The organism is Pseudanabaena sp. FACHB-2040 (assembly GCF_014696715.1).
Lineage (GTDB): Bacteria > Cyanobacteriota > Cyanobacteriia > Phormidesmidales > Phormidesmidaceae > JACVSF01.
In genome coordinates this window covers 223,252-279,813 of the sequence record NZ_JACJQO010000019.1, presented here as the reverse complement: position 1 = coordinate 279,813, position 56,562 = coordinate 223,252, and the positions used below count along the sequence as shown (strand labels likewise).

Annotated in this window: 50 protein-coding genes and 1 tRNA gene (2 of these 51 cut by a window edge); 24 read left to right on the top strand and 27 right to left on the bottom strand. The window is 52.8% G+C overall.

The features are described from left to right. On the top strand, positions 1-42 hold the 3' portion of the coding sequence (gene rsmI / locus H6G13_RS21455) for a 16S rRNA (cytidine(1402)-2'-O)-methyltransferase (RefSeq protein WP_190487013.1). 810 nt of this gene lie to the left of the window's left edge; the window shows 42 of its 852 coding nt (coding positions 811-852); its start codon lies beyond the left edge, outside the window; the stop codon is at positions 40-42. 232 nt (positions 43-274) lie between these two features. On the opposite strand, the gene H6G13_RS21450 is transcribed toward rsmI, so the two are convergent. Beyond that, a complete protein-coding gene (locus tag H6G13_RS21450; protein ID WP_190486620.1) occupies positions 275-730 on the bottom strand; it encodes an SRPBCC family protein in 456 nt (151 codons plus the stop codon). Between the two features lie 328 nt (positions 731-1,058). Here H6G13_RS21450 and H6G13_RS21445 point away from each other — a divergent pair, with 328 nt between their 5' ends. The 3 genes from H6G13_RS21445 (at position 1,059) to ppk1 (ending at position 5,445) form a co-directional block, all read left to right on the top strand. Continuing rightward, positions 1,059-2,723 carry a mechanosensitive ion channel gene (locus H6G13_RS21445; RefSeq protein WP_190486618.1) on the top strand — a complete coding sequence of 555 codons (1,665 nt, stop codon included), beginning with the start codon at positions 1,059-1,061 and terminating at the stop codon, positions 2,721-2,723. Positions 2,724-3,080: 357 nt separating this feature from the next. Beyond that, positions 3,081-3,317, top strand: coding sequence for a hypothetical protein (locus tag H6G13_RS21440; RefSeq protein ID WP_190486616.1), 237 nt, complete (start codon positions 3,081-3,083; stop codon positions 3,315-3,317). Next, complete coding sequence (ppk1, locus tag H6G13_RS21435; protein ID WP_190486614.1) at positions 3,295-5,445, top strand: polyphosphate kinase 1; 2,151 nt, start codon at positions 3,295-3,297, stop codon at positions 5,443-5,445. Before H6G13_RS21440 ends, ppk1 begins: the two co-directional genes overlap by 23 nt. Before the next feature lie 222 nt (positions 5,446-5,667). On the opposite strand, the gene H6G13_RS21430 is transcribed toward ppk1, so the two are convergent. Beyond that, positions 5,668-6,519 (bottom strand): type II CAAX endopeptidase family protein, encoded by an 852-nt coding sequence (locus tag H6G13_RS21430; RefSeq protein WP_190486612.1) that lies wholly within the window; start codon positions 6,517-6,519, stop codon positions 5,668-5,670. A 41-nt stretch (positions 6,520-6,560) separates the two neighbouring features. After that, positions 6,561-6,848: an ATP-dependent Clp protease adapter ClpS gene (gene clpS / locus H6G13_RS21425; protein ID WP_190486610.1), complete on the bottom strand. Its 288-nt coding sequence runs from the start codon at positions 6,846-6,848 to the stop codon at positions 6,561-6,563. A gap of 234 nt (positions 6,849-7,082) precedes the next feature. Here clpS and H6G13_RS21420 point away from each other — a divergent pair, with 234 nt between their 5' ends. Continuing rightward, positions 7,083-7,448, top strand: a complete 366-nt coding sequence (locus tag H6G13_RS21420) for a hypothetical protein (protein ID WP_190486607.1) — start codon at positions 7,083-7,085, stop codon at positions 7,446-7,448. A gap of 226 nt (positions 7,449-7,674) precedes the next feature. On the opposite strand, the gene H6G13_RS21415 is transcribed toward H6G13_RS21420, so the two are convergent. Further along, a complete protein-coding gene (locus H6G13_RS21415; protein ID WP_199306493.1) occupies positions 7,675-7,875 on the bottom strand; it encodes a hypothetical protein in 201 nt (66 codons plus the stop codon). A gap of 325 nt (positions 7,876-8,200) precedes the next feature. On the opposite strand from H6G13_RS21415, the gene H6G13_RS21410 reads away from it, so the two are divergent. Both H6G13_RS21410 and H6G13_RS21405 read left to right on the top strand, forming a co-directional pair. Next, on the top strand, positions 8,201-8,527 hold the full coding sequence (locus tag H6G13_RS21410) for an STAS domain-containing protein (RefSeq protein ID WP_190486605.1): 327 nt from the start codon (positions 8,201-8,203) through the stop codon (positions 8,525-8,527). Positions 8,528-8,935: 408 nt separating this feature from the next. Continuing rightward, complete coding sequence (locus tag H6G13_RS21405; RefSeq protein WP_190486603.1) at positions 8,936-11,668, top strand: TIGR03960 family B12-binding radical SAM protein; 2,733 nt, start codon at positions 8,936-8,938, stop codon at positions 11,666-11,668. On the opposite strand, the gene H6G13_RS21400 is transcribed toward H6G13_RS21405, so the two are convergent. Further along, entirely contained in the window at positions 11,654-12,838 is a 1,185-nt protein-coding gene (locus H6G13_RS21400; RefSeq protein ID WP_190486601.1) for an extracellular solute-binding protein, read from the bottom strand. The two genes, H6G13_RS21405 and H6G13_RS21400, sit on opposite strands and share 15 nt — an antisense overlap. A gap of 925 nt (positions 12,839-13,763) precedes the next feature. Between H6G13_RS21400 and H6G13_RS21395 the strand changes: the two genes are divergently transcribed. Then, positions 13,764-14,138 carry a hypothetical protein gene (locus H6G13_RS21395; protein WP_190486600.1) on the top strand — a complete coding sequence of 125 codons (375 nt, stop codon included), beginning with the start codon at positions 13,764-13,766 and terminating at the stop codon, positions 14,136-14,138. Between the two features lie 42 nt (positions 14,139-14,180). On the opposite strand, the gene cobT is transcribed toward H6G13_RS21395, so the two are convergent. From cobT to H6G13_RS21380, 3 genes are read right to left on the bottom strand one after another with little or no spacing between them, the layout of a single operon-like run. After that, positions 14,181-15,305, bottom strand: coding sequence for a nicotinate mononucleotide-dependent phosphoribosyltransferase CobT (gene cobT, locus H6G13_RS21390; protein ID WP_190486598.1), 1,125 nt, complete (start codon positions 15,303-15,305; stop codon positions 14,181-14,183). Between the two features lie 10 nt (positions 15,306-15,315). Next, on the bottom strand, positions 15,316-16,134 hold the full coding sequence (locus H6G13_RS21385) for a DUF2232 domain-containing protein (RefSeq protein WP_190486596.1): 819 nt from the start codon (positions 16,132-16,134) through the stop codon (positions 15,316-15,318). Positions 16,135-16,138: 4 nt separating this feature from the next. Next, the gene (locus tag H6G13_RS21380) at positions 16,139-16,843 is read right to left on the bottom strand and encodes a Crp/Fnr family transcriptional regulator (RefSeq protein WP_190486594.1); all 705 of its coding nucleotides are present in this window, start codon (positions 16,841-16,843) and stop codon (positions 16,139-16,141) included. Positions 16,844-17,508: 665 nt separating this feature from the next. Here H6G13_RS21380 and H6G13_RS21375 point away from each other — a divergent pair. Further along, entirely contained in the window at positions 17,509-24,216 is a 6,708-nt protein-coding gene (locus H6G13_RS21375) for a hypothetical protein (RefSeq protein WP_190486593.1), read from the top strand. A gap of 11 nt (positions 24,217-24,227) precedes the next feature. Here H6G13_RS21375 and H6G13_RS21370 read toward each other — a convergent pair whose 3' ends face one another. From H6G13_RS21370 to H6G13_RS21355, 4 genes are all read right to left on the bottom strand, one after another. After that, positions 24,228-25,103, bottom strand: a complete 876-nt coding sequence (locus H6G13_RS21370) for an ABC transporter permease (protein WP_190486591.1) — start codon at positions 25,101-25,103, stop codon at positions 24,228-24,230. A gap of 10 nt (positions 25,104-25,113) precedes the next feature. Beyond that, positions 25,114-25,731 (bottom strand): Coq4 family protein, encoded by a 618-nt coding sequence (locus H6G13_RS21365; protein ID WP_190486589.1) that lies wholly within the window; start codon positions 25,729-25,731, stop codon positions 25,114-25,116. Between the two features lie 92 nt (positions 25,732-25,823). Further along, positions 25,824-26,411, bottom strand: coding sequence for a Uma2 family endonuclease (locus H6G13_RS21360; protein WP_190486587.1), 588 nt, complete (start codon positions 26,409-26,411; stop codon positions 25,824-25,826). 94 nt (positions 26,412-26,505) lie between these two features. Beyond that, on the bottom strand, positions 26,506-27,582 hold the full coding sequence (locus H6G13_RS21355; protein WP_190486586.1) for an ABC transporter substrate-binding protein: 1,077 nt from the start codon (positions 27,580-27,582) through the stop codon (positions 26,506-26,508). A 159-nt stretch (positions 27,583-27,741) separates the two neighbouring features. On the opposite strand from H6G13_RS21355, the gene H6G13_RS21350 reads away from it, so the two are divergent. From H6G13_RS21350 to H6G13_RS21340, 3 genes are all read left to right on the top strand, one after another. Continuing rightward, on the top strand, positions 27,742-29,673 hold the full coding sequence (locus H6G13_RS21350; protein WP_190486583.1) for a primary-amine oxidase: 1,932 nt from the start codon (positions 27,742-27,744) through the stop codon (positions 29,671-29,673). A gap of 113 nt (positions 29,674-29,786) precedes the next feature. Then, positions 29,787-29,858: transfer RNA gene (locus H6G13_RS21345), tRNA-Gln, on the top strand. Between the two features lie 674 nt (positions 29,859-30,532). Then, on the top strand, positions 30,533-31,414 hold the full coding sequence (locus H6G13_RS21340; protein WP_190486581.1) for a WecB/TagA/CpsF family glycosyltransferase: 882 nt from the start codon (positions 30,533-30,535) through the stop codon (positions 31,412-31,414). Between the two features lie 214 nt (positions 31,415-31,628). On the opposite strand, the gene hypB is transcribed toward H6G13_RS21340, so the two are convergent. The 3 genes from hypB to speB all read right to left on the bottom strand — a co-directional run bounded on the left by hypB (position 31,629) and on the right by speB (position 33,991). Continuing rightward, positions 31,629-32,342, bottom strand: coding sequence for a hydrogenase nickel incorporation protein HypB (gene hypB / locus H6G13_RS21335; RefSeq protein ID WP_190486578.1), 714 nt, complete (start codon positions 32,340-32,342; stop codon positions 31,629-31,631). Between the two features lie 89 nt (positions 32,343-32,431). Beyond that, positions 32,432-32,797: a hydrogenase maturation nickel metallochaperone HypA gene (hypA, locus tag H6G13_RS21330; protein WP_190486576.1), complete on the bottom strand. Its 366-nt coding sequence runs from the start codon at positions 32,795-32,797 to the stop codon at positions 32,432-32,434. A 6-nt stretch (positions 32,798-32,803) separates the two neighbouring features. Further along, positions 32,804-33,991 (bottom strand): agmatinase, encoded by a 1,188-nt coding sequence (gene speB / locus H6G13_RS21325; protein WP_190486574.1) that lies wholly within the window; start codon positions 33,989-33,991, stop codon positions 32,804-32,806. A gap of 436 nt (positions 33,992-34,427) precedes the next feature. Here speB and H6G13_RS21320 point away from each other — a divergent pair, with 436 nt between their 5' ends. Both H6G13_RS21320 and cobQ read left to right on the top strand, forming a co-directional pair. Further along, positions 34,428-34,847 (top strand): Npun_F0494 family protein, encoded by a 420-nt coding sequence (locus H6G13_RS21320; protein WP_190486572.1) that lies wholly within the window; start codon positions 34,428-34,430, stop codon positions 34,845-34,847. 116 nt (positions 34,848-34,963) lie between these two features. After that, entirely contained in the window at positions 34,964-36,454 is a 1,491-nt protein-coding gene (cobQ, locus tag H6G13_RS21315) for a cobyric acid synthase CobQ (RefSeq protein WP_190486570.1), read from the top strand. A gap of 144 nt (positions 36,455-36,598) precedes the next feature. Here the strand turns inward: cobQ and H6G13_RS21310 are convergent, their stop codons facing one another. Continuing rightward, a complete protein-coding gene (locus H6G13_RS21310; RefSeq protein WP_190486568.1) occupies positions 36,599-36,892 on the bottom strand; it encodes a hypothetical protein in 294 nt (97 codons plus the stop codon). A 377-nt stretch (positions 36,893-37,269) separates the two neighbouring features. Between H6G13_RS21310 and H6G13_RS21305 the strand changes: the two genes are divergently transcribed. Beyond that, complete coding sequence (locus H6G13_RS21305; protein ID WP_190486566.1) at positions 37,270-38,268, top strand: NAD(P)H-dependent glycerol-3-phosphate dehydrogenase; 999 nt, start codon at positions 37,270-37,272, stop codon at positions 38,266-38,268. Position 38,269: 1 nt separating this feature from the next. Here the strand turns inward: H6G13_RS21305 and xseB are convergent, their stop codons facing one another. After that, complete coding sequence (gene xseB, locus H6G13_RS21300) at positions 38,270-38,497, bottom strand: exodeoxyribonuclease VII small subunit (RefSeq protein ID WP_190486564.1); 228 nt, start codon at positions 38,495-38,497, stop codon at positions 38,270-38,272. Between the two features lie 53 nt (positions 38,498-38,550). Further along, positions 38,551-39,798 carry an exodeoxyribonuclease VII large subunit gene (gene xseA / locus H6G13_RS21295; protein ID WP_190486560.1) on the bottom strand — a complete coding sequence of 416 codons (1,248 nt, stop codon included), beginning with the start codon at positions 39,796-39,798 and terminating at the stop codon, positions 38,551-38,553. Between the two features lie 203 nt (positions 39,799-40,001). On the opposite strand from xseA, the gene recA reads away from it, so the two are divergent. Next, entirely contained in the window at positions 40,002-41,075 is a 1,074-nt protein-coding gene (gene recA / locus H6G13_RS21290; RefSeq protein ID WP_190486558.1) for a recombinase RecA, read from the top strand. Between the two features lies 1 nt (position 41,076). On the opposite strand, the gene H6G13_RS21285 is transcribed toward recA, so the two are convergent. Together H6G13_RS21285 and H6G13_RS21280 are read right to left on the bottom strand one after the other, a co-directional pair. Continuing rightward, positions 41,077-41,940, bottom strand: coding sequence for an inositol monophosphatase family protein (locus tag H6G13_RS21285; protein WP_190486555.1), 864 nt, complete (start codon positions 41,938-41,940; stop codon positions 41,077-41,079). Between the two features lie 175 nt (positions 41,941-42,115). Continuing rightward, entirely contained in the window at positions 42,116-42,361 is a 246-nt protein-coding gene (locus tag H6G13_RS21280; protein WP_190487058.1) for a hypothetical protein, read from the bottom strand. Between the two features lie 697 nt (positions 42,362-43,058). Between H6G13_RS21280 and H6G13_RS21275 the strand changes: the two genes are divergently transcribed. From H6G13_RS21275 to H6G13_RS21260, 4 genes are all read left to right on the top strand, one after another. Next, complete coding sequence (locus H6G13_RS21275; RefSeq protein ID WP_190486553.1) at positions 43,059-44,480, top strand: hypothetical protein; 1,422 nt, start codon at positions 43,059-43,061, stop codon at positions 44,478-44,480. A gap of 445 nt (positions 44,481-44,925) precedes the next feature. Beyond that, positions 44,926-45,588, top strand: a complete 663-nt coding sequence (locus H6G13_RS21270) for a hypothetical protein (protein ID WP_190486550.1) — start codon at positions 44,926-44,928, stop codon at positions 45,586-45,588. 133 nt (positions 45,589-45,721) lie between these two features. After that, complete coding sequence (locus tag H6G13_RS21265) at positions 45,722-46,315, top strand: hypothetical protein (RefSeq protein ID WP_190486548.1); 594 nt, start codon at positions 45,722-45,724, stop codon at positions 46,313-46,315. 97 nt (positions 46,316-46,412) lie between these two features. Beyond that, entirely contained in the window at positions 46,413-47,003 is a 591-nt protein-coding gene (locus H6G13_RS21260; protein ID WP_242028450.1) for a hypothetical protein, read from the top strand. A gap of 36 nt (positions 47,004-47,039) precedes the next feature. Here H6G13_RS21260 and H6G13_RS21255 read toward each other — a convergent pair whose 3' ends face one another. Further along, complete coding sequence (locus H6G13_RS21255; RefSeq protein ID WP_190486547.1) at positions 47,040-48,305, bottom strand: MFS transporter; 1,266 nt, start codon at positions 48,303-48,305, stop codon at positions 47,040-47,042. Positions 48,306-48,591: 286 nt separating this feature from the next. On the opposite strand from H6G13_RS21255, the gene H6G13_RS21250 reads away from it, so the two are divergent. After that, positions 48,592-49,191 carry a hypothetical protein gene (locus H6G13_RS21250; protein WP_199306491.1) on the top strand — a complete coding sequence of 200 codons (600 nt, stop codon included), beginning with the start codon at positions 48,592-48,594 and terminating at the stop codon, positions 49,189-49,191. Positions 49,192-49,230: 39 nt separating this feature from the next. Here the strand turns inward: H6G13_RS21250 and trmFO are convergent, their stop codons facing one another. Continuing rightward, complete coding sequence (gene trmFO, locus H6G13_RS21245) at positions 49,231-50,607, bottom strand: FADH(2)-oxidizing methylenetetrahydrofolate--tRNA-(uracil(54)-C(5))-methyltransferase TrmFO (protein ID WP_190487006.1); 1,377 nt, start codon at positions 50,605-50,607, stop codon at positions 49,231-49,233. A gap of 337 nt (positions 50,608-50,944) precedes the next feature. Here trmFO and H6G13_RS21240 point away from each other — a divergent pair, with 337 nt between their 5' ends. Next, complete coding sequence (locus H6G13_RS21240) at positions 50,945-51,271, top strand: ChaB family protein (RefSeq protein ID WP_190486545.1); 327 nt, start codon at positions 50,945-50,947, stop codon at positions 51,269-51,271. 455 nt (positions 51,272-51,726) lie between these two features. Next, a complete protein-coding gene (locus H6G13_RS21235) occupies positions 51,727-52,233 on the top strand; it encodes a vitamin K epoxide reductase family protein (protein ID WP_190486543.1) in 507 nt (168 codons plus the stop codon). Between the two features lie 65 nt (positions 52,234-52,298). Here H6G13_RS21235 and H6G13_RS21230 read toward each other — a convergent pair whose 3' ends face one another. Both H6G13_RS21230 and H6G13_RS21225 read right to left on the bottom strand, forming a co-directional pair. Next, positions 52,299-52,490: a hypothetical protein gene (locus H6G13_RS21230; protein WP_190486542.1), complete on the bottom strand. Its 192-nt coding sequence runs from the start codon at positions 52,488-52,490 to the stop codon at positions 52,299-52,301. An 87-nt stretch (positions 52,491-52,577) separates the two neighbouring features. Continuing rightward, positions 52,578-53,081 carry an HAD-IIIA family hydrolase gene (locus H6G13_RS21225; protein ID WP_199306490.1) on the bottom strand — a complete coding sequence of 168 codons (504 nt, stop codon included), beginning with the start codon at positions 53,079-53,081 and terminating at the stop codon, positions 52,578-52,580. Positions 53,082-53,286: 205 nt separating this feature from the next. Here H6G13_RS21225 and H6G13_RS21220 point away from each other — a divergent pair, with 205 nt between their 5' ends. Next, a complete protein-coding gene (locus H6G13_RS21220; protein ID WP_190486540.1) occupies positions 53,287-54,078 on the top strand; it encodes a DUF2993 domain-containing protein in 792 nt (263 codons plus the stop codon). Positions 54,079-54,221: 143 nt separating this feature from the next. Here the strand turns inward: H6G13_RS21220 and H6G13_RS21215 are convergent, their stop codons facing one another. The 3 genes from H6G13_RS21215 to H6G13_RS21205 form a co-directional block, all read right to left on the bottom strand. Then, positions 54,222-54,968, bottom strand: a complete 747-nt coding sequence (locus H6G13_RS21215; protein ID WP_190486538.1) for a DUF4142 domain-containing protein — start codon at positions 54,966-54,968, stop codon at positions 54,222-54,224. A gap of 315 nt (positions 54,969-55,283) precedes the next feature. Beyond that, complete coding sequence (locus H6G13_RS21210; RefSeq protein WP_277882542.1) at positions 55,284-56,249, bottom strand: glutathione S-transferase family protein; 966 nt, start codon at positions 56,247-56,249, stop codon at positions 55,284-55,286. Between the two features lie 104 nt (positions 56,250-56,353). Next, positions 56,354-56,562, bottom strand: partial view of a pentapeptide repeat-containing protein gene (locus tag H6G13_RS21205; protein ID WP_190486536.1) — the end only. The gene runs 784 nt beyond the window's last position; 209 of the gene's 993 nt are visible here — the last part of the coding sequence; the start codon falls outside the window, past its right edge; its stop codon occupies positions 56,354-56,356.

Sequence of the window (56,562 nt, the reverse complement as noted above, 5' to 3'; positions counted from 1 at the left end):
ATCTATCAGCTCTCGCTGACTCTGGATGGAGAGGGTGGTTAGGAGGACGGGGGAAGGTGGGTAGATGAGTGGATGAGTGGGCGGGGGAGATAGGGAAGATGCTTGTAGGTTGGTTTCAAGCGCAGCGCGACCCAGCACCCTAGGAAAGATGAACGTAGCTGAGAGCGTGAGTATAGAGTTGCGGAAAACGTAAAAGAGGAGGTAAAACTCCCACCTGATTCCCTCATCCACCCATTCACTCATCTACCCCGTGTCCCCTCGCCTCCATGTCCCCTCAGCACCGATTCATCAGACTCTCTGCCACGACCTTAAGCCGCTTAAGCTGGGCCTGCATGTCCTGCTGGGTCCAGCGGGCGGCAAAGGTGTTGAAGCCGAACTGAACGATGGGGTTAGGCACTTCGAACTGGAAGCGGTTGAGCAAATTGGTGCCGCTGTCGGTGGGAATGCACTGCCAGCGATCGCAACCCTTAAAAAAGCCGTCAAAGCCCCAGACTATTAGGCCCGGTTCGCGCTCAATGACGGTGCTGGTGAGCGTCGGCTGCCACAGCGGCATCTGCACGATAAAGCGGCTCTTGCCGCCTAGATCGGTGTTCCACTCGCCGAGGGGTTCGCAGCGTAGGGCCGGGTTGAGCCAGCGGTGCATTAGGGCCTGGTCGGTAAGGCAGCGCTCGACGTCGGTGGCGCTGGCTCGAATTGAGATGGACTGCTCAAATACCTGGGGGTTGGCCATGCGATCGCATCCTCTAAGGGGTTGTTTAAAGAAAGTTACCGTGTGGCCTCTTCTTTTAACGAAAGTTACCGTATCCTTTTTGCAACAGGAACAAGCCGCAGAATCTGGGTGAAAAAAGCTTAAATCTGAATAAACCGCTGAATCTTGCGGCTCTAAACGTAAATGTCCTCCTTTGAGGGGATGCCTAGATAACCCCCCGTGGGGGATGCCTATAGCTGCTTGGCCCTGCTTTAGGTTTTGTGAGCTTAGTTGGGCTGCCTCTGCGGTTTACGCTGAGACGCTCTCACCAATCTGTCGATAATTGCCCCTTAGATCTGATGCTAAATCTATGATTCCAACCTCCTTAGCGGAGCTTTCTCAATTGGGGCCGCTCCCGGCGTTAGGACTTACCCTGGCGCAAACAACCCCCGTTCCGACAACGACTAACCGATTTCGAGACGAAATTGGTCTGCAGCTTGGCAGCTTTTTACCCAGCCTGATCTGGGCTGTGGTGTTACTGCTCCTCGGCTGGATCATTGCCACAGTGGCGGCTCTGGTGGTAAAAAATCTGCTCAAACGAACGCGCCTAGACAACCGGATCGCCAACCAGATTTTGGGTCAAGACCCAAGTCAGGATGTGCCGGTTGAGGATTGGATTTCGGCAGCGGTTTACTGGGTGATCTTGCTTTTTGCCATCATCGCCTTTCTAAATGCTCTGAATCTGGCCGTTGTCTCCCAACCGCTGAATAATTTCCTAGAGCAAATCTTTGTCTATCTGCCGCGCATTGGTGGAGCGCTGCTGTTGTTGGGGGTGGCTTGGGCAGTGGCAACCCTGGTCAAGGTGGTTGTCGCTCGCGGGCTTTCTCAGTTTCGCCTGGATGATCGGCTAGCGGAGCATACCGGGCAAGAGCCGGGCCAATCCAGCCCCTTTGCCGTGAATGAGACCCTGGCAAATGCGCTCTATTGGTTCATTTTTCTGCTCTTTTTGCCGCTGGTGCTAGATGCATTAGGGCTGCGCGGCCTGCTGCTGCCGGTAGAAACGCTGATCAACCGCTTCCTGCTGGCGATTCCCAACATCATCACGGCTGGACTGATTTTGCTGTTGGGCTGGCTGGTTGCCCGGATCGTACGGGGCGTAGTGACCAATTTTCTGGCTGCGGTTGGGGCTGATCGAGTCGGCACCCGCCTCGGTCTGAAGTCGTCTTCCCAGACAGGGGTGGCTCTATCCAATTTGGTGGGGACGATTGCCTATATCTTGGTGCTGATTCCGGCTGCGATCGCAGCTCTAAACGAGCTTGATATCGTAGCGATTTCTGGCCCAGCAATTTCAATGCTGGAGCGGGTGCTATTTGCCATTCCTCAGATCCTAACGGCGGGCTTGGTGCTGGTGCTGTTCTACCTGGTGGGTCGGTTTGTGGCCGACCTGGTGAGCGATGTGCTGAGCAGCATGGGCTTTGACAACCTCTGGCACATCTTAGGCATTCCAGAGCTGAGCCGTCCTGCTGCTGCCGAAGCTAGAACGACTTTTAATGAAGAAGGGCTGCCTGTCACAACCATTGAAACCCCCAGACAAACGCCTTCTGAGGTGCTAGGGGTGATTGTTTTGGTCGGCATCGTGCTGTTTGGTGTGGTCACGGCTACTGAGATTTTAGGGTTTACCCAGCTCACGGCAATTGTTCAGAGTCTCTTGCTGGTTTCAGCTCGGGTGCTCAGTGGCGTTGTTGTCTTTGCGATTGGTCTGTATCTGGCTAATCTGGCTTACCGGGTGATCTACAGCGTCAACAGCTCCCAGTCTCAGATGCTGGCCCAAGCAGCTCGAATTGCCATCATTGCTCTAGTCGGTGCAATGGCGCTACAGCAAATGGGTGTGGCAACCAGCATTGTCAACCTGGCCTTTGGTCTACTGTTGGGTGCGGTTGCGGTAGCTTTTGCGATCGCATTTGGCCTTGGCGGTCGCGAGGTTGCCGGAGAGCAGCTGCGGCAATGGCTTAGCGCCTTTAATCGCCGGAGCTAGAGCATTTAAGTTAGCAGGCCGGCTGATCTAACAGCCTGTAGCAAGCTCGAAAAAACTGCTGGATAAAGCCGTAGAGTGCCCTTGGAGCTCTACGGCTTTATTCGTTGCGGCTCTACTCATTTCAAGGTAGCTACAAGTATTGCCCAGTCCTCCTTTAGAAGCGGAAAGCGGCTCAAAATACATTGAAACGTTAGGGAATCTCTTTCCTAAGACGGGACTTGCTGCGCTTAGTGAGGACTAATTTTTTATTTCATCTAAGATGGTATATCCTACCGGGTTCTTAACCGGCAGCAGCTGGCTTTTTGGCTAGCCGAAAACTCTCTATCCCTACCGATAAAACACCTGCAACAACTCTCTATGGACAGCCAAGATTGGGCTAAATATATTGAAGCAACCGATGGCTTATCCAAGCCCTGGTTGCTGGTGCAGTGGCGCTTGCAGCTATTAAAGGAGCGCCGCTCTGAAATGGATCCTGAGGCGTTTCAGGCAGCTTTGGAAGAGCTGCATCAGGATTTGATGAACCTGGGGGAATGGTGGGTTGGACAAGAAGAAGAGGTGTTTGGACTAGGAAATGACTACCGTGGCGACCGTTGAGCCTACAACTAACTTTCAAAATTTGCGAAGTCCCGAATTTTTTATTAGTCGGGAACTAAGCTGGCTGGAGTTTAACCGCCGGGTGCTGCATGAGGCTCTAGACGACCGCACTCCCCTCTTGGAGCGGCTGAAGTTTCTAGGAATTTTCAGCTCCAACCTAGATGAGTTTTTTATGGTGCGGGTGGCTGGCATTAAGCAGCAGATTGCCGCCCAGGTTAGCAAGCGTACCCCCGATGGCCGCGCTCCAGAAGAGCATTTAGAGGCCATCAGCCAAACGCTGCGGCCTATGGTCATCCAGCAGCACGAATTTTTTGGGCAGACGTTGCGATCGCAGCTAAATCGCCACGGCATTTGCCTGCTCGACTATACCGACTTAAAAGCAAAGCCCCAGGACTATCTCAAAACCTACTTTGAGGAGCAGATTTTCCCTGTACTGACGCCCCTGGCCGTTGATCCGGGGCATCCCTTTCCCTACATCTCCAATCTCAGCCTCAACCTGGCTGTAGTAGTGCGAGACCACCAGACCAAGGAGGAGCACTTTGCTCGGGTCAAAGTGCCCAAGGTCCTGCCCCGGTTTGTGGCCCTGCCCTCATCCCTATTCGACGACCGAGAGAACTGCCACTGGATCGGGGTGCCGCTGGAGCAGGTAATTGCCCATAACCTGCACTTTCTCTTCCCCGGCATGGATATTCAGGCCCACTACCCCTTCCGGGTGACTCGAAACGCCGATCTGGCCGTCGAGGAGGACGAAGCAGACGACCTCATGCAGGCTATTGAGCAAGAGCTGCGGCGACGGCGACTGGGAGGATCTGCCGTGCGCATCGAAATTCACGCCCAGACCCCTCCACCCGTTCGGGCCATGCTGGTGGAAGAGCTGGGGCTGACTGAGGCAGATGTCTACGACGTTGAGGGGCTGCTTTGCCTAGGCGATCTGATGACGTTTCTCTCTCTGCCCCTACCCGACCTTAAAGACCCCGTCTGGAGCCCAGTCATTCCCGCGGCGCTAGATATCCTCAGCCGCAATCATGACGACGAGGAAGAAAACGCGGAGGACATGTTTACTCTGCTGCGCCGCCAAGACCAGCTCATTCATCACCCCTACCACTCGTTTTCAGGCACGGTCCAGTGCTTTATCACCCATGCGGCCCACGACCCTAACGTGCTGGCCATCAAAATGACCTTGTACCGTACCTCTGGCGATTCTCCGATCGTCAATGCCCTAATTTCAGCGGCTGAGAACGGCAAGCAAGTCGTTGTATTAGTAGAGCTAAAGGCGCGCTTTGACGAGGAAAACAATATCAACTGGGCCCGTAAGCTAGAAAATTCTGGCGTTCACGTGGTCTATGGATTGGTAGGACTCAAAACCCACACCAAAGTGACGCTAGTCGTGCGCCGCGAAGGCGGTCAGATTCGCCGCTACTGCCACATTGGGACCGGCAACTACAACCCCAAAACGGCAAGGCTCTATACTGATTTGGGCCTTTTAAGCAGCTCTGAGGACCTAGGCGCAGACCTGAGCGACCTGTTTAACTACCTCACAGGCTACTCCCGCCAAAGCAGCTACCGTAAGCTGTTGATAGCCCCGGTTAATCTGCGGCAGCGCATGATTGATCTAATTCGGGGGGAAATGGAGCAGGCTAGTCAGGGCAAGCCTGCTCACATTATCGCCAAGATGAACTCCTTGGTCGATTCAACGATTATTGTGGCCCTCTACGAAGCCTCTCAAGCGGGCGTAAAAATTGACCTGATTATTCGCGGCATTTGCTGTCTGAGACCGGGCTTAGAAGGGATCAGCGACAACATTCGAGTAATCAGCATTATTGGTCGTTTTCTGGAACATTCCCGCATTTTCTTCTTTCAAAACGGCGGCCCAGAAACTATGCTGCTGGGCAGCGCCGACTGGATGCCGCGCAACCTAGACCGGCGAATTGAAGCGGTTGTGCCTGTAGAAGATGAGCAAATTCGAACTGAGCTAAAAAACATTTTAGAAACTTCCTTAGCCGACAACCGCTACGCCTGGGATATGCAGCCAGATGGCTCTTACATCCAGCGGCGACCCGGACGAGGTCAGAGACAACGCAGTTCTCACGCCATTTTTATGGAGCGAGCCCTCAAGTCCGCCGAGTAGCTGCCTGCCTTGATCGAGGTAGGTTAGCGTCAAGCGCAACCCAACACTTCCCAAGTTAGCCCTATGCTGTGTCAGTTCGTTGGCTATACCAGTTCCAGAAAAAGGTGCTGCAGATAAGGGGTGGGAGAGTGAATGGGTGGATGAGTAGCGGCTAGTTAGAGAATTGGTATAACACGACCGCTGCATTGAGCACGGCTCCTGGCACCCTTACCAATTGTCAATCTAGCCAGGCTGATGAGCGCTGCGGTAAAACAGTCCTGCTAGCCCTGCCAGCAGCCCCAACCCCAGCAGCCCCGCTAGTGGATTGGCTTGAATGCCCGTTACCCACTCCGGTACGGCTCCGGTAATCTGGATGACCTGGCCCACATTCACCAGGTAATACCCCCACACTAGGCCGCCGTGTAGCCCGGCCGGATAGCCCAGAGCTGTGCGGCCCGGTTGGTTGTGGGACTGAACGTGGGACGGTGTGCGCCTTGCCCACACCAGGGTCAGGGCCAGCAGAAACAGGCCAAAAAACTGGGGCAGTGTGGCCAGGATAGCCGGTAGGGGTTTGATAAAGTGAGCGATCGCAAATACCAAAGCCGTCCCCACTAGAGCCTGCCCCCGCGACCATCCTTGCTCCAGCTCAAACAGCAGCCAGCCGCGAAACAAAATTTCTTCGGCTACTCCCACTGCTAGGCCAACCAGCGCCCCTTCCACAAAAAATCGAGGCAGCTGAGCGGTCGGCGGCAGGAGTACAGCCCAGCCCAGGGCTAGCTCAATGCCGACTAAGGCCGCAATGCCGCCCAGTCCCAAGCTTAACCCCACTACCCAATCCACAGCGATGCCGGGTCGCCAGATTAGCCCTAAGGTTTGCCAGGGCAGCTGCAGCCGATGTACCTGCTTGGCCCAAGTCGGCCAGATCAGCAAAAAGCCGACGTAGAGCAGACCAGTTGCGATCGCGCCCCCTAAATCCAGCGCCCCCGTTGCGGCCAAGATATAGAGCGGCAGCGCCAGCGGCAACCACAGCAGGGCTAGCCCTGCTAGAAATAACAAGACTCTCAGGGGGGGCGTCAGGCGCGCCAGGGCAGCCACAAATTTTCTCAAGACAGCCTCAATAGAAGTACTTGTCAGGATTACTCATCAGGCTCAATGCTGCTGGTCAAGCCTTGGGACTGCAGTCCTTCACAGTAAAACTCGGCGTGCTCCAGGGCGCAAGTGATCACGAGTGCCACCCCGGCACTGTGGGCCTGCATCATAATGTCTACAGCCTGCGGCATAGTTAGGCTAGGCACGACCTTAATCAGGCTCTCTACCACATGCTCCATCGTATTGAATTCATCATTGTGGAGCAGCACCCGATAGCGGGGAGCAGGTTTACGAATAGTTGTTGTTTCTTTGCGCTCGATAGTTTCAACTGACACGGGAATTCCTCTCCAGATGCTGGAATATCGACAAGCCTAAGCAGACACTGAACTACTTGGCGACAGAAGCGAATCTGGTCACAAAAAGCGGCCTATGGTTGCCCGATAGACCTTTCGCAATCGCTTGGAAGCTTTATTTTCTGTTTTATCACACTCTAGCCTTGGACGGCTGACCCGTTCCAACCTCCACGGCTGCATTCGCTAGAATAAGGGCCAGCCGTCAATCTGATCTGCATGAGTATCTTTCAGCCGTACCAGATTGTTTACCTGGAGAAAGGCATCAGCCGACTCTATGCTGAAGTAATTCAGGTGGTGCCCGATAGAGAGCTTTGCTGGGCTAGGCCGCTGGTGCTGATTGAGGCCCCAGCTCCCGAGGAAGTCTTTGCCTGGGAGCACCTAGAGCAAATTAGCCTAGAGGCCACGTGTCCTCTAATCGATGGTCCTGATATTCTTTGGCCGCTGGAGCAGTTTAGACCGGCTCTTGATATGGAAGTGCTGCCGCTACTGGCACTGATTCAGCAGGACAAGCTGAAAGATTGCGATCGCACCCAAACTCATGAGCGGCTCCATCGGTTTATTCGCCAGTTTTGGCAGGCGTAGTCGTCTTGTTCAAAGCAGCTTTAGCCTAGAACTGCTTAAGCAGGCCACTGCTGCTCATCAAGCAGCCTTTAAAGCCACCCTGCATAGATCTATCCAGATTTATCCCAACAGACTGTAAAGCTTTAGTGAAGCTAGCTCTGCTGGCAGGGAGTATCAAATCGAACAGACTCAGCCGTACACAAATCTTTAGGATTTAGGCGGGGCCGATTGGGCTTTGAAATGGGGGTTAAAAACTTGGAACCAGCTTAATTCTGCCTGCATCCATCTCGCTCATCAGCAGCTCCAGCGCTTCAAAATCGGCTTCCGGTAGGTGCCCCAAACGAGTTAACTCGGAGTTAATCCCCGCTTCTATGTCAGGAGTCAGCTGCCGGATGTAGAGGGCCTTTTCGACCAGGGTGCGGATTGTAATAGATGAACGAATGGGCATAAGATGCGTGCCTATCAGGTGTGTGTAAGAGCTTAGAGACATTTTCTCTGGTGGCTCTGCTTCGGCAAGTGATCTAACGCTGACAGAAATGTGATTTCCAATTCAGTGTTTTGTGATGCTGATCACTAAACTTAACAGGACTTAACGCTACTTTCGGTAGAATCACTTACCCAAAACTTCACACAGGGGGAATCCAAATCAAGATTCAGCAAACTGATTTTGGGGAAGTGGGCATCTCTATGACATACGGCTTAAGTTCATGACATCGGGTTAGTCCCCGCACGGCGTTTAAGTTTAGATACATTCCTAACAGGAGCGATACGGTATGCAAAGCTTGTCCGCACGGATGGCGATTTTTCAACCCAGCGGTTTCCTAAACGCATCGAATGCTAGCCAGTTCCAAGTCGAGTTGACCAGCCGGATTCAGGCTGCCGACGCGTCGGGTCTGGTGGTCGATATGAGCCAAGTTGAGTCTTTAGACAGTGCTAGCCTAATTTCCTTGGTGTCTGCCCTAAAGCTGGCCCGCCAGCTCAGCAAGCCCTTCTGTCTCTGCTCAGTACCCCCTTCTCTGCGAATTGTGTTTGAGCTGACCCAGCTCGATCGGGCGTTTGAAATGATCGACGAACTGCCCAGCCCTCTGCTGGCAGCCTAGAGTTCCTTTGCTATTCGGTGTTCTGCCAGAGAGGCTCCACTGGTCAAATCGAGTAGAGTTTTGATTCAGGTCAGATAGCAGACTTGAGAAAATTTTCCACAAAACGCCGGGGGTGACTATCCCTGATCGACTGGCCTGAGCGTCTTTTATGCTAGCGAACCAGCGTTTGTCGCTTGCCTAGATCAAGACTTACCAGGCTTATCTTGAAGTCACGCCTTCACTTTCTACAACTCCTGTGACCCCACAGGAGTTTTTTATTGGCGGGCTCTACCTCTCAAGAGGCTAGCCGGAAACAGCTTCAGGAATTTTAGCCGAAGCGTTTGCTAGCGCCAGAATGCAAGCCTTCAAAAGCTTTCCGCTATAGTGGAAAAGCAATATTTGAAAGGCTTTCAGCCTTGCCAGAGGATTGTGACCGCAGCCATTGACCGCCTTCTCACCCCCGACATTCTCAAGCCCGCCCGTTATCTGGGCAACGAACTGGGCGCTGCTCATAAACCCTGGGCCACCGCCCAGGTGCGCTGGGTTTTGACCTATCCAGAAGTCTACGAGGTGGGGGCCTCTAACCTGGGGCACATTATCCTCTACAGCATTCTCAATACTCAGCCCCGTCAACTGTGCGATCGCGCTTATCTGCCTGCCGCCGATCTGGCCCAAAAGCTGCAGCAGAGCGATACCCCGCTCTTTGCCGTAGAGTCGCGCCGAGCCCTTACAGACTTTGACATTCTGGGCTTTAGCCTTAGCTACGAGCTAGGGGCGACGAACATTTTAGAGATGCTGCGGCTGGCCCACATTCCCCTGACCTGGCAGGAGCGATCGCAAAGTGGCCCGTGGCAGGTTGAAGGCGGCAGCTGGCCCTTAATCTTTGCTGGCGGCCAAACAGCAACCTCCAACCCTGAGCCCTACGCTGACTTTTTTGACTTTGTGGCCCTGGGTGATGGCGAAGAACTGCTGCCGGAAATTGGCCTAGTGCTAGAAGAGGGCAAGGCCGCCGGGCTGAGCCGAGAAGCCCTACTGCTGGACCTGGCTCAGGTGCCAGGCGTGTATGTGCCTCAGTTTTACGACATGGCCGCAGACGGCTCGGTGTACCCCAACCGGCCCGATGTGCCAAAGCGCGTGCTGCGGCGAGTCGCCACGCCCTTGCCCGCCTACTCTACCGGCCTAGTACCCTACGTTGAAACAGTCCACGACCGGCTCACCATTGAGATTCGCCGGGGCTGTACCCGAGGCTGTCGCTTCTGCCAGCCCGGTATGCTGACCCGCCCGGCTCGCGATGTTGAGCCAGAGGCCGTGGTCGATGCCATCGAAAAAGGCATGCGGGCCACTGGCTATAACGAGTTTTCTCTGCTCTCCTTAAGCTGCTCTGACTACCTGGCCCTACCGGCGGTCGGGGTGGAAATCAAGAACCGTCTGAAGGACGAAAACATTTCCCTGTCCCTGCCCAGCCAACGGGTTGATCGCTTTGACGAAAATATTGCCAACATCATCGGCGGCACCCGCCTGACGGGCCTGACCTTCGCCCCCGAAGCGGGCACCCAGCGCATGCGGGACATCATCAACAAAGGGCTGACCAATGAGGAACTGCTTAGAGGCGTTAGAACGGCCCATGAGCAGGGCTGGGACCGGGTCAAGCTTTACTTCATGATTGGCCTGCCAGGTGAAACCGATGAAGATGTTCTCGGCATTGCCGAAACGGTGCGCTGGTTGCGGCGAGAGTGCTGGATTAAGGGCCGCAAGCCGCTCAACTTCAACCTCACTATTTCCAACTTCACGCCCAAGCCCCATACTCCTTTCCAATGGCATTCGGTCTCGACGGCTGAGTTTAGGCGTAAGCAGTCCCTGCTCAAAGCAGAATTTCGGTCTGTGCGAGGACTCAAAGCCAACTTTACCGACGTGCGAATCTCGGCGATGGAAGACTTCGTCGGTCGAGGCGATCGTCGGCTATCTGCCGTGGTGCGCCGCGCCTGGGAACTCGGGGCCGGCATGGACTCCTGGTGGGAAAGCCTAGAGCGCGCCTTCGGAGCCTGGACCCAGGCTATTGAAGAATCGGGCCTAACCTGGAAGTATCGCCAGGTGGAGCAGGGCGAGTGGAATGTGTTTGGGAAGGCAGAAGAGGAAGAGGGAGAGAGGGCAGAAATCCAGGACGGCTCCCCTGATCCCCTACCCTCCTACGACACCCCTCTACCCTGGGATCACCTCGATACTGGCATTGACAAGCGCTGGCTGCAGGAGGATTTGAGCCGGGCACTGGCAGCGGCGACGGTACCTGATTGCTCTTTTGAGGGCTGTTCTCACTGCGGGGTTTGCGGCCCTGATTTTGGTCACAATGTGGTGGTGCCGCCACCGGCGATTCCTCACTTTGAGGGGCATTTTCAGCCCAGCCAAGAGCGGGTGCAGCGGCTGCGAGTGCGCTTGGGCAAGCTGGGGGAGATGGCTTATTTGGGGCACCTAGATCTAGTGCGGCTGTTGGATCGCGCGATCCGGCGGGCGGCGTTGCCGATTACGTTTAGCGGCGGCTTCCATCCTACACCTCGGATATCGCCTGCCAATGCTCTGCCTCTGGGGGCGACTAGTAGTGGCGAGGTCGTAGATTTTGAACTGAAGGCGTGGGTTGAGCCTGAGGACTTTGGTAAACGGCTGGCGGCTCAACTGCCGTCTGACTTTCCGGTACTGGGGGTTGAATCGGTGCCGCTAGAGTCGCCTTCGGCCACTAAGGTGCTGGAAAAAGCGGAGTATTGCCTGACGCTCAGTATGGTTGAGGAGCAGGCAGCAGCAGCCGATTGGGCGGGCTGGGTTGAAGCGGTTCAAGCGGCAACTGAAATTCCGTGGGAGCACAAGACCAAGTCGGGCACGCTGAAGCAGGTGAACTTGTGCGATCGCATTCACCACCTCTCCCTGGTGGCTCCAGAAGATCTAGCCGAACTGCCGCAGCAAAGCCGTCCTGAAGCTGGGCAGCAGGTTATTCGCTATGTCGGCAGCTGCCGCAACGACGGCACGCTGCTGCGCCCAGAGCAGGTCGTGTATATGCTGGAGCAGGTTGCCCAAGTGCAGCTGCAGCTGCACCACATCCACCGCAATCGACTCCTGTTTGCAGGATCTAAACCCCAGCTGCAGGCAGAGGCAGGGCCTCTAAACGAGAGCTGAGCGCATCTGCAGCCAGAGGTCGTCGTAGACTTGTTGCACAGCTTCGGGCAGGGGCAGTAAAAACTCGCTGCGCTGCTGTGTTTCTGGAGTCAGGGTTAGCTGGGGGCGGTTTCTTAGGGCCTCGGGCAGTGCCGCTGCCGCCTGACCCCAGAAGCGCGGTGAGGCTCCCAAGCTATAGAGGGTTAACTCCAGCGCTGTCTGTGGATCAAGACAGTACTGGAGCCAGGCTTGGCCCACGGCAGAGAGGGCTTGAGCAGGGGTCGTATCCGGCAAGGGGGTAGGTCTTACCCAGAGATCGGCCGTGAGCAGCGTGCCTTCCTCGGGTACTAGCGCTGCAAACTGCCGGTACTCCTGGGCGGCAGGCAAAATGTCGGTGGACCATCCAACTGCCAGGGAAATGTCTTCTAGCACCAGCGGTTCCAGGTAGTGATCAGAACTGTAGAACCGGGTCTGCTGCTGTAAAGCCGCTAGCTGTTGAGCCAAGTCAGAAACGGCTTGGGGATCAGCTGTGTTGGCCGACTCTCCTAAAAGCTTTAGAGCCAGTCCCAAAACAATGCGGGGATGATCGGGCAGGGCCAAACGGCCCAGAAGTTCGGGCCTCAATAAGTCGGCCCAACCCTGGGGCTGCCAGCCCAGCGCCTCAAAGTGTCGGCGGTTGTAGATCATCTGTAGGTATCCCCAGCGGTAGGGTAGAGCCCATACTTCGCCTTGGGCAGAGGGAAAGCCGTTGCGATCGCGCCGCACTAACGCTTGCCAGTCTGGGGCCAGATCTGCCCAAGCCGCCAGAGCCTCTACCGGAAGCGGCTGAATCAATCCCTCCTCGATAGCAGGCCGCAGCCAGTAATCTCCTAGGCTCAGCAGTTCAGCCTGTTGGGTAGATGAGGCGCGGTTGCCGGGCAAGGGTAAATTGAGGGCAGTCCGATTTTGAGCGGGCTCTGCTTGCCAAGCCCTCAGCTGCTGAAACAGTTCTAGAAAAGTTTCTCGAGTCTCAAAGGAAACCTGAGTATCTGGTGGCTTCTGCCGCTGAAAGTCTCTGACCAGCCGTAGGGGAATTGAGCGATCCAGCAACTGAATCTGATTGCCGGTTGAATTAAACCGGCCACCACAGCCAGCCAAAGCCATGCCAATCGGCAGAACAGCGGCCCCGGCTAAAACCTTGCGGCGTTTCATAAATCTTCAACCCCTTGTACCACTTCCCTATTTTCTCGTGGCAGAGCAAGCTTGAGTAGCCAATCGAACAATTTCAGGCATAAATTTAGGCTCAAACGCAACCAAGGAGACTCAATAAAAGCTTAGATCAAGCGCCTAAAACGTGGGGATCGCCTTCTCTCAAAGGATTAGAGAATCTACTGATATTTTTAACAGCAAAATTTTTAGAAAAAAACACGTCTGTCTTCTTCAGCTGTTATGCCTGCTGTTGCCTGCTTTAAAGGGCAGCATAGCTGGGGCCATATTTCTAGTTTTGTGCTCGATTTTAGGCATTGAAATTAGCTGCGAATCTTGCTGCTCGCCTAAATTTGCACCGAGTAAAGCAACTCTTAGAAATAAATTTTAGGCCGCTTTTTTTGTGAGTATACGAGCGAGGGGGTTTGGGGAGAGTTTTACTGCGTAAATGTGCTGAAGGGGGATTTTCAAATAGCCTTAGAGGCTGCATCAAGGGGCCAAATTTTCGATAGATTCTGTTTAAAGGTAGAACCTAAGCGCATTCTGGCCATTATTGAGCTGTAAATCAACGGCAACTCTCTAAAGATGCTCTCTGTACCTGAATCTTGAGAATTCTTGCCTAGATTAGAGCCAGTTCGCCCCAATTAATTAGGGTAGGTGGGGCTGCTAACACTAGTGGAAAACCGTTCTCTAGGAATTTATACTGCACAGCCGTCAGACAAACTCAACTGGAAATATCGATTTAGTAATTCTGGAAACTTAACAGAGCGCTAAAGGACTTAATAGCTCTTTAGATTGGCTGGTAGACGTGCTTTTTATCTGGTGAAAGTTTCCTAAAACCATGTCAACAAAGGTTAAATGATTCAGGAATCAGGACGGACTCTTAAAGGCCCCGACTACGATGTAGTGGAACTAGCTATTTGAGCGTCGTATGAATCCCCTTCAGGAACAAGTCGTCGTTTTGACAGACAAAGTTGACGCGCTGCATCAAATGATTGATCAGATTAATGCTCAGGTTTCAGAAATTCTGGCCGGTGCAAAACCTCATTCTTTTGATGGCAGTGATTCATTGGCCAAGGGCCATTATCTAAGCTCAGGAAGATCCCCTGTTCATGGCCTGAGAGGCCCCGCTTTTGAACACAAGGACATCCTGCTGGATACGACCTATATGGATTTAGATCGCCGCAGCAGTGAGCCCGAACTGTCTTCTGAAGTGCAGATTCAGCGGCTAACCGCTCAGCTGACGGCTGCCTACAACCGGATTGCCGCGCTGGAAGAACAGCTTCTAGCCTGCCGCGCTCAATAGGCGACACTGTTTAGTTTCTCCTCAATCGTCAATGCCAATCTTTTACAGTAGGCTCTTCTGCTCCAGCCGCATCTGGACTGCCAGGAGAGCCTCGATTGATTGGAGCAGCTGTTCCTGAGCCCAGCCGTCGTAGAGGTGAGCTGCGATCGCACAGCCTCCGGCCCCCACACCCTCTTTCACAAACCCCTGCTCATACACCTGGAGCTGGGGAAATTGAGAGCCAGAAAAGTTAAGCTGAGCTGCCAATAGACAGGCGGCTGTCGCCTGCGCTAGCCCCACGGTATCGCCCGTTGCATCTTCAGCCACCCAACAAGTTGTTCCCACCACCACCTGCTGCGGGTTCCAGTCTAGCTGGTAGTAGTCAGCCAGAGCTTTAATCAGTGCATAGACTGCCAACATTTGGGTGCCACCCGCCAGCAGCACGCCAGTCGTTCGGCTGGCAGCCAGTGCCATACCGGCTACAACAGGCTGCATTGGGTCACCCACCGCAGCCACCCAGAACAACGGATTAGCCCGCTCGCTTGCTGCTGCTAACTCTGCCTGGGCCAGTCCCGCTTGTACGAGCAATCGCTTCTGGGCGTGGTTACAGGTAGGATGGCTACTGTTAACCCGGCCCTCGGCGGCAATGCCTAGCCCCAGTAAAACTGCGAGAGCCGTCGTTGTGCCCCCCACCACACATTCCCCGAGCATGAGGTAGCCCTCTGTGGCAGCAGCTAGCTTTTCGCCCCATACTAGACCCAGTTGCCAGAGGTGCTCAACCGTAGCCAACGGCAGGGCTCTACCGCTGCTTAGACATTGGGCCGGCAGTCCCTCCAGATCGATATAGGGAACTGAGGGGGCTTGCGGCAATCCTGCATTAAAGAGGGTGACGGGTAGGTCCAGATCAGCGACTATAGCCCGTGAAATAAACGTCGGAGAAGCCCCGGCCGGTAGCGGCGGTAGGGAAAAGCGAGGAGCGGGCTGCGGCCCTCGCAGCAAAAATTCAGCATCAGCTAGGGCCGTGTAGCGACGATCGGCTGGGGTGGCTCCGGCAGCAGAGATACCAGGAATCAGACCCGTTTCGGTAAAGCCTAGCACCAGAGCCAGCAGTGGCTTTTTTCCTGTAAATTGATCTAGCCAGGCAGCGGCTCGCTCCGGCTGAGTATACCTGCGAATAAAGGCTGTCATACAGGAGGTCTTACTCCTCCAGCAGGGTCTGTACCCACTCCGGCGGTGCGGGCATAGCGGCACCCAAGCGCTCCAGCAGCAGCCAGCCCGCTAGGTGAACCGTAAAGAGATAGACGATGTTGCTCAAGACCACCATTACCACTGCCAGAGCTTGAACAGCAGCAAGGTTAGGTTCGCCCACTACCCCCAGCCCCAACAGACCCAGGTCAATCAGGCGATCCAAAATCCAGCTAAGCAACTGAGTGACCTGGCTAGTGAGGTAAACCCACAGGTCTTCTCCCAGCAAGATCGACGTTAGCCAAACCCGAAAGAAGAAGCCAAGGGTGCCGATGATGGTGCCCAGCCCAATAGCCACGTACCAGTTGGCCCGCCGTGACCAAAGAAAGCCAAGCTGCACGCCCATAACAGCATAAGGCATCAAAAATAAGAGGCTGCGGGGCGGCCCCATCAGCACCGCTAGCAGCAGCCCAGACACCAGTGCCGACATCCAAGCTGCTCGCCCGCCCCAGCGCAGATAAACCAAGGCCATTGGCAGCGGAAATAGGATCCTGAGAATGGGTCCGGGTGGAAAGTAGGTGTTGACCAGCCATATTAAGCAGGCGGTACTGGCCAAAAAGGCGGTCTCAACCATAACCAGCGGCCCTACCTTGGCCTGATGCAGCGAATTTAGCGTCGCGGTGGGGGCGGCAGGCTGATAGTCCAGATAGGTTTCTAGCTCGTCAAAGGCTTGAGAATCTGTCGAGACTGATCCAGAATCGGCAGGCGTAGCGGCACCAGGGTTTTGGTCCGGTGCGCCTGGCTCCGGTGCATTGGTTGGAGAATGGCTCATGTCCCTAAACTAACAGGCGCTCCAGAGCATCGATATCGGGGATACGCATAATGTCGCGATCGCGAGCAATCAACCCCTTCTTCTCCAGTTTACTGAGTACGCGGGTGACCGTCTCACGGGCCAGGCCACTCAGGCTGCTCAGTTCCCGGTGGGGCAAGTTGGGGATTTCGTAGCCCTGCTGGCCCATATGGCCCTGACCGTCAGCTAAAAACAAAATGATATCGGCTACGCGAGACATACTGTCAGACTCTCTCAGTCTCAGCCTCCGGTTGACCTGCCGCAGGCGTCGGGCCATCAGCTGGGCCAGACGAATACCGGCTAGGGGTTCGGTCTGGATCAGGTTAACAAAGTCGTGAGCGGGCATACTGCCAATTACGGTAGGCACCAGCGTTAGTACGTCGGTAGAGCGAGGTACTTCATCTAGAGGGGCCATTTCGCCAAACAATTCACCCTTCCCTAAGATATTAAGTGTGACCTCTTTGCCATCCAAATTGTAGGTGCGGATCTTTACCCAGCCTTCCAAAATGAAATAGACTGAGCTGCCCCAGTCATTCTCTAGCAAAATCACCTGATTTGCGGGATGAGTGCGGGTGACCACCTGTTTGGTGGCGTTTTTAACAGCGTCTTCGGGTAGCCCTTTAAAAAAAGGAGTAGACCGGATTAGTTCGACATCAGCTTGGGGGTCTCGAATGCCGTAGCGAGCTTCCATGGCGCTGTTTGAGAGGGGCAGGAACTATGATGAACAACAGAGGGCTTATAGACTTTATTCCAGGAGATAGCCTCAAAAACAGTGGCCAAACGGCTCAGCCGCTGCCCGAGTTTAGGAAGCTCAGCCCAAAGCTGCTGTTAATACAGTAATCCGGTACGGCTCAGGGCGATACCTTAGCAGACCCAATATATCACCAGTTCTTAAAAGAGGCCGCTTCTATATAGAGGAGGCTCTTTGAGATAGCAGCGACTTCTGGGCTGGATCTGGATCAACTGGTTGATGAGCGATCGCACCTAGGCAAACTGCCTCATCGGACAGCGTTGGTAGAGGGTAAATTAGATGAGACTGAGTATCAAGAAGTTTGAACCTGCGCCGCATTTTCCCTTTAGACTGTGACTTTTACCGCTGTCTGGCATACACTTTGGGCAAAAGTCCAGAGGGAGCGAAACTTGGACGGCTTACGTGAGCGATCTGGCGGTACCATTAACCGTTTGTTAAGCCACTTCTCGGTTCTCTAGGGTCTCTTCATCGCTGGCCGAGCGGGGCGCTTCTAAAAGCTTGTTCGCTGTCTGCTAGAAGGCCAAACCTAGAGTTGAGCAAGCCTAATATCTTCGCACCTTTACAGCGACTACAATCGACGAACTTGTGCATTCAAGGGGCTGAACGTGACTTCTCAGAGGGAACAACTGCAGGGGCTGATTGCTGAAATAGAGGTGATGTTGGGCAAAGCATCGCCTAAGCTGCCTTGGGTCGTTTCTAACGAAACAGCTCAACAGCGTAGAGTCCTGGAGAAGGTCTATGAATACCTCCAAACTCTGGAACACTCTAGCGGCTTAACGACAGGGGAACTCACTGCCGATGGCGAGCTCAGGGTGGGTGAGGTGGCGGAGGGCTCTGAGTCTTTAGAAGCTTCGGCCGGAACTGTTTTGCAGGCCCTGCTGCAGGAGATGCAGTATTTGCGATCGCAAATGGTGCAGCCCCTACGCTCAGAAATCAGCGACCTACAGCAGGAGCGACAGGCCCTCCTAGAGGAAGTTCGGCAGATCGAGCTGACCCGGCAGCAAATGCAGCTGCCCGCCCCTGCCCTTGACCAGGCCAACCTGGACCAGCTGTTTCAGGCTCTAGCAGAGCGGCTAGAAGGCCAAATGCGGTATCAGATTGAGCAGAGCGTGCAGCGGCTCGATGCTGAAGTCACCAACACCCAGCTACTATCAGAAGCCGCACAGCCAGCGCCAGATCTGGGCGAACAGCTGCCCCAGCTGTCTCCGGCTCAGCGACTAGAGCAAATGAAACAGCTGCAGCGCCAGTCAGATGAGCTGGTGCTAAACCTCGATAAAACCCTGCGGGCTGTGTTTGAAGCCCTGCAGCAGAGCGTCTACAGCTATCAAGATTCGCTCTCCCAGGGCCTCGACAAGATGCACACGCTGGGGCAGCAGGGCGAGATGATGTTCAATGCGATGATCGCCCATCTAGCTCAGCAGATGAGCCAGGATGGACCGGCATATCTGGAGGCAGCCAGAGACCGCGGGGATCAACCAGCCCAGCTGCCGGTGGCTCGTCAGACAGCCGCGACACCCCCAGCAGCAGGGGAAACCCCATCGGTTGATGAAGATTGGGATGCCCTAGAAGCGCTTAACCTAGATTTAGACTTTGAGGAAGACGAGGAAGTCACACTCTTTCAGCTGGATGAAGAGCTAACCCAGCTTCAGCTAGACGAACCGGAGGAGTCACCGTTTGCGATTGGGGCTGATCCAGAAGACGTGACTGTAATTCAAACAGGCCCCAATGTTGAAGAATCCAAGAACGAAGATTTAACCGATCCGCTGCGGCTGCTCGATCAGCTAGATGAGGCTGCCCCCGATCCAGAAGCGCGGGTAGAAGTCCCGCCGGGTGAGACCCTACCAGCCGCCTCGGTTAAGCCTATCAGCGGGGCAGAAGACCCCTATCAAGAACTAGACGAGCTGTACGAAACGCTGTTTGGTGAAGACAGCATCTCCCTTGCAGCTCCGGCTGAGGCTTCTCCGGGCACAGAGCCGAGGACTGATGCAGACCTCAATCTGATGTCTTGGGAGCCTGAAGGCACAGAGACGGATGCATATGCAGAGTCTTTCCCTGACTTGATGGGCAGCGGCTCTCCTAGAGATGACCTTACAGCAAATGACCTTACTGGAGATGATCCGGTTGAGGACCAGCCCCTGGTCGAGGGGTTCACGGTAGATGAGTTTGCTGTGAGTGAACCTTCCGCAGACGAGTTCGCTTTAGAAGGCCTGACTGACGGCGAATCACCTATCAATGAATCCTTGGCAGACGACTTCACTGTGGGCGAACCCTTTGTGAATGAATTTGCTGTGGGTGAATCTTCTGCGGATGACCTCACTGTAGGTGAACCTGTTGGACAGCAATTCGATATCAGCAGTAGCAGCTCCTTTGAAGACGAACCCACTCTCGACACGCTGCTCTTCGATGAAGCCGTGGATCAGGTGCCTGAGCCTTCTGCGGCGGAGACGTTTGACCTGGCTGATCCGACTGAACCAGATGTGCCTGCTATCAGCGGTGAATCGGCTGCAACCCTAGATGAGGTTTTTGGCGCAGACTTTTCTCAATCCCTAATGGCAGAGGTAGAGGAAGAGACTATTGTCGCTGAGACTATCAGCTCTCTAGCCCAGCTGCTGCCCGATGAACCCGGTACCTTCCAGCCGCGCTCCCCTGATTCTCTCGATGAGACCGGTTTTGGTCGGGAGGAATATGGTGCAGCAGAAGATACTTTTATCCCAGCAGCGGCGGATGAGGATCTGCTGGCAACGGATGACCTAGAAGTCGCTTCAGGCTTCGGCCTGGAATTTGGTGAAACCACCCTTGAACAGCTCAATGCCGATTTGTCCCAGCTGGAATTACAGGAAGACCTAGCTCCAGCTACCCAGGATTGGTCAGAACCGTCACCAGAGCCAGCGGACCTTGAGCTGTTTCCTGAAGCCAGCCCTGAGAGTTCTTCTGTAGAACCTCAAAACGTGCTGCCCCAAGAGTTTTGGTTGACGGCACCAGCGTCACCTGAGCTTGAGACAAACCCAACGGCTAGCTTAGAAGACTCTGCGCAAACTGTTGATGATGGCTTTACCTCAGATTCTGAGGTGCCTTCCCCCGAAGAAGATGCGACTTTCTTACTCGATCAGCTCTTTGCTATCCCTGATCAAGAGGGGGCAGTAGAGCCTGCAGTAGACGTTCAGCCCAGTGTTCCAGCAGCAGAGGAGGAAGCTGACCCCGCTTTTGATTGGCAGACTCTCTCTGATCAAGAGGGGGCACCTGTGGCAGACGTTCAATCCAACGTTCCGTCGGCAGAAGTTGTCCCAGTAAACGATTTGCAGTCTCTCTTTGACCAGGAGGGCACAGCATCTGTAGCAGCAGACCAGCCCTATGCTCCGACAGTGGCGGAGGAACCCGATCCTGCTGACGATTTACAGTCTATTGTTCAGGAGCTTGGCTTGGCATCAGCGGCAGATCCTTCTGCTGTGGGCGAGTCGGGCCTGACCCTAGAAGATTTGCTGGAGGCTACTGAACTAGAGGCTACTGAACTGGAGGCTTCTGAGCCAGAGGCTACTGAACTGGAGGAGCCCTCAACTGCCGAAGTGCTTCCTCTAGTCCTAGACGAGCCGACCCCAGAGCCGCTGAGCGCTGATCTCTTTTCGGATTTGCCTGCTGAAACCCTCCCATCCCCCTCAGCAGAAAGCTTAGAGACTGAAGCGGCTCTTAATCTAGAAGATTTTATAGATGACCTAAGCCTGGGGGATGCTCCTCAGCCGGAAGCGCCGATTCAGGAGGAAGCGCCAACCCAGGAACTTGTGACGGCAGAGAGCCTGTTTGAAGAGGTGGCTGAACTGCCGTCAGCCGAGTTCCGTGAACCTGCTGCTACGGTTGACGATGACGATCTTTCTCTAGATCTGCTGGAGAGCCTGGATCTGAGCTTAGGCTCTGCAACAGATGCTTCAACTTTTGATCTGACTGCAAGTGAACCCGCTGAAGACTTCACGTTAGACGCTTTAGGCGAGGATATTGCGGTTGAACCCTCACCTTTCCCGGTGCTGGAACCGGAACCGGAACCGGAGGGGGCTGCGATAGCCCCAGAGGGTCAGCCTTTGCCCCTTGCACCTAGCTCCGATGACGACCTCAGTGATCTGCTAGACAATGTAGCCAGCTTGCTAGAAGCGCGGGGAACCCTCTCTCTTGACCCAGTGATGCCGCCAGAACCTGCAGCCCCTACTGCTCCAGAACCGGTAGAGCAGAGCGCTGAACAGCAGCCTGAAGAGACGCTGGCAGGCCTTGCCGACGACTGGCAGCCTGCTGGAACTGAGGTGACTCCGGCTGAAGCTGAGTTTGCAGTGAGCCTGGAGGATTTGGACCTGTTTGGCGATGAGCCAACGATGCTACCCTCTGCAGCTGATGAGGGCGAACCGACAGCCGGAGAGCCAGCTTTGGATTCAGCCGAGCTGGGTACACCCCAGGATGGCTGGGGGGATGACCCTATGGCCTTCCTAGAGACTCGTGCGGAATCTAATGACGACGCGCCAGCGGCTGCGGCACCCTCCGAGGTAATTGACTGGGATGATTTAGCCACTTTGCTGGAATCGGAGTCGGCAGCGGCTGGCCTAGAAGGGGAGCCTGTGCTGGAAGAGTCAGCCTCCTTTCTAGAAGATGCAACGCTGCTAGGAGATCTAGGAGATCTAAATGCTGCTCTAGACCAGGCCCTGACAACTCCTTTTCCCCAGGACGAGGCCGATCAGGGGTTATTTGGAGACTTGCTTGCGCCTCCAGAAACGGCTGCTGACAATCTGGCTTTGTTTGATGACGATGAGCTGAGCTTACCGGTGACTGAGACGGCTTCAGTGGATGACTGGTTAGCTGAAGCGCCTCCTGCAGAGGCGTTCGTCGCGCCGGAACCCTCGGGAGAAGCATTGTCGCTGGCTGATTTGCTGCGCTTAGTGGCTCCTGACCAGGAGCAACTGCCGCTCGACCTAGAGGCAGATGAAGCTGCAGAGACGATGGAAGTCAGCTCGCAGCAGCGGATGATGGCTGATCAGGAGGATTTGCCTATAGAGGCCAGTGCAGCCGAGATCCAGTCTCTGAGTGTCCTCACTACCCCCGATCTCTCTCTAGAATTGTTGGGCTTGCTCGACAGTGACGAGGAACTGCTAGCCGAGCTGACTTCACCTGCAACGGTGGAGCCTCCCTTTCTCCCTGAAGCTGACAGCCCAACCGAAGGTCTGCTCACTGGGCCGTCGCCAACAGAGATTGAGGCTCCAGCAGATCGGCTGACTGCGCCGACAGAGGCAGATTTGATCAGTCGGGAAATACCTCTGCCCGATGTTGCTTTGGAAATTACTGAGGCTGGAGCTGTCGTGCCCGAGACTGCTGGGGAAGTCGCAGCCCCGGTAGATTCAGGGACTGCGGCTTTGGTGCCCGAATCGGGGAGCGATTTAGGTGGGGTTCGGGAAGCCTGGTTCTTGGGCCTAGATATTGGCACAACCGGTCTCTCGGCGGTGCTGCTAAACCAAATTGCTGGGCAGGTATATCCCCTGTACTGGGTAGACAATACGGTTTCCGGTGTAACTGCTGACAAGTTTTTCCGGCTGCCAACGATTGCGTCTCTAGCCGTTGCACGTACAGGGCAAGATTCCTGGCGCTTGCAGTCAGTGGGTTCTTCAGCCTTGACCGTGACTTGGGACGACGAGGATCGCTTTGACGACGGCGAAAATGACAGCGTCTCCCTGCTGCTCAAAAACCTCAAGCCCCTGCTCAAACTGGGTATTTCCTATCGAGAGGGGGACACGGGGCAGGAAGCTCCCCAGGTGCAGTGGTCTGAAACGGTGCAGGTGCCGCTGCAGTCTGTGCAGGCTAGCCTACAGGCGCTGCTGGCAACGCTGTGCTCAGGCGACCAGAACTCGCTGAGTGTTGGGGCTGTGGGGTTAGAAGAGGCTGCCATTACCCATGCTTTGGGCCACTTGCAGGGGGTGATTGCGAGCTATCCTGCCAACTGGCCCGATACCTACAGCTTTAACTTGCGCGAGGCGATTCTGGCCGCTGGGCTGGCTCAATCTGCAGATCAGATTTACTTCATTGAAGATGCGATCGCAGCTGTCCTCTCCGGCCTACCTAACCCCGCCACCCCTGTACAAACAGCCAGCACCCAGCCGCTGCGACAGCAGACCCTCTATGCCTGCAACTGGTCGGGCGGAACAGTTGTCATCAGCGCTGGGGCTACCCTCACCGAACTGGGTGTGGTCAATTTGCCTCGCCCGCTGAGTCGTTTGGCCTACCAGGACTTTGGCCTGCACTCTCTGGCCTACGCTGGCGATGGCATTGACCTAGACATCATTGCCTACCTGCTGCACCCTGCTGATCGACGGCAGTCTCAAGCAGGGCAAGGGAACGGAGAAGCGGCTTCTACCGAGACAGGCTGGGGCTGGCAGGCGTCTCCTGACCTGGGCCAGGCCAACTGGGCGGCTCTAAATCTAGATGAGCTGGAGATGCCCCGCATTGCTGAGCCAGATCCAGCTCTGCGCTACCGGCTGCAGCAGCGGCTGGAAAGCTCTCTGCTGGGCCAGAGCGTGCTAGAGGCGGCCCGCCATCTAAAACTCATTCTGCAGCACCAAAACCAGTTTGAGCTGAAGCTGGCCGATCAGCGGTGGATGGTTCGCCGTAAAGACTTAGAAAATCGCATTGTGCTGCCCTATATTCAGCGCATCAATGGTCACTTGAACCGACTGATGAGCCAGAGCGGACAGTCGGCCCAGAGCGTTAACCAGGTGATCTGTACAGGGGGTACGGCTTCGCTGCCCTCGATTACTCGTTGGCTGCGACAGAAGTTCCCGAATGCCACCATCATTCAAGACACCTATCCAAATAACCGCCCCCCAAGCTGTAGCCGGGTGGCCTATGGGTTGGTCAACTTGGTGCGCTATCCTCAGGTGCTGGACCTGATCCGCCATCAGTACAGCGACAACTTTTTGCTGATGGAGCTGGTGCGGACTTTCCCCGATCAGCCCCTGCCGCTAACCGGCATCTTGCACCTGTTAGAGCAGCGAGGCGTCAACACCCAGGCTTGTGAGCTGCATCTGATCGCCCTGCTAGAGGGCCGCCTGCCCCCTGGGCTGGTGCCTAGTGTCAATGATGTGCCGCCCCTAAGCGCAAGCTCACTTGAGGAGGAGACGGTGCGATCGCTCAACCAGGCCCCCCTCTTCACTCGCCAAAATGGCCAAATTTATGTGCCCAACACCGATCAGTGTCAGCAATTGCTGGCCTATCTAGCTGCTGTGCTGGCCGGAAAATATCAGCAGCTGGAGGAGCCGCTGTTCGTGCAGCTAGGGCAACCGGCATTGTGATCGTCTGATTGCTACAGGTTTTCTAAAACCCCGCGTTTGGCCATCACGGCAATCAGTCCAAACAACACCAGCAGCACCACCACGGCAAAGGCAGATCCCAGAGGCCAGTTGGCCGCTACGCCAAACTGGCTAGCCACAATGTTGCCCACTAGAATATCCCCTGCCCCACCCACCAGCGACGCTGTGATGTAGTCGCCCATTGTCAGGCTGAACACTGATAGCCCCCCCGCCAACATTCCTGGCAGCACCAGCGGCAACATTACCCGCCTAAAGGTGTAGGTCGGCGGTGCACCTAGGTCGGAAGAGGCTTCCAGCAGATTTTTGGGCAGCCTTTCAAAGGCAGTTATTAGAGGCAAAATCATAAACGGCAGCCACACGTAGCAGAGCGTGATCACCATCGAAAACTTGTTGTAGAGAAACAGTGCCGAGGGTTCGTTCAAGACCCCCAGCCACACCAACAGGCTATTGAGCACCCCGTTGTAGCCGAGAATGATGCGCCACGCAAAGACCCGCACCAAATAGCTGGACCACAGCGGCAGCAAAATCAAGAGCGTCAGGGTTTGCTTGAATTTGCCTGCATAAAATACCAGATACGCCGCTACCGGAAAGGCCAACATTAGATCAATTCCAGTCACCAAGGCGGCAATGCTTAGGGTTCTTCCCAGCGTATTTCGATAGCCAATATTGCTGAGAATTTGCCCAAAGTTCTCCCAGGTAAACTCAGGAATGATATCGACATATTCGTGCCGAAAGAAGGCGTAGCTCAGTAAGATCGTTAGCGGCAAAAAGTAGAACCCTGCCATCCACACAAAGGGCGGCAGGAAAGTTGCCCAAAATGTCGAAGCAGGTTTCTTTGCGGCAGGCAAAAATGGAAAAATAGCAGTCATACTTAACGGGTTAGAGGGCTTCGGGGTGAGGCGGCAGGCCTAATTGCGATCGCACCTCTCCAATAGCTTCCTGCCAGTGCTCCTCAAAGCGATAGCCTAGGAGAAATTTGGCCTGTTGAGCCAGGTTGCGGCCTTTGCGGGTGTTGGTTGCGATCGCAGCTTTCTGCCCTGGCGCAATCAGCGGGTAAAGCCACCGCGCTAGCTGCAAGCTAAATCGTAGAGAAGGACTATAACCCTGCTCCGCTGCAAAAGCCAGCACCCCAATCTCGCCCGCATAGCTCGTGTCAAACCCCAGCAGCACATGAATAATGTCATGGGTTACGGCATAGCGCAGGGCAAATACATTCCGGCGTGCAACCTCGCCCAACTCAGGGCTAACGTTAAGAGGCGTGAGGCCATTCTCCTTCATATGATGGGCGTACTCATAGCCAAAGGTGCCTGCCGGATACTGCATTAAGTTGTCTAGATCGATAGGGGGGTAATAGCCAATAACTGGCTCCAAAAGAGAGGCAACTTTTGGGTTTACCTTTGCTCCAAAAAGGTCTGACTTGAGAATGGCAAAGTCTCCCAAACGGTTTTCCTGTTTGGCCTCTAGCAGTTGACTCACTTTGTTAAGAGCGTTTAACATAGGCACAAATTAACGCATCTACTCTCAGGGTAAAAGCCAATTGAGAAGATGTTGAGTAATCTGAGGTTGGAAGGTCACCCGAAAGGGTGGATTTAGGTGTCTGGGTTGAGAATTTTCTCAGCAGTTAAATCTAACGTTGGGAAAGTTGTTGATGCCATCGTCTGTGCTCCTGAAACTGTTAAAGCATCGTAGAAACCTTCAATCAATACGCAGAGCGTAATTTTTTGTTCCAAGGGGTCCACAATCCAGTATTCAGGAATGCCTAATACTCCATATTCAGAGCGCTTAGCACGGTAATCAACACTTTTTGTAGATTCACTTACTACTTCAACGACTAGAAGCGGCGGAGGATCTGTCAACTCAATAACAGATTCTCGATTGCGGAGCAGCCTCCATTGTTCAAGCGGCAGTACAGTGACGTCTGGAATCCGAGAGGTATCCCAGCGGCCCCGCTGAGGCGATCGCACGCCAATAACGCCTTTTCGAGCGACCCAAGGTAGTGCCTGCTGTTGAATAGTTTGCTCAAAGCTACGCTCAAGGAAATGCATGATTTCGCCATGTAGCCCACTGCCCAAACTCATGGGTACCAGTTCACCATTAACTAACTCATAGCGAGTATCTGCGCCATCTTCGTAGTGCAGATACTCGTCAAACGTGAAACGATTAGTAGCTACCGTCATTGCTTCTAACTCAAGGATTGCCCAGTTGAGTCATGCCTGGTTAGAACCCAAACTAAGCAATAGAACACTGCATCAATTATGATTCAAACCCCATCTACTGTCCTCGGAACTCATTCCAGAGGGCGACCCATTCATCATAGTTGGGCACTGTTTCCCAGAAGTAGATATTGCTGTAGTAGTTCTCTAAATCATCTAGGTGCCAGTCAGCAATCTTCTCCTCACTCAGGAGCGGCAGCACCTGGCTAGATACAGGCCAGTAGCCAGTCACATCAGACATCGCCTTTTGAGCGGGCCCAGTGAGCATGTAATTCATCCAGGCATGGGCAATGTCAGCGTTTTTAGATCCCTTCATCAGCATCCAAGAATCGCTCCAGCCCGTCGCCCCTTCTTGGGGAATGGTGGCTCCTATCGGAAAGTCGGCCCGCTTTAGTTCCTCAATCGTGACCGGCCAGGCCCAGGCCATTGTGACTTCTTTGTTTAGGAATAGCTGGGAGAGTTCGCCCTGGCTGCTCCAGAACTTACGCACTTGGGGTCGCAGGTCAAACAGCTTGGGCTTGATGTCGTTGTCTAGAGTGCTTTTGTCCAGGTCGTAGATGTCGGGCTTGCCACCCCACAAGGCCACATCGGCAGAGAAGATGGGGTAGTCCGGCAGCGAGATCTTGCCCTTGTATTTCTCTTCATACAGCACTGCCCAGGACTGGGGTTCCTGCTTGACCACCGAGGTGTCGTAGATCAGAAAGTCCGGCCCCCAACCGATTGATACGCCATAGGGGGTGCCGTCAAAGGTGTTGTACTCTGGCTGCTTAAAAATGGGGAAGAGATCGCCGTAGTTAGGCACCTGCTCCAGATCCAGAGGCGCTACCAGGCCAGAATCGTATAGGCGCTTGGTTAAATCGCCGGAGGCTGTCACCAAGTCGTAGTTCTTGCCTTTGCTAGCGCGAATTTTGGCATACATCTCATCGGAGGACCCGGCATAGGTTGGCACCACCCTGCAGCCGTACTCTTCCTCAAAGGGTTTGCTAAAAGACTCATCCATGTAGCCCTCCCATCCGATAATGCGAAGGGTGCAACTGGCTGCCTGGGCTGGGGCAGTAAAGCTGATCAGGCTAAGGCTGAGGGTAAGGCAAATCCAGAGGAGGCTAAGTGCGATCGCATCCAGTTTCAATTTCATACAGTCAACAGTCCTGTCTCCAGGGATAAAGAGGAAGCGGGCGCGGCTTTTCCCGGAAATGTGTCGAGGCGAAACAGCCAGCCACCCAGGGATTGCATTACGATACCCCCAATGTTTTTGGTGCACTACTGCACTTGTTACGAAACGTAGGCATTTTGCATGACACTCACTTCAATACCCCCCGTGGCTTCAACCCCACACCTGCATCCACTAGAGCCGCTCACTGCTGAGGAGATCCAGCGCGCTGTTGCAATCGTTCGCCAAGAAAAAGCAGCTGGTGATACCTTTCGGTTTCCGGTCGTCACGCTCCACGAACCGCCTAAGACAGCCGTTCTGAACTATAAACCCGGCGAGGCGCTAGCGCGGGAAGCCTTTTTCATCCTGCTCGACAACGTCACCGGCAAAGTTTACGAGGCAATTGTCTCCCTCGATCAAAATACCGTTACGTCCTGGCAGCACATCCCCGACGTGCAGCCCAACATCATGGCCGACGAACTGGCTGAATGTGAAGCTGCTGTTAAAGCTCACCCAGCCTTTAAAGCAGCCGTCGAGAAGCGAGGACTGGATCTTGAGACAGTCGTGGTCGATCCCTGGGCCATCGGCAACTTTGGCTTTGAAAATGAGGTTGGCCTGCGGCTCTCCCGCTGCCTCTGCTACGTCCGCAACACCCCCGAGAGCAACTTCTACTCGCGCCCCATCGATGGACTAGTGCCCGTCGTCGATCTCAATACGATGGAGCTCGTTCGCATTGAGGACGTGGGAGCCGTCCCCGTACCCCCCGACCCCGGCGAATATGCCCGAGAATTTTATCAAGACAAATTCCGCCAAGACCTCAAGCCGCTTCACATCAGCCAGCCCGAAGGCCCCAGCTTCACCATTGAGGGGCACCTGATCAAGTGGCAGAAATGGCATATCCGCATCGGCTTCACTCCCCGCGAGGGGCTGGTGCTGCACCAGGTGGGATATGAAGATGAAGGACGGCTACGGCCCATTCTCTACCGAGCTTCCATGGCCGAGATGGTCGTGCCCTACAACGATCCCCGGCCTCAGCACTTCCGAAAAAATGCCTTTGATCTGGGCGAACATGGCGTCGGTATGCTCGCCAATTCCCTCACCAACGGCTGCGACTGCCTGGGCGAGATTCGCTACTTTGATGCGGTGCTGACCGACAGCCGGGGCAATGTAGCTATTACTGAAAATGCCGTATGCCTGCACGAAGAAGACTTCGGCATTCTCTGGAAGCACTACGACTGGCGGCGTGAGCACACAGATGTGCGGCGATCACGGCGGCTTGTTCTCTCCTTCATCGCCACCGTCGATAACTACGAATACGGTTTCTACTGGTACTTCTACCAAGACGGCACCATCCAATACGAAATCAAGCTGACAGGCATTTTGCTGTGTGGGGCCTTAGCTGATCAGCCCAAGTACGGCACTCTAGTCGCTCCTGACCTCAATGCCATTATTCATCAGCACTTTTTTGGCATGCGGCTAGACTTCGACATTGATGGCGGGGAGAACTCGGTGTACGAGGTCAACACAGCCTCTGAGCCCATGGGGCCAGACAACCCCTACGGCAACGCCTGCTACGCTGTCGAAACGCTGCTTGGCACAGAGCAAGCAGCGCAGCGCATCATCGATCCGCTGGTAGGCCGCTACTGGAAAGTGGTAAACCCCAACGTTACCAACCGTCTAGACAAGCCCGTCGCCTTCAAGCTCATTCCCGGTGAAAACATACTGCCCTTTGCCCACCCCGACGCGCCCATTCTCAAGCGAGCTGGCTTCCTCACTAAGCACCTGTGGGTCACCCCCTACCAGGCCGATGAGAAGTTCTCAGCCGGGGCGTATCCCAACCAGCACGCAGGTGGCGAAGGGTTGCCCAAGTGGACCCAGGCAGACCGACCCCTCGAAAACACTGATGTCGTCGTCTGGTACACCTTCGGTCACCACCATATTCCCCGCCCTGAAGATTGGCCAGTTATGCCAGTTGCCTACAGCGGCTTTACCCTCAAACCCGTTGGGTTCTTTGACCGCAACCCTGCCCTAGACGTGCCGCCATCGCCGCCTAAGCAGGGGCATTGCCACAGTTAAGAAGACAGAAGCGATTATCTCAAACTAATCGCTTCTGTCTTCTCAAAAAAAACAAACAAGACCTCTTGACATTAAACCCTGAGAAACTGCTAATATACGTAAGCCTGCACCGATGGGGTGTCGCCAAGTGGTAAGGCAGCGGGTTTTGGTCCCGCCATTCCTAGGTTCGAATCCTAGCACCCCAGTTTATCAGCCTCTAAATAAAGCAGCCTTTAAGAAAGCATCCTTTGAAGTCCAAAGGATGCTTTCGACTTTTGAGCTATCACTGACTTTCTGCCTTAAGGCTGACCCCTTTTTGAAGCTAAACGCATTAGTCTGCGCAAAGCCCACCTGTAGCTTAGGAAAGCCCGGATTCAGCCCATATGCAAACTTCACAAGCATGTTCAGCTTTTGTGAACTCAATGGGAGACCAGCGCCGCCTTCTTTAACTGTGACTTAGCATGATTACGTAGCATCACGTACAGCCCCAGAGCTCCAAAGCAAATCAGATACACCCCTTACTGATGTGCGAGTGATGTTAGCGTCCTGTATTCAAGGCTAGGCCAAGAAGTCAGGACCCTTCATTTCAAACTGTTCTGCCGATCTCGTTCAACGCTTCTTTATGCAGCACAGAGCTGTAAACGGCATGGGGACTGAAATGGAGATAACCCGGTTTGTTTGACGGTATCAGGGATACTTTGAACTAGCTTTTGGCTTGAGTAGCTCTGATGAGTCCTTCAAGCCCTCTATTAGGAAGCCCTATCCTAGTTTGTTTGCCGACCGCTTCCAGTCCAAACATAGATCTCCGAACCTGCACAGGCTTCAGGGTGTCTAAGAGAAGTGGATGAATCTACCGAAATTTATAACCGTGGGAAAAGTTATGGAGCACAAGTCTACTCAGCGGGTGTCATCAGAGCAGGTTCAGCAGCTTTACCGCGAGTTTCGAAAGGCTGCGCTGACGTCTACAGCGCGAGAACTCCAGAAGCAGCAGTATGCTCACTTGCGTGAGCAGGTTGAAATTCTAAATGTTCCTATTGACAATCTGTCGATTAATGAATTTTTGACCAACCTGACGCGAGGCGTTGTCTTCACGCCTAATGTGGACCACCTGATGAAGCTGCAGCGAGACTCTGAGTTCGTTGAAGCCTATAGCCAGGCAGACTTTCGAGTTTGCGACAGCCAGGTTCTGATGTTTGCCTCTAAGTTCTTAGGAACGCCTATTAAGGCTAAGATCTCAGGCTCAGACCTATTCCCTAGCTTCTGTGAGCACCACAAAGATAATGAGCACATCAAGATCTTTCTGCTAGGAGGCGCTGAAGGGGTTGCCGCTAGAGCGCGCCGCCGCCTCAACGAGCGAATTGGCCGCGAGATCATTGTTGAGGCTCACTCCCCCTCTTTCGGATTTGAGCGTAATGAGGATGAGTGCCAGGCCATTCTGGAAATGGTTCGCCAGTCCTCAGCCAATGTTTTGGTGGTAGGCGTAGGCGCTCCTAAGCAAGAGAAGTGGATCGCCAAGTATAGAGAGCATCTGCCCAACATTGATATTTTCCTGGCAGTGGGAGCAGCAATCGACTTCGAGGCAGGCAACAAACCCCGTGCTCCTCAGCTTATGAGTCAGCTTGGCTTGGAGTGGCTGTATCGTCTGATTACCGAGCCCCATCGTTTGTGGAAACGCTATCTGGTAGATGACCTGCCGTTCTTCTGGCTGCTGCTCAAAGAAAAGCTAACCCGCTTAAAAAAGCTTAGGGTGACTTCTCCCTAGTGTTGCTTTGGGGTAGTGGGTTGCTTCTTCACGTGCTCGAAGATGAAAAGCTGAAAAGTTCAGCTATAGCTGAAGCTATAGCTATCTAGAGTAGGTCAGTGCATTTGGCCTAAACACGGATTTCAAGTTTCGGTAGATCCTATGGGGAGATGCAGTTTAACTGCATCTCCTTTTACTTTGAGTTTTCGGTGCTCAAGTAGGCATCCCGATTCCCTCAAGGTCTTGCGGTATCAGCACTAGAGACGAGTTGGGGCGACCTCTTACCTACAGCAGCGCGGATCCAGTCGAACCAGGCTGCTAGTCCTTCCTCGGTTTTGGCGGAGACGGGAATGATTTTAACTTGAGGATTGATTTGGCGGGCATTGGCGGCAATTTGGTTGAGATCTACGTCTAAATAGGGAGCCAGATCGATTTTTGTGATCAGAAGTACATCTGCCTCTCTAAACATCACCGGATATTTCAGAGGTTTGTCTTCGCCTTCGGTGACGCTAAGCAGCGCTACCTTACCGTGCTCCCCCACTTCAAACTCTGCTGGGCACACCAGATTGCCAACGTTTTCGACCAGCACTAGATCAAGACCTGCTGGATTGTGCTGATGCTCTAGCTGGTGAATGCCGCCTGCCACCATCCGCGCATCGAGGTGGCAGGCGCGGCCCGTGTTGATAGCGATAACGGGTACTCCATACTGCCGTAGCCGGTCGGCGTCTAGCTCTGTGGTCATATCGCCTTCAATAACGGCAATCTTGAGTTCAGAGCTAAGGGCGGCTAGGGTCTTCTCCAGCAGCGCCGTTTTACCTGCTCCTGGGCTGCTCATGATGTTGAGGCAGGTGATGTCCCACCCGTCGAAGTGGGCGCGGTTGTGGTCTGCCCCTTCCTGGTTGGCATGGAGAAGGTTGATGCCTAGGGCTTCGTCAAAGGTTTGATGCATGGTTTCTCCAAAAGTCGGGTGGGTAGTGTGGGAAGGTAGAGACGCGATTAATTGGGTCTTGATTGAGTCGCGTTTGATTCATCGCATCTCTACGAAGTGCTAACCGGCGAGCCGTATTCGATCCGATCGATTTTCAATTCCCGGCCAGAGCGAATGTCGTCCATCGGGGCATTGCAGCTGGGACAGCCATAGTGGAGGCCGATCTCGGGCCGATATTCGCTCTGACAGGCATGGCAAAAGGCAATCAGCGGTGTTTCCCGAATCACCAATTCGGCTCCTTCCAGGAAAGTTCCTCGGGTTTGTACCTCAAAAGCAAACTGTAAACCGGCTGGTTCAACGCAGGTAAACTGCCCCACAATCAGGTGGATTTTGGAAACCTTAGGCCGCTCCGGCTGAGACGCCCACCAGTCTCGCACGGTGATGATGAGGGCCTTGGTCATATCAGTCTCGTGCATAGGTTTCTAGCGCCACTTCTGATCCACGTTCATGTTGGCCTCGGTATGGATGTAGGCTGGTTTTTCCCGGCGAGGGAGTTGGCCGGAGACGACCAGGTGAGCCATAGCGTCACAGATGACGCGGGTGGCCATGAGGGCAGTCATGTCACTGACGTCGTAGGGGGGGGAGACTTCGACTACTTCGAGGCCGCAGACAGGAGCATTGCGAATGATTTTCTTCAGCAGGTAGAGAACTTCGCGGGGCAGCAGGCCGCCTGGTTCGGGCCAGCCGGTGCCGGGGACAAAGCCTGCGTCGATACAGTCGATGTCGAAGCTGATGTAGACGCAGTCGGTGCCGTCGAGGGCGCGCTCTAGGGCAAAGTCGGCGGCAGCATCGAGGCCCATTTCGGTGATGTCGGTGACGGTTAGGATGTTGGTGCCGCGCTCTCGACAGACTTTGACTCCTTGGCGAGGTACCTGCCAACCGCCGATACCGAGCTGTACCAGGTTTTTGGCTGGGGCATTGGCCATGTTGGTGGCATGGAACCAGGGGCAGGTGTGCATCCGTTCATCCAGGTCAGTTTCCTGGGTATCTACATGGCGATCGAAGTGAATAATGCCTACTTTCTTGTCACCTAAATGGCGGCACACGCCTCGCACGGTGGGAAAGCCAATAGAGTGGTCGCCGCCCAAAATAATGGGAAATGCACCCGAGCTAAAAACGTGAGCAATGCCCTTGGAAATCTGGTCAAAGGACTTTTCGTTATTACCTGGGATGGTAAAGATATCGCCGACATCGCAGAGGGTAATTTGCTCGCGCAGATCTACGCCAAACTCAAAGTTGTAGGGGGTATAGAGAGCGGAGATACGGCGAATACCCTGGGGGCCAAAACGGGTGCCGGGCCGATAGGTTGTTCCCGAGTCGTGGGGTACTCCGACAATGGCAACATTGTACTCACCAACTCTGCGGACATCTTCCAAATAGGGAGCTTTCAAAAAGGTATTGATGCCTGCATAGTGAGGCAGTTCTCCCCGTGAAAAAGTGGAAATGGTGCGGTCTTGTATGCTTTCGGCAGCTTCTAAGCCGTACTCTAAACCTTTAGAAACTTCCTGCTGCCAACCGGTTAGAGGAAGATGGGTTTCGAGATCGAGGGCGCGTCTAGCCTCAGACTCACCGCCTGCACCTGGACTTTGAAAAAGTGGATTATCGCTCATGATTTTTGGGTAGAAGGTGACGGTACAGAAGTGACAATAGAACAATACAACGAAGCCCAGGAAGCCAGCGGCTAAATGCTCCGCTATGCCTCCCGGGCTTTTATCCCGCCGTGTGACCGATCAAAATGGGGTCAAGTTGAACGAGTCCCCATTTATAACCAGCTGCTTCTCTCGGACCAGCACATTTTGACTGCGGCAGCAGACCAAAACCGGAACCCTAGAAGCTTCCTATTCTAAAAATGCTCTAACAAGTGGTCTAAAGCGTGCCCCTAGGCTTCTACGCTGTAATTGCTTGACTGTATTGATAGCAAGCAATCCGCATCCCAAAAGTATCTCTTGTTACGAAATAGGCTTTCTTCAGTCAAAATCACGGTGCCAAAATTAAGCAGTCAAATAAGCAGACTAGAATTGTAAAGATGGTAGCGAGCAGCGGAGTATGACATCCACCAAGTCTGGGCCAATGGACGCCATTGAATACCCTACTGAAACTAGACGGCGGGCCGAAAGGGCTCTGCGGTGTTCACCCTTTAGGCCCAAGCTGCTGGCGGATATGCGATCGCAAAGTGTCTCCCTGCGCACTATTACCGACAACCGCGGCATTCACAACGGCTATACCCGCGCCCCCTTGTCAGAGCTAACGGCTGACGGCGAGCTGATGTGGCTAATAGCGGTCGGGCTGCTGCGCCGAGAAGTCGATGGTCAAGGCCTTACCGATAGTTTTCGCCTCACCCCGCTGGGTCGGCAGCTCCTGGAAAAATTTGAGGCAGAGGGTTTTCCGGATTTCCAGTCGGGGCTCAGGGATCACATATATAATGCGTTGAGCCGCTGGCTGCGCTTTCCTGGCTGGCTACAGTAGGTTTTGCGACAGTATTCAGTCTCTAGATGCCCCTGAGATTGGACCCGATTTTAGCCCTCTCTCCGGTTACCTTTCCTGATGGTTGTCACCCCCACAACTACCCTTGGAGACTTTGCATGAAAGCGATTATGGTCGTGGGAACTTCATCTCATGCCGGAAAATCGTTGATTACGACAGCGCTCTGTCGAATCTTGAGCCGCCGAGGTTGGCGAGTTGCCCCTTTTAAGGGGCAAAATATGGCCCTTAACTCCTATGTCACCGCGAGCGGAGCCGAAGTAGGCTATGCTCAGGCGGTTCAGTCTTGGGCTGCTGGAGTGCCGCCCCAGGTTGAGATGAACCCCATTCTGCTTAAGCCCCAGGGTGACATGACTTCCCAAGTCATTCTTAAGGGCCGACCCGTTGGCCGCACCACCGCGAGCCAATATTACGAGAAGTTTTTTGACCTGGGCTGGCAGGCTATTCAGGAAAGCCTGACCCGCCTTAGTCAGGATTTTGACTTTGTGGTGTGTGAAGGGGCCGGCAGCCCTGCCGAGATCAATCTCAAGCATCGCGACTTAACCAACATGCGGGTGGCTAAGCACCTGCAGGCCCCTACCGTTTTGGTCGCCGACATTGATCGAGGCGGCGTGTTTGCCCATATTGTTGGCACCCTGGAGCTGCTTGACCCAGACGAACGCGCCTTAGTCAAAGGCATTATCATCAATAAGTTTCGCGGCCAGCTAGAGCTGCTTCAGCCCGGTATTGAGTGGCTGCAGGAACGCACCGGAATTCCCGTTCTTGGCGTGATTCCGTGGCTTGAAGAAGCCTTCCCGGCAGAAGACTCTCTATCGCTGATGGATCGTAATCCTGGCGGTAATGGACAGGCAGAGGTAACCGTTGCCGTCATTCGCCTGCCCCGAATTTCCAACTTTACCGACTTTGACCCGTTAGAATCGGAACCCAGCGTTCGGGTGGTTTACCTCAGTCCTAAAGAAACCTTGGGCTACCCCGATGCCGTGATTTTGCCGGGCACCAAGACCACAATTGCCGATCTGTTGCAGCTGCAGCGCTCAGGCATGGCCGAATCTCTGCAAAACTACGTTGCCGCTGGCGGCACAATCATGGGGATTTGCGGCGGATTTCAAATGATGGGCCAGTTTCTGGCCGACCCGGAAGGATTAGAAGGTCACGAAGGCCGCTTTCAGGGTCTAGGAATGTTTCCCCTACGAACCGTAATCACCCAACAGAAGATAGCTCGCCAGCGCACAGTCAGCTCTCGATTTCCTCAAGAGGGGCTACCTGTCTCTGGCTACGAGCTTCACCAAGGGCGCACTCAGCTCATTCTCTCTGAGGGCCAAGACGAAAACGGCACCAAGTTTGAGTTTTTGTTTGACGATCGCAGTCTGGGCGTGGTGGACAACTCCCTTTCCCTCTGGGGCACCTACCTGCACGGCGTGTTTGACAACGGGCCTTGGCGACGAGCCTGGCTCAACCGGTTGCGCCAGCAGCGCGGCCTAGGTTCGATGCCAACCGGTATTCCCAACTACCGAGAGCAGCGGGAGGCCATGCTAAATGCACTGGCCGACACTATCGAGTCTCACCTTGACCTAGAACCGCTGCTGAAGTGAGCCCATTAGGGTAAAACGCGAGTCTGGGGCAACCCAAAAAGAAGCCGTCGCCAACTGTCTAAGCAGTTGGCGACCGGAGTGATGATTTTTGGCCCCGTAAGTTCTTTGGCAGTAAGCCGCAAGTCGTTGGAGAAATGGAGCCCGTCACAGCAGCTGGTTGAGTCGCTGCACTAGGGGATTAGTGGCCTGCTGCTTGATTCGGATGTAGGCTGAAGCGATCTCATCCGCTGTCTGTTCTTCGACTTGAGCAGCCAAATCTCGTGAGGGGTAGGGGCGGTACAGGTTGGGGCTGGTTGTGGGCTGCAGCAGCGTATTGGTTACATCCCAGAGCAGAGAGCCATCGAGAGACACCTCAGACGGGTTGCCGCCGAGGGCTTCTAACAGCTTGTCTCGAGCTTTGTTGCGGATAAATAGCCTGACTGGATACACAGTATTCATGGATTGTCTAGACAGGGAACAGATAAACAGTATTTAGACAGCATTCCAAAGCGGTCTGTTACAGAAATCCCTACGTATAAATACGAGGATGCCGTAAACTCTTCGTTTCAGAAGGACGGAAAGCAAAAAAGTATTTTACTCTCTGCCACAGCAGCTTGAAAGCAATCATTGTGGAACGTAAAGCTTTGTTCCCTCATCTTTCCAGTGAGAGACTTTCGCTCAATCGGGAAAGTTGCGGCTAGGGGATAACGCCCCTATCGATGTCTCCTTTTTTACTTCTTTTTGTACTTCTTCCCGAGGGTTAACGTTTGCCCACTACTGGCAGGCTGAGGGTTGCGCTGGTGCGGTACGCTATGGTTGCGACTTTAGTCTGATTTATGGCTGCGTTGACTCGACCGTTTCCTGAGCTAAATTCAGAGCCAGTGACGCTGGCAATTTTGGGGGCAGGGGCATGGGGCATGGCCCTGTCTCGGCTGGCTACCCACAACGGCCACCAGGTGCGTCTCTGGTCGCGGCGAGGTACCTTAAGCCTTGAGGCGGCAGTGGCCGAAGCTGAGGTGATTCTCTCGGTCATTCCGATGAAAGGGGTGCCTGAACTGGTAGAGCGGCTAGTTGCACTCAACTTGCCGGAGAGCAGCATTTTGGGAACCGCTACCAAGGGGTTAGACCCAGCCACGACCCTAACGCCATCGCGTATTTTCAAACAGGCGTTTCCCGGCCATCCTGTGGTAGTGCTATCGGGGCCTAACCTGTCAAAGGAGATTGAGGCGGATCTGCCTGCGGCAACGGTAGTGGCGAGTGAGACGGCAGCGGCAGCAGCCACGCTACAGCGCGTCTTCGCCTCTGAAACCTTTCGGGTCTACAGCAGCAGTGATCCGCTGGGGGCTGAACTGGGGGGCACGCTGAAGAATGTAATTGCGATCGCAGTCGGTGTGTGCGACGGCCTCAACCTGGGCTACAATGCCCGCGCTGCCCTAATCACCCGCGCCCTGCCCGAGGTCATTCGTATTGGCACTCATTTAGGCGGACGGCCCGATACCTTCTTTGGCCTATCGGGCTTGGGCGATATGCTAGCCACCTGCACCAGCCCCCTAAGCCGCAATTACCGAGTCGGCTGCGGGCTAGCCCAAGGCAAGCCGCTGGAGCAAATTTTAGAAGATCTGGGCAGCACTGCCGAAGGGGTCAACACGGCCCACGTGCTGATGGCGATTGCCCAGCGGGAAAACATCTATGCCCCAATTTCCTATCAGGTACACTGCCTGCTCAAGGGAGAAATCACGCCCCAAGAAGCGGTAATGGCCCTGATGGGTAGAGAACTCAAGCCAGAGGCCGTCGATCCTGGGAAAATCGAACCAGTCCAGCCGCCTCGGCCCTAGTTTAAGCTTCTTCTAACGTTTCAATCAGCAGGTCTACCTGCTGCCGCTTTGCAGTGAGATAGGTTTCGCACTGCTGGAGCACGGTCACTGCCTTTTCAAACTGGGTAAACACATCTGCTAGAGGCAGCTCGCCCGCTTCTAGCTGGGCAATTAGGGTTTCGACTTCGCTGACAGCGACCTCATAATTCCAGTCGTCGGGAGCCGATTTGCGAGTAGATTTAGCGGGCATGAGGCCAGTTCCTTACAAGGTATCTTTACAGGTAATCTTTACAAAATTAGGGGTTAGGGGCCTGGGTCATCGGCTTCAATGGCTGTGATTTGAGCTGTCAAGCGGCCCTGAGCTAGCTGAATGCTAAGGGATTGCCCCGTGTTCAAAGCGCTGGCCTGAGTCACCACTTCGCCCCCTTCTGCCCGCACCAGAGCATAGCCCCGCCGCAAGACAGACTCTGGATCTAGCGTCGTTAGCTGCTCCTGTAGGGCGGTGCAGCGGTCTTCGGCCTGCCGCAGCCGCACCTGTACGGCCTGAGCCAGCCGCCGCTTGAGCTGCCTTAGACGGGTCTGCTCTTGGTGCACCTGGCGATCTAGGCGTAGGCGCTGCAGCCGCTGCCGCAGAGATCCGCTCTTAAGATCTGCTTCGTACAGCGTTTCCTGCATCAGTAGCGTGATCTGGTGCAGCCGCTCTTGGTGTTCGGCTAGCCAGGTCTCTAGCGCGGGTACTGCTATGGCAACGGCAGCTGTGGGCGTGTGGGCACACACGTCTGCTGCTAAATCGGCCAGAGACTCGTCTCTCTGGTGCCCAATTCCTGTGATGACTGGAATCGGGCAGGCAGCCACCGCTCGCACGACTCGCTCATCGTTAAAGCAGTCTAGATCCTCAGTTGCGCCGCCACCACGAGACAGCAACAGCACATCAGCCCGACCATCTTTAGCCACTCGCTGCAGAGCGCGAACAATAGAGGCAGGCGCTTGATCGCCCTGTACCGTGGCCGGAGAAAAGATGACGGGCAGGCCAGGATGGTGCTGCTGCAAGGTGCGCTGAATATCTCCCCAGGCAGCCGCTTGGGGGGACGTAACTACCGCCAAAGCGGTGGGGTAGCGCGGCAAGAGCCGCTTGCGCTCTGGGTCAAACAGGCCCTCTGCTGTTAGCTGCTGGCGTAGCTGACGGTAGCGTAGCGCCCGCAGCCCGTCGCCCGTAGGCAGCACCTGCCAAACGGTGAGCTGATAGTTGCTGCGCTGAGGGTAGACCCGAACGCTGCCCAGCACAGTAATTTGAGCACCTATCTCAGGTAGGTTGGCGAGCTTGGTCAGCTGGCTGCGCCAGGCTACGCAGTTAATTGTCGCTGTGCCCGCTTCGTCTTGCAGGGTAAAAAATAGGCCGCTGGAGTGTGACTTGGTGCTAGAGACTTCGCCAACAACCCAAACCTGCCGCAGGGTGCTGTTTTCCTCTAAGACGGCCTTGATATACTCCGTCAGCCCAGCAACGCTGAGGGCAAAGGAAGAGATCGAAAAGTTAGGGGCAAACGCATCCATCAGGAACAACCGAAAGGATCAACCGGATCAAACGGGGCACTCTTAGTTTAAGGATGCAATAAACCCTTGAATAGGACTATACTGGTATAGTACATTTGTATGGAAAGGTCAGCCATTCAAAGGCTAAGTTTCCCGGTAGACTAGCACCTAACGGTTGCGACACGTACTTTTTGTTGCTGCATAATTCTTTGAGTGAGAGGCGCATGGCTAAGGCTTCAGCGGATAACTCCGATAAACAAAAAGCGCTCAGCCTGGTGCTAAGCCAGATTGAGCGAAACTTCGGCAAAGGCTCCATCATGCGGCTGGGCGACGCGGGCCGGATGAAGGTGGAGACAATCTCAACTGGAGCGCTAACGCTAGATTTGGCGCTGGGGGGCGGCTTGCCTAAGGGCCGAGTAATTGAGATCTATGGGCCAGAGAGCTCTGGTAAGACGACGCTGGCGCTACATGCGATCGCAGAAGTCCAAAAAGCGGGGGGCACCGCTGCCTTTGTCGATGCTGAACATGCTCTCGACCCAGAGTACTCCAAGAGACTGGGCGTCAACATTGAAGAACTGTTGGTCGCTCAACCCGATACTGGAGAAGTGGGCCTAGAGATCGTCGATCAGCTGGTGCGATCCTCTGCGGTAGATATTGTGGTGGTGGACTCGGTAGCGGCCCTGGTGCCTCGCGCCGAAATCGAAGGTGAAATGGGCGATACTCACGTCGGCCTACAGGCCCGCCTCATGAGCCAAGCCCTGCGGAAAATTACCGGCAACATCGGCAAATCTGGCTGTACTGTAATTTTCCTCAACCAGCTCCGGCTCAAGATCGGTGTTTCCTACGGCAACCCAGAAACCACAACCGGCGGCAATGCCCTTAAGTTTTATGCCTCGGTGCGGCTCGATATTCGCCGCATCCAAACCCTGAAAAAGGGTACTGAGGAGTTTGGCATTCGGGCCAAGGTGAAGGTGGCTAAAAACAAGGTGGCCCCTCCCTTCCGCATAGCTGAGTTTGACGTGATCTTTGGGGAAGGTATCTCAACCATCGGCTGTCTGGTCGATCTGGCTGAGCAAAACGGCATTGTCACCCGCAAGGGAGCCTGGTATAGCTACAACGGCGAAAACATCAGTCAGGGCCGCGACAATGCCATTATCTACATGAAAGAAAATCCCCAGGTTGCCCAGGACATTGAGCAGGCGCTAAAGCAAAAGCTTATGTCGGGCAACGCGGCTCCCATTGAAGTTGAGCCGGGAGATGAAGCGGAGGAGGAAGTCTTAGAAGATCAAGACTTCTAAGCTAGAGCTGAGCTTTAACTGCGCGGAGCAGATCCATCAAGATCTGCTCCGTTGCTGCGATCACTAGGCCAGGAAGCTGGTAGTTCTCACAGGTATGCAGCGGCGGAAAGGGTGAACCGTCTAAGGTAGTGGCGATATAGCCCATTTCACGGGCAATAAAGGCCAGAGCTGCCCCATCGATGAAGTTACCTTTGGCTAGCACTGCCCCCGAAATTTCGCCGCTGAGCAGGCCGTTGACGCTGGGAATTCGGGTCTGCTGGGAATAGTCGGTGCTGACGCTGATGACTGAGTAGCGATCCTGCAAGGGTTTGGCTAGACCGCCCATACTAAAGCCCAAGAAAACCGCATTTTGAGGAGACTCAACCTGCAAAGGCACGCAGTCTTCCAAAGAATCGTGCAGGTGACCCTTAAAGGCCCCCTGCCCTCGGAGCGCGTAGTAGTAGATGTTTTGGGCAGGGGTAATTGCGATCGCACCCTCAAAGTCATCCCGGTTTAGCACCGACAAAATAATCTGAAAATTTGAGTGCCCATCTAGGTAAAAGCGAGTGCCGTCAATCGGGTCGAGCGTCACCAGGTAGTCGTCCTGCTCGCCTAGGGTAATGCCCCGAAAGTACTTGGTGTTGTAGGTCTTTTCGTGCTCCTCTCCAAAAAATCGCACCTGGGGAAACAGCCCTAGCATGGCGACTTCGATAAAGGTCTGAACCGAGAGGTCGGCATCGGATAGGGCCGCCCCGAAGAAGTTGTCGGCATCTTTAGAGGGGAGAGAGGCGATTCTAGACTGAATTTCGTAGGCGTAAGCAGCCGCAACGCGAAGCTGAGGCAGCAGCGTTTCGATAATCTGGCGCGGCGTTGGCAGGTCAGGCATGAAAGCTCTCGGTAAATCACACCTCTTTAGTAGCAGAGGGCCGCTGTTTTGGATAGGGCCAACCGTTACACCGTTTGCATTAGTGCCTTGGTTTAATTCCGTAGGTTGGTGTTGAGGCTCGGCAAAACCCAACCTACGAAACTACTTCTCAAACAGCCTCTACTTGTATAAAGGCTTATTCAATCAGCAGATGCTTAATCAAAACCACCATCCACTGGCTGTCTCTGCCGCTGGGAATGGGGTCGCTCCAGTCGTTGGGGTCGGCATAGTGGAGCGTATGCAGCTGCTTGGTCATGCGATCAAGTGCTTCCAAACTGCCGTAAAGCACGTTGGTAACTTTCTCTCGCCTTGGTTTAGGTTGAGAAGATTGGGCAGGGGGAACTGTGGGCGGCTGAGCGCCCAAATCATTCGATTGAAACATGTGGTTCTGGTCCCTATGTAGTGTGAACTAGGAAACCAGAACTCACTTTCCTAGCAGCCCCGTGGTTGTGTGCAATCGGGGCGGCAGGGGAGGTAAACTAACCTCCAAGCCTCCGAACTGCTTGTACCAGCTTCGGGGGAACAGTCGCCTGTTTGTGCTGAGAACACTTGCAGGCGGCGCTAAGTCCATGAGTTCTGTGTCTAGGCTGCCGCGCACGACAGCTTAATGAATGAGAATACGGTGTGCTCTAAGCAGACGTCAACTGTGTGAGGAAACTTTTTGCAGATGCCAGCGGTGTCTTGTAACGTAATGCTGGTTTGCCGCCCTGAGCTACGCCTACAACCCCAAGTCAATGCTCACCTGTTCTGTCTTGAGTCAGATTTGCCTGCAAAATCGATTCAAACAGCAACGCTCTCGCAGCAGTTAACCGCCTTATCCTGCCGTCAAGTGCAAATGCCTGCTGATAGGCAGGAAACAAAACCTAAACAATTCGACTTCCCTAGAGATAATGGCTATACTGAATTTTTTCACCTAATCACCCTAATTAGGGTGTTGGGCAGAAAGTTTCTCTCTAAGTAATTGTTAGCCTGACCAGAAACAGTCACTAAAAATAACGCAAGCAGTCAACCTCGAAAATATAGACTTAACGCTATACCCGCGTGGGTCTTAGCATTCATTGAGGTTTTCTTGAATTAATATGGGTAAACAAACTACACATAAATTGAACCAAGTACTAGACGTCTCGGCAGAGGTACTTGATCGAGAAAAAATTTTTAACGGTTTTATTGGAATTGATTCAGGATTATATTTAGATCCAAGACCTTTAAAGCAAACACATATTCAAGAATTAAAAGGTTCATATGAGAACTTTAGAAAGCACTTTGAAAAAATAATTAAAACATTAGTCAAATCCAAGAGTAGTGAGGATATATTTTTCCGTAATGCTGTGAGGTTACTGACTTTCAAAGAGCCTGGCTTCTTGAGTCTTGGCTATTCAAGCGAGGGAAATTCTGGGAGAGGTATAGGTCCAGAACTAGCAAGAAATTTAGCGGTCACTGCTCGTGAAATAATCGAAGTAGGAATAACTGATCCTGAAATGTTTGAGATTATTGGTTTGTTAGAAGAGAATATAGGCGCGGATAGAGTTAGCGATATGACTGCAAGGATCATGTTGCCTGACCTTGCTAAATACTCAGAAAATCAAGCGACTAAGTTAAAGCTAGAATCTCAAAAAGTAGAATTAAGTGGAGTTGAATATTTACTTCCAATTAACAAGAGGACAAAAAACCCCTTAATTCTGATACCGCAAGAAATACTTAATGATTTTCCCGTCGCAAACGATAGAAGCGATATTGATGAAGTTGTTGATCATAACTCCAAACTACGTAGTCAAATAAACTCAATGATAGGAGAAGAATGGGAAAAGGCTTTTAAGAGTTTAAGAAAATCAGAACTGAAGCGCCTCTTTATCGATAATCCTGATGCTTTAAGAGAACTCATTGAGTTGTATAAAGCCAGTAGAACCGAGCCTTATGATTTTGTAGAAGATCCTTTAGGTGAATTTAATTGGCTAGAAATAGCACAAGAGTATTCTAAGAAATATCCTCTTTCGATTGAGACTGATAAAGTAGTTTCTCCTGAAAATATTCTTGAAATGGTTGTTGTAATTTGTAATCATTTCAAAAAACTTGTTGAAAAAAATGGGTTGTCAATCGTATTCTGGGATAAGTATGATCAATGCAAACATGAAAGATTTGCTCAGCGCTTATTTTTTGGAATTGCGGAAGCCTATTGTAATGCAAATAGTCTGGATTTAAGTCCAGAATCAGATGCTGGTCGTGGACCTGTTGACTTTAAATTATCTAGTGGCAAAGCCAAGGTCAACGTAGAGATCAAATACACAAAAAATAATTTAAGCCATGCTTACGCAGCCCAACTGCCCATCTATAATGAAGCCGAAGGGGCGAGCCACAGCATCCTTTTAGTTATTAGAAATACAGACAAAATTACGGCCTTTGAAAATCTAAAAAAACGAAGACAAAGAGATGTAGAATCTGGCAAGAAAGTCCCTGAAATTATAGTTGACGGGAGAATTAAGCCATCGGCGAGCAAATCTTAGTAAGCTCTTTTACAAAAAGAATCTAATTTCTGCATTAAAGCTTGGATCTTCTAAACATACTCCGGTATGAAATCGATGTTCTTGAAAAAGGAGTCCAGTAGGATGCGCTAGCACCAGCGTAACGCATTCGCTTACGGTTAAAAAATGCGTTACAGCTACGCCTAACACATCTTACTTTTACTGATTTTTCAACCTAATCCCCCTTATGGATGCTAAGCTGACATGTTTTCACCTAATTACCCCTATGGAAGTGTTGGACAGAGTCATGTCCACCTGGTTACCCAAACTAGGATATTAGGTGAAAAATTTATTTCTAAACAATTGTTGTAGGGATGTGAGGTTCGAATGACTAGGCTTTCTTTAGTTGAAAGATAGCTGTGAGGGCGTTTGGTTGGGTGCAGTCTCTAAGCTTTAATCAAATTTTTATTTAACAAGGAGTATCTCAATGCTTCGTAGTCAATTTGTTTCTTTGATGGTCCTAACTGGGTTAATAGTTCCGTGCACAGCCACGGTAGCCCGTGCAGACTTTGCACGTTTGATGTTAGACAGTGAACCTGGTGACTACATAGGGTCAGGTAACACGTTTGATATTACTTATGACACTAACCTTGGTGACAGTATTTCTGCTGAGATTCGTCGTAGTCTATCCGATGGTAGCCCCGCCGAGTTGCTCTGGGTTCTGGATCGTTCATCGACACCTGAAAATGAATTCGCTCTTGTATTTTTTGGAACGGATGCATTAGGTATCCCAATTCAGCCGGGATTCTACCCCGAAGCTCGACGAGCCGACTTTGCGCCACCTGGGTTTGCAGGTTTGGATATATCCTTTCAGAACCGTGGTTCAAACCAGGTCTTTGGTAGCTTCACCATCAATGAAGTAACTTTTACACCTGACCGTTCGCAAATTTTGACCTTTGATGCAGAGTTTCTGCAAAGATCAGAGAGTCCTACCGCTCCTGCACTACGTGGGCGGTTCCAATTCAACACACAGACTGCTGCTGTTTCTGAGCCATCGTCTGCCTTGGTAGTGGTGAGTGCTGGCTGCCTAATACTCTATGGTCGAATTCGACGAGGTAGAGGAGCAAGTACAACTTCTAGGGAAGGATAGTTAACCTAGGATTTTGTCGATTGGAATACCGTATCGATAAAAACCGCGTCCTAACAATTTCAACGCATACCGATCGCCAAAAGGTTACCTGCTGAGCGCTTAAGGTTATCTACGGCCGACAGTTGCGACGGTTATGCTGCTGAATTTTGTGGGGAGCGGCTGCAAGCTAATCTGTTGGTGGCTTATTTTTAAGGAACTAACTTTCCTAAAATACGTCTTAGATATGCAAACGCTTTCATTAATCAACATTGCTAAGGCAATCACAATGAATTCAAAGCAATTAGCGGCCTTAACGTGTGGCGTGGCTTTGGTATCAGCAGGTGCGATCGCAAGCGCCCAACTTCTCAAAAGCGAAGCTCCTGTTGCTGAACTCAATGCCAATCATGAAGAACGTGTACAGCAAGCCACTGCCACTGCTCTAGCTCAGCAGATCGCCCAACTAGAAGTTGAAAAAGTTCTTCAGGGCGAAATATTCACGCAAGAAGCACCTATGATGGTTCATTTGCAAGAGCAGCAATTGAGTCTTGAAAAACGCCTTTCCCAGCTGCAGCCCGATAGTAGTCAAAATGCGGTTGTTGTCGCTACCGCTAGTGCTATCGAGTCTGAAATTGCTGGTTTAGAGGTGCAGTATGCTCAAGACCAAGCGAAATTTTTGGATTCTCACCCAACGCTGCAGATGCGTAAAGCTCAAATCGAAGCCTTGCGCCAACGCCTAGCTACGCTGTAGTAGTAAGAATCACTTATTTGACAAGGGTAAAAATTAGTTTTGTAGGATGGGCAAAGCAAAGTGTGCCCATCAATGCATGTAAGATTAAAAGATGGGCATGGGCTATCGCCCTTTGCCCATCCTAAAGGTGTTTATTTTAGCTTTAGATATCTCTCCTAGTCTGACCGATGCTTGGACAATTATGGCAATCAACACCGGACTAGTTACTACGCTTTTTGTTTTAGTTATCACCAGCCTAGCTACTGGCTATGGCTTTGGTGTTAAAGCTCAACAGCTTCCCTTCTCGGCAGAAATTGGATTCAGTGAACAGCAATTTTCATTTCTGAGATGGTGGGTCAAGTTAGCCTTAGTTATTGGGGTTTTACTGCCAATTGCCCTGTGCATTCAGGCGTGGGGACAACCTGCCTCACTAATGTTCTGGGGGAGTTATCTAGTCGTAGTTGCTATACAGTTAATTTCTGAGCGCGTATTCAGTCAATGGTTAGTCTCTAGTGTTGTGGTACCCATCGGCTTTGGCTACACCGCTTTTCGGCTGTGGCAATTACTGGATGGATTCACCCAGCTATCCTTGTCAGGTCTGCCATTGCTGGGCTTTGTTAGTGTTGTCCTGTTCTGGATTGCCAACTTAGTAATGTTGATGACGATAGCCATTCCAACGGTTTATCAAGGGCAGAGACTCCAAGAATAGTTTTGTAAGGTGGGCACAACCCTCTCAAGCAATCTACTACGAACTGATTTGGGCCTCTCGCTTCAGCGACGGCACTTCTCGCCAAAATAGAGCAACGGCAACTAGCCCAATAATTAGCTGAATGCCGCCGAAAAGGGCCAGAGATGGCCCAAAGCCAAACCGCAGGAGTTCGCCAAACACGAGACTGCCCACACCAAATCCGGTAAATAGAGTAAATACCTTCAGGCCCATCGTTTGGCCCAAGCTGTTTTCGTCGCCCAAGTCCGTCACAATGCCGACAAATAAAGGCTGAGTCAGGTCATACCCCAAAGACAGCACCAGCACTGCAAGGGTTGTGCCAACAGCCGGAATTTTAGGAATCATCGCTAGGCCAGCCAAGGCCGCCATCACCAGCCCCAGCGGCACCAGCCAGCGTCGGCCCCAACGATCGACAGCTCGACCGATTAAAGAACTCAGCAGCAGCCCCGGAATACCGTAGCCGAGAATGGTCAGGCCAATACTGAGCGCATCCATGCCATAGCGCTGCGACAGGTATAGCCCCAGCCAGGTATATACGCCAGAGTGGTAAATGCCGTTCCACAACACGTAGGCATAGGTTCGCTGCCCCCGAAAGCTGGACAGGATCTGGCTGTATCCCCTAAATACTTGGCGCAGGCTGGGCAGCTTATCCACTTTGGGAGTGTCGAACAAGGCCCCATAGGGGTGGAGCCGCCAAAGCACGATTGCTGCTAAAACGGCTGTTCCCACAAAGAGCCACCGCCAGCCGATAAAGGGCTCTAGAATGGCACCTCCCGCAGAACCTGCTGCCATACCGCCCTCCATTGCGGCAAACACCAGCCCCAGCTTGCTGCCGCGCTGCTCAAAGGGAAAGAGATCGCCGACCAAGGCAAAGGTGAGTGGAATAACACCACTGGCTCCAAGGCCAGTCAGCAGTCGCCAAAACGAGAGCTGAGCCGCTGTTTGAGCAGTTGCGGTCAATGCAGTACAGACAACAAAAATGATCAGCGAAATGCGGATGATAGACCACCGCCCAAATCGGTCAGACAGCACTCCGTAGAACAGCGCCATCAACGCATAGGACAGCATGTAGGCGGGAACGATGAAGCCGATTTCTTGAACTGGAACGTTAAAGACTTCAGCTAGGCGCGGAATCAGGGGCGCAATCATGTAGCCCTGAAGAAAAATCAGCCCGGCAGCGAGCGAAAGCAAGCCAAACAAAGCCTTGTGCTGCTTCAAGCGAATAGCGCGATCAGCAGCTTCGGTATGAGGCTGGGGCCTAAAACGGTCTGTTCGATTTGGCATGGGATTTTAGTGTGTCAGCTCATATCACGCTCTGAAGGTTTGGCTCTAAAGCCGCGTTGCCCGACTTCAAGCAACAACGCCAACCATCGGCAGAGCAGTGCCTTAACAAAGTCAAGGTTCTATGACAGGTATGTTAACACTTGTGAACTGTTTAACAATTCACTACAAGTTATCGACGGAATAGCCATATTTTTTGCCTGTTACTGCCAAAAGATAGATGCCTTTCTGTCACAAACCTGCTCATAGACAGTGGAAACTGTTATTAGAAACTCATATAGATTAACTATTGGCAACTCGTATATTTTTTGTGCAAGGGGTAGATGTTGTGTCTCTCAAAGACGTGGATTGGGAAGGTCTTTCCAAAATTAATGAACTTCAGGAATATTTTGAGCAAGATTACTCAGGATTTCAGGAGCTAATTGAGCAAGCAATTAGCCAAGTAGAAAAGTTTAGTCAAGATGACTTGATGCATTTGGCCGAACTGCGTGTACTTGAAGTGACTAATGGCTGCGTTCAATGGGGATTTCGATTAAACAACAAACACAGCTTGCCAGCAGATAAAACCCGTGAGTCTATGCGAAAGGTGATTGGATTTATTAATGAGCAGAAACTGTATTTCCCCAGCAAGGGAACTATCGCGTTTGATCCTGAAGTAAAGATCTACATGAAGGAGTTTCGTGAGCTTTACTGGCAGACCTTTAAGTATCATCTTCCAGGCGCAGATCGTCAGTTTTATGCAGGCTCTGCAGGTCAATTTATAGCCTGCGGACGTCAGCGATTGGAAGCAGCGATGGAACTTGTTAGAAAAGATTATGAAGCGCTTTTCTCGCCGTACTTCATTGAGCGCGGGCGAAAGTATTTGGCTCCCTATCTTGCCTGTATTTAATGCGCTTAACTAGGACCTGCCTAGCGTAATGATTTCTCGCTAAGCGCTAACAACCAAATCCCGCTGCTTTAGCTGAATGCTGTGTTGACTGGCCCAGGTTAAGAGATCGGTGAGGCTGCGATCGCAATACTTCCCATATCGCTCCCGCTTGTTCTTAATCTTGGTCGGCAGCGCCGGTAAAATGCCGAAGTTAGGCGGCATCGGCTGAAAGTGCTTCGGTTCTGCCGAGCTGATGAAGTCAAACAGCGATCCCATCATTGTGGTTACCGGCAGCGTTAGCGGGGCTTGGCCTAGGGCAACGCGAGCGGCATTAGTGCCAGCCAGCCAGCCCCCAGCAGTGGCGGCAGTGTAGCCTTCTGTGCCCACCAATTGACCCGCTGCCAGCAGCGTTGGACGGGTTTTGAACTGCAAACCCGCGCTCAGCAGCTCTGGCGAGTTGATAAAGGTGTTGCGGTGCATCACCCCCATGCGGACAAATTCAGCATTTTCCAGACCGGGAATGAGCTGAAAGACGCGCTTCTGCTCGCCCCAGCGCAAGTTAGTCTGAAAGCCCACGATGTTCCACAGGTTACCGGCTCGATCTTCCTGCCGCAGCTGCACCACGGCGTAGGGCTTTTTGTCTTTGTTGTCGGGGTCTTTAAAGTCGCCAAATCGGGCGTCAAAAAGCCCTACGGGCTTGAGCGGACCATAGCGCATGGTGTCTTCTCCCCGCCGCGCCATCTCCTCAATCGGCAGACAACCCTCAAAAAACTTCGCCGTCTCTCGCTCAAAATCCTTCAGCTCTGCCTGCTCTGCTTCACAGAGGGATTGCCAAAACTGTAGGTACTGCTCCCGGTTCATGGGGCAGTTCAGATAAGCTGCCTCGCCTCGGTCGTAGCGCGAAGCCATAAACGCCACCTCGCGGTTGATGCTGTCACCCACCACAATGGGGCTAGCCGCATCAAAAAAGCTCATGTAGGCCTGTCCGGTCAACCGCAGCAGATCGGTAGACAGCGCCTCACTGGTCAGTGGCCCTGTGGTCAGCACCACCACACCCTCCTCGGGAATGTGGGTAACTTCGTTCCGCCGCAGCTCAATCAGCGGGTGATTTGCCAGCGTCTCGGTCAAATCCTGGCTAAACACGCCTCGATCCACAGCCAAGGCTCCTCCCGCTGGCACCTGATGCTGATTTGCCTTGCCGATAACAATAGAGCCTAGCTGCCGCAGTTCTTCGTGGAGCAATCCCGATGCCCGGTCGGTCGCCTGAGCCCCAAAGGAGTTGCTGCACACCAATTCTGCCAAATGCTCTGAGTGGTGAGCTGGAGACTGCTTTAGGGGCCGCATTTCATGGAGCACCACCGGTATGCCCGCCCGCGCAATTTGCCATGCCGCCTCAGTTCCGGCCAATCCTCCCCCAATTACATGAATCGGCTGCATGTCTTCTGGCATTCCCGCTGTGTCCACTGCTTTGGCTTTTCTAGAATAGCGAGTTTTTGAGTCTTACAGTGGCCTTTGCAAGGGCTCGAAGCGGGCGGTTTTGATTGTGCTCAGCTGGCTGCTTCAGCAGCTTTGTCGGTTCATTGAGGTTAACTATCAAACAAGACACATGGGATTTACGGAGGGGTGGTGTTGCGATCGCACCTCTCAAAAGATGGAATTGCCCTCATTAAGGAATCGGATTCAAGCATAAAGATTATGGCTGTAGAGAGAGGTTGAGTACGGTTGAGGTGTCCTATTACCTAGGTAAGAACATGCATGTTTAGGAGACAACCTCATGCCTAACGAAAATACAGAATATCAAAGCAACGAAGCTTCATCTCAAGAGTCACAAGTCCACAGCTCCAAGTCTGACAACAACGTCGCTGACTATAATGAAGATGTTTTGCCCCAAGAGGCCCAGTCCCTGCCTCAAGAGGCCAAGCAAATCTTTATGGCAGCCTTCAAGAGCGCCGTTGATGATGGCCTCAGCGAAGGCGGAGCCCACGACGTAGCTTGGAGCTCGGTCAGAAATACTTTCGCTCAAGATGAGAGCGGAGAATGGTACTTCAAGGCTGAGCGCCGCGAAGTTGGCAGCAACACGGGCACCATGCCTAACTCCTAGTTCAGGCAGTTAGAAGCCGGATTGCCATCAGCTTGAAATCAGGTGGGATTGATTAAACGAGGCAGCCCGGCTTTACTTCTTTAAAGTTCTGAAGTTCACTAGACATTCAATTTAAACAATTTCATAGTTGCAGCACAGAGGACGTAGTGTTTAAGCCTACTTCAGGTTTTAATGCTCGTCTCTTGCTGATGTCTCCCAAAAATTTAACTTAATTTGTAACTGCCTCATCAATAGTGAAAGTCTATTTTTACGATCTCTATTGAGTTCCACAAATACAGTGGCAGCGCTAGTTTGCTGGCTGCTCAAGTAGGAGAAACTATACTTTCTGAAATCATTCTTGCGACCCAAATAAAACTTTCTGTTGGTGTCTCATGAGTAAGACGTCTCTAATGCGGCAAATTCTTAAGATGAAGGCGAATCACCGCTTAAGTCTTTGATAGAGGACGTAATTTTTTATGGATCCCCAACAGTTGAGCCGCGAACTGCGGGAAGGCACTAGCCCCGACCTGCAGCGCCGCCGCCAGATTATCGGTCTATCGATGCTTGGAGCTACGATGGGCCAGCTTGTCTCTCTTTACCAAACAGGTATTATCAAGCATTTGCCTGACCCTCCCGTGTCGATTTTCGACGCTGATAAGGTTGATTCGTCTGAGTATGCTTACAAGCGGCTCGACACACCAGATGGCCTAATGATGGTTACGACCTACGCCCTCACGGCTTGGTTAGCGGGCGCAGGTGGCGAAGACCGGGCCAAAACTCAGCCTCTGCTGCCCATTGCGATGGGAGCCAAGCTGCTGCTAGATATCGCTACCAACGTCAAACTAGCGAGTGAGGAATGGCAGGAAAATAAGGCGCTTTGCGAATACTGTCAGCTGGCTTCACTGGCTTCACTGGCTTCATTTGCGATCGCACTGCCCGAAATCACGACTGCTGTTCAGACCCTGATGGGTGACAGTAAATAATTCCTACAATACAGGCAAGGGCGCACCTCGGTGCGCCCCTCAAAAATCAAAAACTTGCCCGCTCATTAACTCTGGCTGCTGTCAGAGTCTTCGCTGTCGAGGCTGTCTTCATTCTCAATCGGAATATTCATGCTAGACATGGTTGTATCGAGATCGACCTGATCGGTTGAGCTCAACATTTCCTGCTCAGCACTCACCCGCACTCCTCGTTCTGACTCAGACGATGAATTCGATTGTTGTTCTGATTGCTCAGGCATATCGTAATCCTCCAAAGCTTCCGGGATTTGTGTTTGCAGCTTAACTAGGTTTAGCAGTTGCGAAATCCTCAAATAGTCAGAATGCGGCTAATCAGTAGATTGCTCAATCCAGTCTTTGGCCCAATAGAAAGAAACGCCCGCTCGTTGAGCTGCAGTTCTGTCCTCCGGGCGGTCGCCAACATAGAGACATTCCTCCGGCTTTTGCTGATACAGCCGCATTACCAACTTCAGCATTCCCGGCCCGGGCTTACGAAACTGTCCTGACCACTGAGTTTTGCTGTGATTGTGTACCCCGCTGCGGGTTACGCGGAAACACTTTTGGCCCCGAAAATCAGGACAAAAGAAAATTTCCTCAAGTTCAGGTACCAAAGCCAGAGTGTATTGCTGCTCCTGAATGCACTCCTGCAAAGACTTGTGCCCCGCTGCGACCCCTCCCTGATTGGTCACTCCAACAATCTGACCCTGTTTTTGGAACGCCTGAATGACTTGATGAGCTCCCTCAATTAAAGTCTGATCTTCGGGATGCTCAAAATATTGAGCCCCACTGAGCGGCTTTCGAATTGTGCCGTCCATATCCACAATCAGCAGCACACTATGCTCCCTGTTCTATTCGGCTTGCCTGTCCTGTTCAGCAACCTAACAAGAATGAACAAAGGTCATCCCTGCTTTTAGAGTGAAAGCCATTTACTTCAAAAGATTGACGCCTCTCTACAAACAGCCACCTACGCTGAAGAGATGGGATTTGAGTAGCTGTACTTTCAGTTTCAGCTTCAGGAAATCCTAGAAAACCAGCAGCATGCCAGCACCTATTCCTTTTCCCTTCATCCACCCAGGAGATTACAGCATAATGCCAGAGGAGCAAAGCTTAGAGGGGCAAGCAGCCTCAAAATTAATTGAGATGCTGCTGTCTAGTCAGCTAAATAATGCTGACAAAATGGACATTAATATTCATACCGACTTGGGAAAGATAGCCCAGGGAAAAATGGATTCTGTTTCCATTTCAAGTAAAGATATTGTTGCTCAACAGGGCATCAGTGTACAGGAATTAGAAGTCCAGACAGACGAAATCTCAATCAATCCACTGAGCGCTTTATTTGGCAAGCTTGAGCTCAATGAGCCAGTCAACTCTATTAGCCGAGTTGTTCTCACAGAAGACGATCTTAACCGGACGTTAAGCTCTGATCTGCTGCGCGACAAGCAATTTGTTATTCAGCTAGATGTAGAGGGAGAAAGGGTGCCGTTTAAGCTGTTGCCTCCTATAGAAGTGAGGCTTCCGGGCGAAGGCAAAGTGGCCTTTGGTGGCAATATAGAGGTGTTCGACGGAGGCAGAGAACAACAGCTCCAGGTGCAAGGCACAGTCTATCCCCGCACCGATGACCATTCTGTTCTTCTAGAGAATTTTGCCTTTGGACAAGGTCAAGCCCTTTCTGTAGAGATCATGCTGGCCTTTATCCAGAAGTTTAAGCAGCTTATCCATCTGCCCTTTCTTCACGTTAATGGAGTTGCTGTTCAAATTCAGAAGCTAGAAGTGCGTCGGGGTAGCCTTGCGCTTCTGATTAGAGCCCAGATTACTGAGCTGCCTGCCTAATTGTTGTTTCCTGTAACCCCTATCACTAAGGGCCTAGGTAACCCTGGCGTGGAAGATCTATTCAAAAAGTAAAAAGGCTGAGGAAATATCCTCAGCCTTTTTACTTTGCCTTACTTTGCTTTATCGCAGTTAGCGGTACTTTTTTAACGTCGGATGTTGCCTGCCCTAAACTGATTGACCATTTGATTGGCCATCTGGTAGTGACCATCAATGTTGGGCAGTAAAGTAGATGCATAGCTCTGGACATCTGGAGTCCGGCCTTGCTGGATGACGGTTCTATAGAGACCGATCGTTCTTAGGTGTGCGTTTTCTTGAGCTTCCATGTAGGCACGGTCGAAGTTGGCTCCGCTCAGCGAGGCTAGCTCCTGTGCGATCGCAGTATTCAGCGGCCCCGGATCTGCGGGTAGGTTAACGCCGTACTGTCTAGCGATCGTCGCCAGTCGCTCGTTTGCCTGAGTATGCTCTTCAATCATCTGCTGAGCAAAGCTTCTCACCTGCTGATCTTGAGAGCGCTGCAAAGCTAGCTGAGAAGTTTGAATCTCAGCATTATTTCCCTGAGCGGCCATGATTATAAACTCGCGGTCCAAGCTGCTGATAGCTGCAGCTTGCTGCTGTTGTCCGGGCCTTACTTGAGGGCTTTGCTGAGTGCCTGGCTGATTCACGTTCCCTGGTTGCTGTCCTGGCAGCCTACCTGGCTGGTTTACGTTCCCAGGCTGGTTCACGCCTCCGGGCCGCTGTTGCTGTTGGCCCGGTACGGTCTGAGGGGTTTGCCCTGCGCCAGGTGTATTGGGTTGATTCATCTGAGCGACTGCTGGCAGACTGATCAGAGAAGTGAGCGCAACAGCGCCTAGAAATGCAGTGGTTCTTTTGGTGTAACGGCGCATTTTCATGGTGATTAAAGTTGAAGAATAAACAGCAAGACAAGAAACAATCTAGGTCCTTTTAAGCGACCGCAACTGTCATTAACTCATGCCCTGATAGCTAGACTAATCATTAATAATGCCTGTAAGACTCTATCAAAAGAACAGGGAAGCATAGCCCCAAAAGGTAATTGTTCGAATACCTAATTGGTTCCGGGATAAAGCCCTCGTTCGTTTGCTTCTTACCTTAAAGGGCTGCCCCATAGGGCAACCCTTTAAGATTTTTTGAACAAGCTAATAGGTATTTACAGGTGCTTAATTGCCGAGTTTGATGACCCAACCCACCTACACCAACCGGGCTCTGTCGTGAGGCTCATCAAAGTTAAGAATAGGCCCCTTAGGGACAATTCCAGTGGGATTCACATTTGGGTGGCTGCGGTAGTAGTGCAGCTTGATGTGATCTAAGTAACACACTTCTCGAATTCCCGGTATTTGATAGATATCCTTCAGGTAGTTCCACAAATTAGGGTAGTCTACAATCCGGCGGAGGTTACATTTGAAGTGAGTAACATAAACCGCATCAAAGCGAAAAAGAGTGGTAAACATGAAGATGTCCGCTTCGGTAAAGCGATTACCACATAGATAGCGCTGCTTTTCTAGAACCGTTTCCCAGTAATCAAGGGCATCGAATAGCTCGGTGACGGCATTTTCATAAGCTGTCTGCTTGGTCGCAAAGCCGGCTCGATAAACCCCGTTATTAATAGGTTGATAAATAGCCTCAATGGCGGCTTCAATCTGATCGTGTAAATCGGGTGGACACAGGTCGATGTCATTCTTAGCGAAGCTGCCAAATTTCTTATTTAGCATTCGCACGACTTCGCGAGATTCATTATTGACAATCGTCTCTGTCTGTTTATCCCACAGCACAGGTACCGTTACGCGTCCGGTAAAGTCGGGCTCAGCCTTGAGGTAGATGTCTCGTAGGTACTGCGCCCCGTTCACTGAGTCGGGCATGGCTCCAGGAAAATCTGAGAAAAACCAGCCCTCTTCCCCCATTATTGGATCCACTGCCGATAGTCCGATCACCTCTTCTAAGCCCTTTAGCTTGCGGGTGATGGCAGTCCGGTGTGCCCACGGACAGGCCCAGGAAACGTAGAGATGGTAGCGCCCTGCCTCAGCTTTAAAGCCGCTCGATCCATCAGCGGTAATCCAGTTACGAAAAGTCGTTGAGGGTCGGATAAAACGGCCATCTGTATCCTCTTGGTCCCGTTCCTTTACCCAGCTACCCTCAACCAGCATGCCCAATGCCATGAAATCTCCTTGCTCTATTAGCTCTTCTACCAAGCTATAGAAAACCTCAGTTGTTAGCTATTGACATCCTTCTCAGGGCTGCTCATCTTCCTACCGACGGAGTTTTAGCTGTGAACGCTGCCGTCGGGTAGGGTTGTGCCCGTCAAAATCGCTCCAGTTAGATTGGTGCTGCTGATTTCTGCGCGAGTCAACACGGCTGCTGTCAGGTCGGCCTCGGCTAGGTTGGCCCGTCCCAAGTAGGCGTCTACTAGCATGACTTCACGCAGGTTGGCCCGCTGTAGATCGACGCGGCTAAGATCGGCTCGGTTCATTC

Bases quoted from the DNA above. Each gene is read 5' to 3' on its own strand.
- H6G13_RS21450 (WP_190486620.1), bottom strand. From the start codon at position 730: ATGGCCAACCCCCAGGTATTTGAGCAGTCCATCTCAATTCGAGCCAGC.
- H6G13_RS21445 (WP_190486618.1), top strand. From the start codon at position 1,059: ATGATTCCAACCTCCTTAGCGGAGCTTTCTCAATTGGGGCCGCTCCCG.
- H6G13_RS21440 (WP_190486616.1), top strand. From the start codon at position 3,081: ATGGACAGCCAAGATTGGGCTAAATATATTGAAGCAACCGATGGCTTA.
- ppk1 (WP_190486614.1), top strand. From the start codon at position 3,295: ATGACTACCGTGGCGACCGTTGAGCCTACAACTAACTTTCAAAATTTG.
- H6G13_RS21420 (WP_190486607.1), top strand. From the start codon at position 7,083: ATGAGTATCTTTCAGCCGTACCAGATTGTTTACCTGGAGAAAGGCATC.
- H6G13_RS21415 (WP_199306493.1), bottom strand. From the start codon at position 7,875: ATGCCCATTCGTTCATCTATTACAATCCGCACCCTGGTCGAAAAGGCC.
- H6G13_RS21410 (WP_190486605.1), top strand. From the start codon at position 8,201: ATGCAAAGCTTGTCCGCACGGATGGCGATTTTTCAACCCAGCGGTTTC.
- H6G13_RS21400 (WP_190486601.1), bottom strand. From the start codon at position 12,838: ATGAAACGCCGCAAGGTTTTAGCCGGGGCCGCTGTTCTGCCGATTGGC.
- H6G13_RS21395 (WP_190486600.1), top strand. From the start codon at position 13,764: ATGAATCCCCTTCAGGAACAAGTCGTCGTTTTGACAGACAAAGTTGAC.
- cobT (WP_190486598.1), bottom strand. From the start codon at position 15,305: ATGACAGCCTTTATTCGCAGGTATACTCAGCCGGAGCGAGCCGCTGCC.
- H6G13_RS21385 (WP_190486596.1), bottom strand. From the start codon at position 16,134: ATGAGCCATTCTCCAACCAATGCACCGGAGCCAGGCGCACCGGACCAA.
- H6G13_RS21380 (WP_190486594.1), bottom strand. From the start codon at position 16,843: ATGGAAGCTCGCTACGGCATTCGAGACCCCCAAGCTGATGTCGAACTA.
- H6G13_RS21370 (WP_190486591.1), bottom strand. From the start codon at position 25,103: ATGACTGCTATTTTTCCATTTTTGCCTGCCGCAAAGAAACCTGCTTCG.
- H6G13_RS21365 (WP_190486589.1), bottom strand. From the start codon at position 25,731: ATGTTAAACGCTCTTAACAAAGTGAGTCAACTGCTAGAGGCCAAACAG.
- H6G13_RS21360 (WP_190486587.1), bottom strand. From the start codon at position 26,411: ATGACGGTAGCTACTAATCGTTTCACGTTTGACGAGTATCTGCACTAC.
- H6G13_RS21355 (WP_190486586.1), bottom strand. From the start codon at position 27,582: ATGAAATTGAAACTGGATGCGATCGCACTTAGCCTCCTCTGGATTTGC.
- H6G13_RS21350 (WP_190486583.1), top strand. From the start codon at position 27,742: ATGACACTCACTTCAATACCCCCCGTGGCTTCAACCCCACACCTGCAT.
- H6G13_RS21340 (WP_190486581.1), top strand. From the start codon at position 30,533: ATGGAGCACAAGTCTACTCAGCGGGTGTCATCAGAGCAGGTTCAGCAG.
- hypB (WP_190486578.1), bottom strand. From the start codon at position 32,342: ATGCATCAAACCTTTGACGAAGCCCTAGGCATCAACCTTCTCCATGCC.
- hypA (WP_190486576.1), bottom strand. From the start codon at position 32,797: ATGCACGAGACTGATATGACCAAGGCCCTCATCATCACCGTGCGAGAC.
- speB (WP_190486574.1), bottom strand. From the start codon at position 33,991: ATGAGCGATAATCCACTTTTTCAAAGTCCAGGTGCAGGCGGTGAGTCT.
- H6G13_RS21320 (WP_190486572.1), top strand. From the start codon at position 34,428: ATGACATCCACCAAGTCTGGGCCAATGGACGCCATTGAATACCCTACT.
- cobQ (WP_190486570.1), top strand. From the start codon at position 34,964: ATGAAAGCGATTATGGTCGTGGGAACTTCATCTCATGCCGGAAAATCG.
- H6G13_RS21310 (WP_190486568.1), bottom strand. From the start codon at position 36,892: ATGAATACTGTGTATCCAGTCAGGCTATTTATCCGCAACAAAGCTCGA.
- H6G13_RS21305 (WP_190486566.1), top strand. From the start codon at position 37,270: ATGGCTGCGTTGACTCGACCGTTTCCTGAGCTAAATTCAGAGCCAGTG.
- xseB (WP_190486564.1), bottom strand. From the start codon at position 38,497: ATGCCCGCTAAATCTACTCGCAAATCGGCTCCCGACGACTGGAATTAT.
- xseA (WP_190486560.1), bottom strand. From the start codon at position 39,798: ATGGATGCGTTTGCCCCTAACTTTTCGATCTCTTCCTTTGCCCTCAGC.
- recA (WP_190486558.1), top strand. From the start codon at position 40,002: ATGGCTAAGGCTTCAGCGGATAACTCCGATAAACAAAAAGCGCTCAGC.
- H6G13_RS21285 (WP_190486555.1), bottom strand. From the start codon at position 41,940: ATGCCTGACCTGCCAACGCCGCGCCAGATTATCGAAACGCTGCTGCCT.
- H6G13_RS21280 (WP_190487058.1), bottom strand. From the start codon at position 42,361: ATGTTTCAATCGAATGATTTGGGCGCTCAGCCGCCCACAGTTCCCCCT.
- H6G13_RS21275 (WP_190486553.1), top strand. From the start codon at position 43,059: ATGGGTAAACAAACTACACATAAATTGAACCAAGTACTAGACGTCTCG.
- H6G13_RS21270 (WP_190486550.1), top strand. From the start codon at position 44,926: ATGCTTCGTAGTCAATTTGTTTCTTTGATGGTCCTAACTGGGTTAATA.
- H6G13_RS21265 (WP_190486548.1), top strand. From the start codon at position 45,722: ATGCTGCTGAATTTTGTGGGGAGCGGCTGCAAGCTAATCTGTTGGTGG.
- H6G13_RS21260 (WP_242028450.1), top strand. From the start codon at position 46,413: ATGGGCTATCGCCCTTTGCCCATCCTAAAGGTGTTTATTTTAGCTTTA.
- H6G13_RS21255 (WP_190486547.1), bottom strand. From the start codon at position 48,305: ATGCCAAATCGAACAGACCGTTTTAGGCCCCAGCCTCATACCGAAGCT.
- trmFO (WP_190487006.1), bottom strand. From the start codon at position 50,607: ATGCAGCCGATTCATGTAATTGGGGGAGGATTGGCCGGAACTGAGGCG.
- H6G13_RS21240 (WP_190486545.1), top strand. From the start codon at position 50,945: ATGCCTAACGAAAATACAGAATATCAAAGCAACGAAGCTTCATCTCAA.
- H6G13_RS21235 (WP_190486543.1), top strand. From the start codon at position 51,727: ATGGATCCCCAACAGTTGAGCCGCGAACTGCGGGAAGGCACTAGCCCC.
- H6G13_RS21230 (WP_190486542.1), bottom strand. From the start codon at position 52,490: ATGCCTGAGCAATCAGAACAACAATCGAATTCATCGTCTGAGTCAGAA.
- H6G13_RS21220 (WP_190486540.1), top strand. From the start codon at position 53,287: ATGCCAGCACCTATTCCTTTTCCCTTCATCCACCCAGGAGATTACAGC.
- H6G13_RS21215 (WP_190486538.1), bottom strand. From the start codon at position 54,968: ATGAAAATGCGCCGTTACACCAAAAGAACCACTGCATTTCTAGGCGCT.
- H6G13_RS21210 (WP_277882542.1), bottom strand. From the start codon at position 56,249: ATGGCATTGGGCATGCTGGTTGAGGGTAGCTGGGTAAAGGAACGGGAC.